Genomic DNA, 57,671 nt, shown 5'->3' with positions numbered 1-57,671 from the left:
AACTGCAATACGCAAAAAGCAATGTGCAGAATGCCTCCGATTATTTAGCGTTTCTGCTTCAGGAAGAGATGACCGGAAAAGTATATCTGCCAACGGAAGCACTGGAAAATGCTATTGCGGTGACTTCATTAACGGCGACATTGTCCGATAACCGTAAAGACCTTCAGGCGATGAACAAATCCAGTGAAGCCTATCGCAAAATGATGCAATCCGGAAAAATGAGTTTTCTTCCGCGTCTGAATGCGTTTGGTTCGTATGAATTGTATGATACGCAACTTTTCGGAATGGGAGCCAGCGGTTATGTACTGGGAGCACAGCTTTCCTGGTCGTTGTTTGACGGTTATAAAACCATCGGAAAATCTCAAAAGGTAAAAGCCGATTTCCAGAAATCCGAATTGGATGTGAAACAGTACAAAGCGCAAAGTCAGTTGGAACTGAACAAAACCAACCGTCAGTTGCTGGACGCTGAAAATAAAGTAAACCTTTCCCGATTAGCGTTCGAACAATCGCAGGAAGCGCAAAGAATCCGTAAAAACCGATTCACGCAAGGACTTGAAAAAACGACCGATGTTTTGTTATCGGAAACCCAAGTGGCCCAAAAAGAACTGGAGTATCTGCAAGCGGTTTTCGAATACAATTTCACACAACAATACCAACAATTTCTAACACAATAAATCAACTACCATGAATAGAATCAGTAAATCTTTAATGATAATCGGAACCGCTGTTTTTTTGGCGAATTGTTCCGGAGATAAAAAACAGGAAGCAGTTGTTCAACCGACAGTTTCCGTAAAAGTGAGCACGCCTTCCGGTGATTCGGGAAGCCCGTTTGTAACCGCAAGCGGAAAAATTGAAGCCGAAAACAGTGCCAACTTAAGTACCCGAATGATGGGGTATGTGACAAAAGTAAACGTAAAAGTTGGTCAGAATGTAAAAGCCGGACAACTTCTGGTAGCAGTGAGCAGTACCGATTTACAGGCAAGAAAAGCACAGGTGGACGCATCCATTATTCAGGCAGAAGCCGCTTATAAAAATGCGAAGAAAGATTATGATCGTTTCGTAAACCTGTACAGTCAGCAAAGTGCGTCGCAAAAAGAACTGGACGATATGACCGCGCGTTACGAAATGGCAAAAGCCGGACTGGAAGCCGCAAGACAAATGCGAAATGAAGTACTGGCCCAGTTTTCCTATTCGAACATAACCGCTCCTTTTTCGGGTGTTGTGACCAATACATTTGTGAAAGAAGGCGATATGGCGAATCCGGGTATGCCGCTGGTGAGCATCGAAGGTTCGGGACGTCTTCAGGTAACCGCGATGGTTTCTGAATCGGACATCACTTCCATCAAAAACGGAATGCCGGTGAAAGTACTGGTGAAATCCTCAAACAAAGAACTGACCGGGAATGTGTCGGAAATCAGTTTATCAGCCAAAAACACAGGCGGACAATATTTAGTGAAAGTGAATTTAGATAAAACTGATGCGGCTACCTTATCCGGAATGTTTGTCAACATACATTTTCCTGTTGAAAAAACGATTAAAACAAACGAAAGCGATGTGGTTTTAGTACCCGAAAGCGCTTTGGTGAAACAAGGTCAGTTAACCGGAATTTATGTGGTCGGATCCAATAACACTGCGTTATTGCGTTGGATTAAAACCGGTAAATCGTTCGGAAATCAAGTGGAAGTGCTTTCAGGCTTAAACGCTTCCGAAAGTTATGTGATTGAAGCCGAAGGGAAATTGGTTAATGGCGCGAAAATCAGTGTTCAGTAACTGTAAACCGTTAACCGTTAACTGTAAACTTTAAACAAAAGAAATTATGCAAGAAGGTATTTCAGGAAAAATAGCCAATTTCTTTATCAACTCGAAATTAACCATTTTGTTGATGGTGGCTTTGATGATGATAGGCGTATACAGCTCGTTCTTAATTCCGAGGGAAGAAGAACCGCAAATTAATGTTCCGATGGCCGACGTAATGGTGGGTTATCCGGGAGCAAGCCCTGCCGAAGTGGAAAGCCGTGTGGTAAAACCTCTGGAGAAAGTGATTTCCAATATCAAAGGGGTAGAGCACGTACACAGTATGGCCATGAACGGTCAGGCGATGTTGATTGTTCAGTTTTATGTGGGCGAAGACATCGAACGTTCGTATGTGAAATTGTACGACGAATTGAATAAAAATGCTATGAACATGCCTCAGGGCGTGATGCAACCGATGGTGAAAACCCGTTCCATAGACGATGTTCCGATGTTGGGACTGACGTTGTGGAGTGAAAAATACGATGACTACGAGTTACGCCAGATTGCCGGTGAGTTGACCAATGAAATCGAAAAAGTAAAGGACGTAGCCATTACCAATAAAATCGGAGGAAGAAACCGCGAACTGAAAGTGGTTTTGGACAAAGATAAGTTAGCTGAAAACGGAATCGATGCCCTTTCGGTAGTACAGATGATTCAGGCCAACAACCAACAATCACAATCCGGAAGTTTTGTAAGCAAAGACCAGGAGTATTTGTTGACTACAGGGAATTTTTTAACGTCGGATGAAGATGTGGAGAATCTGGTTGTAGGTGTAAACAAAAACATGCCGGTGTATTTAAAACAGGTGGCAGCCGTTCAGGACGGACCCTCATCGCCAAAAAGTTATGTGTCTTTCGGATACGGAACCGGAAATGAGGCGCGAGCGAAAAATACTTCAGAATATCCCGCGGTAACGATTTCGGTAGCCAAAGTGAAAGGTGCCGATGCGATGAAAATCTCTGAGAAAATCATCACCAAAGTAGAAGCATTAAAGAAAACATTGATTCCAAGTGACGTTCATGTGGAAGTGACCCGTAACTACGGAGAAACCGCGTCGCATAAAGTAGGCGAGTTGTTGTTGCACTTGGGTGTAGCTATTATTGCCGTAACGCTTCTGGTAATGTTTGCCATGGGATGGCGCGGCGGACTGGTGGTTTTCTTCTCCGTACCGTTAACGTTTGCGCTGACACTTTTCAGTTATTATTTATTAGGCTACACGCTAAACCGAATCACCCTTTTTGCCCTGGTGTTCGTGGTGGGAATTGTGGTGGATGACAGTATTATCATCGCCGAAAACATGCACCGTCACTTTAAAATGAAGCGACTCCCGTTCAAGCAGGCCGCGATTTATGCGATCAATGAAGTCGGAAACCCTACTATTCTGGCAACATTTACGGTTATTGCGGCTATTTTACCGATGGCTTTCGTATCGGGAATGATGGGGCCGTATATGAGTCCGATGCCTATTGGTGCTTCCATTGCGATGATTTTGTCCTTGTTCGTAGCCTTAACGGTGACGCCTTATTTGGGGTATCATTTGCTTCAGGAAAAAGATGAGCAAAAACACAAAGAGGAGCAAGGTTTGGAAACGAGTTGGATTTATAAAATCTACAATAAAATTGAGCGTCCGTTTTTGGAAAGTTCCAAAAAGCGTTTGATTATGTTCGGAATTACGATTGTCCTGTTATTGGGTTCGGTGTTGATGTTCTTTACCAAATCGGTAGCTGTAAAAATGCTGCCTTTTGATAACAAAAACGAATTTCAGGTGGTAATCGATATGCCGGAAGGAACTACGCTGGAGCGCACTGCGGCGGTTACAAAAGAAATTGCGCAATACCTTTCCCAACGTCCGGAAGTGGTGAGTTACCAGAATTATGTGGGAACCTCTGCGCCCATTACCTTCAATGGTTTGGTGCGTCATTACGACATGCGTGGCGGAAGCAATATGGCCGATATTCAGGTGAATTTACTGCACAAGGAAGACCGAAGCGAACAGAGTCACGACATCGCGAAAGCAGTGCGTCCGGAAATTCAGAAGATTGCCAAAAAATACGGCGCTAATGTGAAAGTGATTGAAGTGCCGCCGGGACCACCGGTATTGTCGACTTTGGTAGCCGAGATTTACGGACCGAATTATGAGGAGCAGATTGAAGTGGCGAATCAGGTAAAAACCATACTGGAAACGACTTCGGATATCGTTGATGTGGATTGGATGACCGAAGACAATCAAACCGAATACAAATTGGAAGTCGACAAAGAAAAAGCCATGTTGTACGGTGTAGCGCCTCAGCAGGTGGTAGCCACGTTAACCACAATCATGAAAGAATATCCGGTTTCCCGATTGTATGATGAAAACTCGAACGACAATATCGGAATCGTATTGGCTTTGGATGATAAGGAGAAAACGAGTCTGCAGGATATTCAGAACATTAAAATCAAATCGGCGCAAGGGACTATGATTCCGGTGAGCGATCTGGTAAAAGTAAAAAACGAAACACTGAAAAAAACGATTTACCGTAAAGACCAAAAACGTGTGGTGTATGTAACTGCTGATATGGCGGGTGTATTGGAAAGTCCGGTGTATGCGATTTTGGGGATGAATGAGAAATTGCAGCAAATGAAGTTGCCGAAAGGCTATAAAGTGAACGAACTGTACATGGAACAACCTTCGGATGAAAGCGATTTCACCGTGAAATGGGATGGTGAATGGCAGATTACTTTGGAAGTCTTCCGTGATTTGGGAGCGGCATTTTTAATCGTGATTATAGTGATTTACATGCTGATTGTGGGCTGGTTCCAGAATTTCAAAACGCCGATTGTCATGATGATGGCCATTCCGTTATCGTTAATCGGAATTGTATTGGGCCACTGGTTGTTAGGTGCTTTCTTCACCGCAACATCCTTTATCGGAATGATTGCTTTGGCGGGAGTTATGGTGCGGAACTCGGTGTTGCTCATCGATTTTATCGAAATCCGACTCAAGGAAGGTGCGCCGTTAAAGCAGGCTATCATTGAAGCCGGAGCGGTAAGAACCACACCCATTTTACTGACGACAGGTGCTGTGGTAATCGGAGCTTCCATCATCTTGTTTGACCCGATTTTCCAAGGGTTGGCGATTTCACTGGTGGCAGGTGCTATCGTATCCACATTATTAACACTGATTGTAGTGCCGCTGATTTATTACATAACTGAAAAACACAAATACGAATAACGATGAAATCGCCATTAACAAGAAGTTTGCGCAAGCATACACCTACGAAAATAAAGCGATAACATATATGACCACTGAAAAATAAATTATACATATATGAAAATGATGATGATAACCGCCGTAAAGGCTTTTGAAGACAACATCAAATTGTTTTTGAAGGAAGCTGAAATCCACAGTTATACCTATCAGGAAGTTAACGGATTTAAAGATTGTTCCGGTCTGTCCGTAAAAGATAATTGGTTTGCCAATGATAAAAGCGAATGTGAATCGGTCCTGTTTCATGTTTTTACCGAAGAATCAAAAGTTGAAGGGTTTCTTCAACATGCCGGTTCGTTCAATGAGGAGCAGCCCACCAAAAATGCGATTCATGCCGTAGTAGTTAACTTAGATAAAATTATATAATTATGATAAACAGAATTATCAGAGCCATAGCAGGGACATTTATACTTATCAGTGTGTTGTTGGCTGTTTATATCAATCAGAATTGGTTGTGGTTCACAGGATTTGTAGCATTGAATCTCCTTCAGTCGTCGTTCACTCAATGGTGTCTGATGGAAGATATTCTCCGCAAAGTTTTTAAAATTCAGGATTAAATCAGAAAATAACCGTCGAAAGGCGGTTTTTTTATGTGCTGTCTTTTTGGAAAAAGCAGTATATTTATGCAAGTAATTAAAAATCAACATCATGAAAAAAATAATGCAGCTTTCGATAGCAGTTGTTCTGCTTATGGTTGGTTTTGGTTGTTCGAGTGATGATGACAGCAGCAATTCGTCATCAAACAATAGCCAGACCATTCAGGATATAAAAAATGCGGTTTCATCAGGAACCTGGCGAATTACTTATTTCTACGATACCGATACGGATGAAACCTCGCATTTTACCGGCTACAATTTTACATTCGGATCCGGTAATGTGTTAACGGCGACTAATGGGGCTAATACGTATACAGGAACTTGGTCGGTAACCGACAGTAACAGCAGCGACGATAGTCCGGAAGATGTTCATTTTAATGTAGGTTTTACTGCTCCGCCAGACTTCGAAGAGTTAACAGACGACTGGGAAGTATTGGAGAATACGGCCACTAAGATACGCCTAACAGATGTTAGCGGGGGCGGAGGCGGAACCGATTTCCTGACTTTTGAGAAGAATTAAAATCGTTCCTCTTTGATGATTGTTGGGATGTCATTTTAAAGGTTGTTTAAAACACAGATTTCACAGATTTTCACAGATTAATTTGTGTGAATCTGTGAAATCTGTGTTTGATTACTTCATACATTGAAATTTAAAGAAATGGAAACCTATTTAATTAGAGCCATTGGCGTTTCAGATTTGTGTTTGTGTCCAAACGAAAAGCTTCTGATTGGTTTTTTATTACCTCAAAGTTAAAACTTTGCACCTCTGTCACTTTGCGACTTTGTGACTTTATATTATCTTTGCACCTCATTAAACAAAAACTATCATGTTTGATAATTTAAGCGATAAACTCGACAAAGCCTTCCATATATTAAAAGGGCACGGAAAAATTACCGAAGTGAACGTTGCGGATACTTTGAAAGAAGTACGGCGTGCTTTACTTGATGCCGACGTTAACTTTAAGATTGCCAAAGATTTTACCTCACGTGTAAAAGACAAAGCCATTGGTCAGGACGTATTAACGACGTTACAGCCGGGTCAGTTGATGGTGAAACTTGTAAAAGACGAGTTGACCGAATTGATGGGTGGTGATGTGGCCGGAGTTAACTTATCGGGGAATCCTTCTGTGATTTTGATGTCCGGTTTGCAAGGTTCGGGTAAAACCACTTTCTCCGGGAAGTTGGCGAATTTCCTTAAAACCAAAAAAGGGAAAAAACCGCTTTTGGTGGCCTGTGATATTTACCGTCCGGCCGCTATCAATCAGTTGCATGTAGTTGGAGATCAGATTGGTGTTGAAGTATATTCAGAACCCGAAAATAAAAACGCGGTTTCCATTGCTGAAAATGCAATCAAACATGCAAAAGCAAACGGTTACAATGTCGTAATTGTCGATACAGCCGGTCGTTTGGCAGTAGACGAGGAGATGATGACCGAAATTGCAAACGTTCACAAAGCGATTCAACCTCAGGAAACCTTATTCGTAGTGGATTCCATGACAGGTCAGGATGCCGTGAATACCGCAAAAGCATTTAATGATCGATTAAATTTTGACGGAGTTGTATTAACGAAATTAGACGGTGATACCCGTGGTGGAGCTGCGATTTCAATCAAATCTGTGGTAGATAAACCGATTAAGTTCATCGGTACAGGAGAGAAAATGGAAGCGATTGACGTTTTCTACCCTGCACGTATGGCAGAACGTATTCTCGGAATGGGGGACGTTGTTTCCTTAGTGGAAAGAGCTCAGGAGCAATACGACGAGGAAGAGGCGCGTAAATTACAGAAGAAAATTGCGAAAAACGAATTCGGTTTCGACGATTTCTTAACGCAAATCCAACAGGTGAAAAAAATGGGTAACATGAAAGACCTTGTAGGGATGATACCTGGTGCCGGAAAAGCGTTGAAAGATGTTGAAATTGAAGACGATGCTTTCAAACATATTGAAGCGATTATTCATTCGATGACACCGGCAGAAAGAACCAAACCGGCACTTTTGGATGCAAAACGTAAAACAAGAATTGCCAAAGGTTCCGGAACCGATATTCAGCAGGTTAATCAATTGTTGAAACAGTTTGACCAGATGAGCAAAATGATGAAGATGATGCAGGGAGCAGGAGGTAAAAACCTAATGCGAATGATGGGCGGAATGAAAGGAATGAGGCCTTAAATATAAAGACGTGAGTAATCGCGTCTTCTTTTTTTAATACTAATACAACAGATATAAAATGCAACTACTAGACGGAAAAAAGACTGCAGAAGATATTAAGGTAGAAATTGCTGCCGAAGTTCAGAAAATGAAAGACAAAGGTGAGAAAGTGCCTCATTTGGCGGCTATCATCGTGGGTAATGACGGTGCAAGTTTAACGTATGTTGGGAGTAAAGTGAAGGCGTGTGAGCGTGTTGGCTTTGAATCGACATTGGTTAAAATGCCGAGCACTACTTCGGAAACCGAATTGCTTAGAAAAATCAAGGAACTGAATGAGGATGACAATATCGATGGATTTATCGTTCAGTTACCGTTGCCGGATCAGATTGATGAGCAGAAAGTGCTTATGGCTGTTTGTCCAAGTAAAGATGTAGATGGTTTTCACCCTGAGAATTTCGGTAAAATGGCGTTGGATATGAGTACGTTCATTCCTGCAACACCATTCGGAATTTTAGAATTGTTGGAGCGTTATAATGTGGATACTGCCGGAAAACACACTGTTGTTATTGGGAGAAGCCATATTGTAGGCCGTCCGATGAGTATTTTGATGGGCCGTAAAGGATTCCCTGGAAATTCAACGGTTACTCTAACGCACAGTCACACTAAAAATATTACGCAAATTACATCTCAGGCCGATATTATCATTACCGCTTTAGGGGTGCCAAATTATCTGAAAGCCGAAATGGTAAAAGACGATGTAGTGGTAATCGATGTGGGAATTACGCGTGTAGCTGATGAAACCAATCCGAAAGGTTATGTAATCACCGGTGACGTTGATTTTGAAAATGTAAGCAAAAAAGCATCGTTCATCACGCCTGTTCCTGGTGGGGTAGGACCGATGACCATCGCAATGCTGATGAAAAATACCTTATTGGCCAGAGAACAAAAAATGGCAAAATAAATGCAGGTACTTCACGCGGATAAAGACCAACTTCACATTGTCAGGGATTTAGCTTATAAGATCTGGCCGGAAGCCTATGAGGAAATTCTCTCTGAGGCACAGTTGGATTATATGCTGGAGAATTTTTATGCCATTCCCGCTTTGGAAGAGCAAATGGAGAAGGGGCATGTTTTTTTATTAGCGGAAGAAAATGATGTTTATTATGGTTTTGCATCATACGAGATAAATTGCAACAACACCGGAAAAACCAAGTTACACAAAATTTATGTATTGCCGGAAACTCAGGGTAAAGGATTAGGGAAACTGCTTTTATCGGAAGTGGAAAAAGCAGCTTTAAATGACGGAAATTCGCATTTGTTTCTGAACGTGAACCGTTATAACAGTGCTCAGGAATTCTATAAACGCCTGGGTTTTGTAATTGTACATGAAGAAGATATCGAAATCGGTAGGGGGTATCTCATGGAAGATTTTGTTATGGAAAAACCTTTATAAATAAAAAAACCAAGATGAAAGTCTTGGTTTTTTTGTCTGCAGTTTATGTTTTTATTACATTTTTGATCACTTATATACTTATGTTATTAAACCGACCACATTTTTAGCGCCGGTTTTGGTGAAAAGATTTGCCGGTGTGTTTCAGCTGTATTGATGCTGATAAATAGTTTTTTTGCTAAAATAATTCTCTGAGTTCAATTTTTAAGACCTTACAAATTTTGCCAAGAGTAGTAATGGAAGTATTGATTTCGCCACGTTCAATCCTGCCAACCTGATTTCTGGGAATAGCGGCCTCATTTGATACACTTTCCTGTGATAGGTTCAGTTGCAATCGCTTTTCTCTAATTTTTTCACCTATCGTTTTTACAATTTCCTGTTGCTCATTTTCTATCATGTTATAAAATTGCATATTTTTTATAAACTATACGGACACATATCAGTGTCAATTGCATGTATTTTGTTAAAATTTCTAATATTTGAAAATATGTTAACTTTTTTTCACAAAATGAATAACCGGTGTTATTATTATTTTATCGGTATTTTTGAAATCTGATTTTTTTTTGTTATTTTTTTGTGAAAAGCGCAATAAGCTTCTTTGTAGCGTCGCATATCAATGAAAGTTATTTCTTTCAGTCATGTATTTTTTTTGCAGGAAATCAGGATTTTACAGTTTTATTTTTTAAAATATGGGGAATTGACTCCAGGATTAAGCAGTGTTATTGCTGGTTGTTTATTTTGTCAGAAAATATTATATCTAAAAAAGTTCTGAGTAATAAGATAAGTTTTGAGAATAAAGAAAAAAGGTTATGAGCATAGTCATAACCTTTTCAGTAATTGTTTTTTGTGTCCCTTAAATTACAGAACAATTTATTGATGAGAATTTACTCTCTGTTCGAATTCCGGTTGTTGTTTCTTGGAGGGTACTTCTTTCTGACCTCGCGTTGCACCGGTCTTTTGGTTTCAACCTTCGGTAAACTTGCTTCTTCTGTTTTGCTGGAAGGTTCGATGAGCTGGTTCAGTTCCAGAATCTCGGCATCGCTCAATTCACGGTAACGACCTATTGGCACATCCAGAGAAATGTTAATGATTCGGGTGCGTTTCAGAGAAGTTACCTCATAGCCTAAATATTCACACATACGACGGATTTGTCTGTTCAATCCTTGTGTCAGTACAATACGGAATACAAACTTGCTGATTTGTTCCACTTTACATTTTTTGGTAACGGTATCCAGGATCGGAACACCATTTCCCATGCGTTGAATAAATCGATCAACTATAGGTTTGTTTACCGTTACTACGTATTCTTTTTCGTGGTTGTTACGTGCCCGGAGGATTTTGTTCACGATATCGCCGTCATCGGTCATGAAAATTAACCCTTCACTGGCTTTGTCCAATCGTCCGATTGGGAAAATACGTTTAGGGTAATTGATATAATCAACAATATTGTTTTTTACGCTTTGATTAGTGGTACATTCAATGCCCACGGGTTTGTTGAACGCCAAATAAACCGGTTTGGAAGTTTTTTCACGGATCAGTTTTCCGTCTACGCGGATTTCGTCCTCAGGCGACACTTTTGTTCCCATTTCCGGAACGGTTCCATTGATGGTAATGCGCCCTTCTTCCAGTAGTTTGTCGGCTTCTCTTCTGGAGCAATAACCAGTTTCCGAAAGGAATTTGTTGATACGTGTTTTGTTTTCTTCCATGCTGCAAAAATAACACTTATTTAAATACTAGCATTCTTTGAATTATAATGGATTATCTTTTTTATATCTTTGAAATTCAAATTTACTATCAGATTGAAAAAAACACTACTCCTGCTTATATTTTTCAGCATGTCCCTTTTTGCTCAAAACAGAAAAGGCGAATTTCATCTGGCTCCCGATACCCATCAGCACGAGCTTTATGTCTCTTTTTCCGAATCCGTTGTGCTTGAGGATGAAGATTATCTGAAAGTACTTTTGCAAATTGATGGGATTGAGCGACTGGCAGACGAATTCGGTATTCGTTTTCAGAAAGGAATTGCCATTTCTGATGAAAAAACAGAACTGCTTTATAAATCGGCTTTACAAAACGGTCACGATGGGAAGTCGGTTTTGCGATTGCGGAATATTCTTAAGATTGTAGCGGACAATCCTTCCAATGAGCGATTATTTGAGTTGGCAACGCGTCTTGAGGAACTTGATGAGGTTATTTATTGCAGTTTAATGCCTTTACAGCCGATTCCGCCTCCTAATGATATTGCTCCGGTAACACCAGACTATGAAGCGAATCAGACATATCTGGATGCCAATCCGGGAGTGAACATGCGTTATGCCTGGGGATTAGGTCAGATCGGAACCGGAATCCGGATTCGTGATGTCGAGTATGGGTTTAATAAAAATCACGAAGAATTAGTAGATAAAAATGCTTTTATTGCCACAGGAATGAACATTTCCACCAGTGCCACACCTTCGTACACAGAACACGGAACATCAGTTTTCGGGATCATGTATGCGGATAAGGGAGCGTACGGAATTTCCGGAATGGCTTATGGTGCGACGGAGATGATATTGTTTCCCGAATGGCAACAAAGCGGATATAACAGGGTAAATGCAGTTACTCAGGCTATTGCCAATTCTCAGCCAGGGGGTGATGTGATTGTTTATGAGATGCAGGCATACGGCCAAAGCAATAATTATGTTCCGGCCGAATTTGATAATCCGATTTGGGATCTGACCAAAGCCGCTACCGATGCTGGAATTCTTATTGTGGAAGCGGCCGCTAACGGAAATCAGAATCTTGATTCGGCTTATTATGCATCTTATATGGCAAGAGGAAACTCGGGGGCTATTATAGTCGGTGCCGGTTCTGATAACCTTTTGCACAACCGATTGTCGTACAGTACCTATGGTTCCCGTGTGGATGTTCAGGGGTGGGGTGTTAACGTTCGCGCGTGCGGAACAGGTAATTTGGTGATGATTGGAGGTGATTTTAATCAGGGTTACACCAATTTTTCAGGAACGAGTTCGGCCACACCGATAGTGGCTTCCTGTGTGGTTGTGCTGCAGTCTTATTATCACAGTCTTACCGGAAATTATATGAGTCCGACAGCGATGCGCCAATTATTGCAGACTACCGGGATTCCGCAAGGAACAGGAGTCGCAGGAAATATAGGACCGCTACCTAACATGCAGGCTGCCATTTTGCAAATCAATCAGAATTTGAGTGTGTCCGAAAATGAAGATGTGGCTTTTACGGTATTTCCCAATCCGGTGTCTGATCATTTGAAGGTTATAATTCCGCAATCGGTTGATGCCAATTCCAGGTTAGAAGTGTATACGGCTTTAGGGCAAAAAGTTATGGAACAAACAGTGGTGTCGGGATATAACGAGTATTCTGCTGAAAAACTTTCTCAGGGGATCTATTTTGTGAAGGTAACCAGCGGAAAAAGAACCCATACCCAAAAAATCATTAAGCGCTGATACTATTCCTCAAACAGGAAATTGTTGATTTTCTGATACAAATTTTCGTCGTGTAAACTGTGTCCCAATCCTTTAGTTTCAATGAATTTAGCCGATTTCCATGCTTTGGCAATTTCTTTCCCTTCGTTAAAAGCAACCACATCGTCATCAATATCGTGTGCTATCAATCCTTTTAGGTTGAAAGTTGAGGCGAATTTTTTTCCCGAAAATTCAGAAGGAGAAATTTTGAAGCGTTCCGTAAACTTCTCGGTCAGCAACTGAAAGGTTTTTTCATTGAGACTGATGGTTCTTTTGTAATTGTTCAATAGAATTTCAAACTCGCTCGGAGCTCCTAAAATGACCATTTTCTCTAAAATGGGATTGTTGTATTTGAATTGATAATACAAGCAGGCAGCACCTCCCATCGAATGTCCGATGATAAATTGTGGCTGGAATCTTTCCACCAATGCATTAACATGTTTTGCGTATTGCGGAATGTTAAACTCAACTCCGCTCGAAAGTCCCTGACCCGGGCCGTCCAATGCAATGATCGTGCTTTTCGATTTCCGGAAGTAATTGATAAACTGTTCCCATCGTGAAGCATTGCTTTCCCATCCGTGAACCAGTAAAATTTTGGTTTCGTTGCCTTTCCATGTATAAGTTTGAATACTGTTTTCCTCGTGAAAGAGTACTTCCTGTTCGGCTTCTTTCAAAATATCAGGAATGGCATTTGGGAGTAATTTACCCTCCCGAGGCTGCGTGAAGAATTTGTATGCTAACCGGGCTGCTTTTTTCGGAAAAATATAACTCACCAGGTTAATGTATAACCCGATGGATTTTGTTAAAGTGAAATATGCTATTTTGTTGATGAGTTCCATAAAAAAAAGCTTCCGTTTGGAAGCTTTAAGTTACTTATAATTTAGCAAATAATTGCTGAATTTTGTCTTTTTCTTCGTCAGCCAAAGCGCTGTCTACTAAAATTCTTCCACTGTGCTCATCGGTGATGATTTTCTTTCTGGAAGCAATTTCCATTTGCGTTTGCGGCGGAATCGTAAAAAACGATCCTGCAGAAGCACCACGCTCTATAGATACAACTGCTAAGCCGTTTCTAACGCTTGTACGGATTCTGTCGTAAGCACCTAATAAACGCTCTTCGATTTGTCCGCGGAACTCATCTGACTTACCTGATAAGAAGTTTTCTTCTTTTTCAGTTTCTGACATGATAGCGCTTAATTCTGCTTTTTTGTGCTTTAAATGGTTTTGTTTCGCGTCTAATTTTTCTTTAGTTTCACCTAAAACCACTTTTTTGTGCTCGATGGAAGCTTTCATTTCTTTAATGTGCTTCTCAGCTAATTGAATTTCCAGTTCCTGAAACTCAACTTCTTTTGTTAAAGCGTTGAATTCTCTGTTGTTACGAACTTCTTTTTGTTGGTTCGAATATTTTTTGATCGATTCTTTATGACCTTCGATAGCATTTTTCTTTTCTTTGATTTGCTCTTCGATAGTATCTAAATCACCTTTTAATTTATCTAAACGAGTGCTTAATCCTGCTACTTCATCTTCTAAATCTTCCACTTCTAAAGGTAGTTCACCTCTAACATTTCTGATTTCATCGATTCTTGAATCGATTAGCTGTAAATCATAAAGAGCTCTTAATTTTTCTTCTACACTTAGTTCTTTGATGTTTGCCATATTTTAAAAGTACTTAACTGGATTTGTATTTTCTTGCGATAAAATGATCCCGCCAAAAGGCGACGAAGGTGCAAAATTACTAATTTTTTTCGTAAGATAGTCAACTATATGGTTTTTTGTAAACCTTTCACTTTCAAAATGTCCGATATCGGCTAATAATAGTTTATTTTCGGCTTCATAAAACTGATGGTATTTTAAATCGGCCGTAAGAAAAGCATCGGCTCCGGAAGCAATGGCGTTTTTTATGGCAAAACTTCCTGAACCACCTAAAACAGCCACTTTTTTTATTGATTTATTTAAAAACTGACTGTGACGAATGCCACCGCAATCTATTTTTTCTTTTACGAATTTGAGAAAATCGGTCTCATTCATCTCTTGAGGTAATTCGCCAATCATACCCAATCCGATATTCTGATGCGCGTTTTGTAAATCATAAATTTCATAGGCAACTTCTTCGTAAACATGAGTCGTAAAAAGAGCTTTCAGAATTTTTGACTGTAAATGTTTTTCAAAAATAACTTCAATTTTAATCTCTTCATTTTCCACAAATTCGAAGCGCTCGCCAATTTCGGGATTGCTTTCTTCGTTGCCCATGTAGGTTCCGATGCCTTTCGAATTGAAACTACAGTCTTCATAATTACCTATTTTCCCCGCTCCGGCATCAAACAACGCATTGCGCAGTTCTTCTACGTTTTCTGGGATGGTATAGGTGACCAGTTTCTGAATGAAATTTTGTTTCGGAATCAGGATTTTGGTGTTGATTAAGCCCAAGGCATTGCAAAAAATTTTGTTGACACCTTGTTTATGGTTGTCCAGTGCGGTGTGAACGGCATAAATGGCAATGTCGTTTTTAATCGCTTTGATGACAGCGCGCTCCACATAATTTTTCCCGGTGATTTTCTTCAGTCCCGAAAATAAAATAGGATGGAAGCAAACGATCAGATTGCATTTCTTTGAAACGGCTTCGTCAATAACCGATTCCAGGGCATCGTGACAAACCAAAACACCGGTGGCTTCGGTATTAGCATCGCCAACCAATAGGCCGACATTGTCAAAATCTTCGGCATAAGCCAAAGGCGCCATTTCTTCTAAAACGGAAAGGATTTCTTTTATCTGCATATTTGATTGTTAGATTGTTGGACTTTCTTAGATTTTTAGACTTCTTAGATTTTTGGATTTTCTTAGATGGTTAGACTTTCTTAGATTGTTTAGATATCAAATAACCAAATCCACAAATCCACATCACCATTACAAAGTAACGAATTTAGTAAGAACTTTTCTCAAAAAGCTAAAAAATAGCTACATTCGTATTATGAATTTTCTTCGTAAAATACTCTTTCCGTTTGCTGTTTTGTATGGCTTTGTAACTTCCGTTCGCAATATTTTGTTTGATAAAGGAATTCTGAAATCGGTTGCGTTTGATCTGCCGGTTATTGCTGTTGGTAATTTGAGTGTTGGCGGAACAGGTAAAACACCCCAGATTGAGTATTTAATCCGATTATTGTCTGAAAACCATAAAATTTCGACGCTAAGCCGTGGTTACAAACGAAAATCGGAAGGTTTTGTTTTGGCCGATGCGACTTCCGATGCCGGGATTCTGGGTGATGAACCGTATCAGTTTTATCAGAAATTCCCATCTATTCAGGTGGCAGTAGACGCGAACAGGATAAATGGAATAACGCAGTTGCTTTCACAAGACAATGCGCCGGAGGTTATTTTACTGGACGACGCTTTTCAGCACCGGAAGGTAAAAGCGGGTTTTTACATCCTGCTGACGGCTTATAATGATTTGTATTGTGATGATTTGATACTACCTGCCGGAAATCTAAGGGAAAGCAGGAGTGGGGCTGATCGTGCCGATGTTATCGTGGTTACTAAATGTCCGCCGCAGTTATCCGCGAAGCAACAGGATGCAATTAAATTCCGACTGAAACCAGCGAAGCACCAGCAGGTGTTTTTTACCTGTATTGAATATGACGGTTGTGTTTATTCGGAAGAGAAGCAACTCCTGATGGAAGAATTAGCGGGAGCCGATAAATTGCTTCTGGCCGGAATTGCAAAACCTGAACCTTTTTTTGAGTATCTGCAGGATGCAAAAACCGAAACTTTGGTTTTTCCGGACCATCACGACTTTACACAACGGGATATCGAAGCGATTAAAACAAAAGCAAAAAACAACATCATCATTACAACCGAAAAGGATTTTGTCCGTTTGAAAGGGAAATTGCCAAAGGAGCAGTTGTTTTATTTGCCTATAAAAAGTTCGTTTCTGAATGACAGTGCCGTTTTTGATAAAATAATTTTGAATTATGTGGGAACAAGTACAGGAAACCGTTAGTTTCATAAAAGCAGCAACGGGTTTTACACCGGAATATGGTGTTATTTTAGGCTCGGGTTTGGGTGGATTTACTTCCGATATGGAAATTGAGTATACTTTACCTTATGAGGAAATCCCGAATTTCCCTGTTTCCACTGTGGAAGGGCATAAAGGCGCTTTGGTTTTCGGAACCATCGAAGGAAAAAAGGTGGTTGCCATGCAGGGTCGTTTTCATTTTTATGAAGGATATGATATGAAGCAGGTAACGTTTCCCGTTCGTGTGATGAAATTTTTAGGGATTGAAAAACTCATTGTGTCGAATGCTTCCGGAGGGGTAAATCCGAATTATAAGGTTGGATCCATTGTTGTTATAAAGGATCACGTGAACATGATGCCGGAACATCCGCTTCGCGGGAAAAATGACGAGCGTTTTGGGCCCCGTTTCGTAAACATGAGCGAGCCGTACAGCAGGAGAATGATTGTTAAGGCAAAAGAAATAGCGCAGTCATTAAATATTGTTTTGCAGGAAGGGGTTTATCTCGGATTGCAAGGGCCAACATTTGAAACTCTGGCCGAATACAGAATGGTAAAAGCCTTGGGCTGTGACTGTGTCGGGATGTCAACGGTTCCGGAAGTTATCGTAGCTCGTCATATGGAACTGGAAACATTCGGTGTTTCGGTGATTACCGATATGGGTGACGAAGAGAGTATCGGGACAATCACGCATACTGAAGTTCTGGAAGCCGCCAAAGAAGCAGAGCCCAAAGTCAGAACCCTAATTAAAAACCTGATTATTCAGTATTGATATTTTGATGGATGGTGGTTGCGATAACCTCATAGAATTTCTCGGGATCAAACGGTTTTGTGATCACATCATTCATTCCGAAAGAGAGTAGCATTTCCTTGTTTTCATCCAATGAAATAGCTGTAAGAGCAACTATAGGTGTGTCCTGGTTGAATTTTCGGATCAGTTCCGTCGCTATTGTTCCGTTAATGCCGGGAAGATGAACGTCCATCAAAACCAAATCGTAGGTGTTCTGACGCATGTGTTCGACTGCGTCCTCTCCGTTTTCGATGATATGGCAATGCATTTTCTTTCTTTCCAGCATCTTTTGTGTGATCATCTGATTGATTTTATTGTCTTCAACCAAAAGGATTTTTTTGTCTTCCAGCCATTTGTTATCATAAACAGGAGCGATTTTTTTGTCTATTTTCTTCTCGCTTATGCGGAGTGCTATCTCAAAATGGAATCGGGAACCTTTGCCTTCTTCGCTGTCCAGTTTTATTTTGCCGCCCAATAAGGTTACTAATCTTTTAACGATTGCAAGTCCAAGGCCGGTGCCGCCGTATTTTCGGTTGATTTCCACGGAACCTTGTGTGAAGCTGTCGAAAATTGTGTCAATACGTTCTTTGGGAATTCCGATTCCGGTATCGCGTACTTCAAAATGAATCCTGACAGAATTTGCTTTTTCCTTTTTAACCACCGCTGAAACCCAAACATTTCCGTTTGTTGTAAACTTAATGGCGTTGTTGATCAGATTGATTAAAATCTGTGATAATTTTGTCGGATCACCGATTAAAGTGGACGGTATTTTTTCGTCAATTTCGAGATGGTAAACCGTTTTGTTTTTATTGGCGATTTCAGAGAAAGACCCTACGATATTTTCAAGCAGATCCCTTAAATCAAAGTCGATACTTTCCACTTCAACCACGTCAGATTCCACACGATTGATTTCAAGTATGTCGTTGATGAAGGTTAAAAGATAATTTCCTGAAAATTTCAGTGAATTCAGGTAATTCATCTGACTGGGTTTCGGGTTGTCTTCAATTAATATATGCGTAATACCGTTGATGGCGTTCAATGGGGTTCGCAATTCGTGGCTTACCGTGGAAAGGAATTCAGCACGGGCCTTCGACGCTTTTTCCGCTCTTTCTTTCTCGGTCTCAAGTTCCTGATTTTTGTCTTTCAGGAGCTGATTTGTTTTTGTTCGGATAATATTGTTTTTGTAAAGCGAAAGACTCAAAAGGGATAAAATGGAGATTAAAGCAATACTCAGGATACTGATTAACTTTGAGAATTTAATCGATTTTTCCTGTGCTTTGTTCTCGCGATTTGTTTTGTCAATGGTTTTTAATTGCTCCGTTGCGATGTATCTTTCGTAAGCGGGTACATTGGCTGTTTTTGTCCGGATATTAAAAATGGAATCGCGGATGACGATAAACTTTTTTAAATAGAAGTGAGATTTGCTGATGTTTTTAGTGGTTTCAAACATCTCGCTTAATCGTCTTAGTATGCGTAGTTTCTGGTTTGTATTATAGCCTTCAATGGAAATCGTGTATGCTTTTTCCAGATTTGCAATGGCAGATTGTGGGTCTTTTTCTGCTTCGATTTCCGCTAATTCAAAATAGGCTTCTGCCTTGGTTTCGGGAAGAGTTTCGATATCGTTTTTAGTTGCGATTGATCTGAATTTTTTTAAAGCGCCTTCAGTATTTCCTTTTCTTTTTTGGACGATACCTTTTTGAAGTTCAATTAAATCGAGAGCTTCCGGAATATTTACAGTTTTATATTCTGCCATCGACTTGTTCAGATAGTTTTCCGCAAGATTTAAATTGTTTTTTTTCAGATAACTTTGTCCCAGACTGTAGTAGCAGAATGCACTGTTTGATGACGGGGTTAAATTGTTATAGATGGTTATGCTTCGGATATAATTTTCGATAGCTTCGTCCTGTCTGTCCAATTCGCCGTAGATACTGCCAATGCTAAGATGGCTGTCTGCCAATTCTTTCTGAAGTTTCTTTTTAGTGGCATACTGTTTTGCTTTTCGGGCATACGTGAGCGCTTTATCGTAATCGAAACTGCTTTTGTGGAAATTGGAAACTTCCAGGTAATATGAAACACTGTCAACGGTAACGGTCTCATTTTTCTCTTGCGAAAAACAACTGATTTTTGCTGATAATAAGAAGAGTAAAACGTATAGATGCTTCATGATTATGCTTGAAATTCGCATAAATATAGGAAATTATTTCTTAGATAAAAAACCGATAAGGTCAATTATTCGAGAAGAATAGCCAATCTCATTGTCGTACCATCCGACAACTTTCACCATTTTATCAATCACGGATGTGAGCTGAGCGTCGAAGAGGCAGGAATTGGTATTGCCTAAAATATCCACTGAAACAATAGGGTCTTCAGTGTAATCAAGGATGTTTTTGAGCTCGTTTTCAGAAGCTTTTTTAAAAGCATTGTTAATTTCGGCTATGGAAACTTCTCTTTTTACATTGAAGGTGATGTCGGTTAAAGAACCGTCCGGTACCGGAACCCTGATGCCGCATCCGCCCATTTTGCCTTCCAGATGAGGAAAGATTTTTGTAATGGCTTTAGCTGCTCCGGTGGTGGTAGGTACGATGGATTGTGAGGCGCCACGGGCTCTTCGCAAATCTTTATGAGGCTGGTCGTGCAAACTCTGATCGGTTGTATAGGAATGAACCGTTGTGATGTAAGCCTGTTCGATGCCGCATAGTTCCTCGATAACTTTAATCATTGGCGCTGCGTTATTAGTGGTGCAGCTTGCATTGGAAACAATTAATTCTGTTCCGTCCAAAATGTGTTCGTTTACGCCTAAAACAACTGTTTTTATGGCGTCGGTTTCCGAAGGAGCAGAGAGAATTACTTTTTTTGCACCCGCAGCAATGTGTTTGCTGATGTCTTCGTAAGTCTTGTATTTTCCTGTGGCTTCAACTACAAAGTCAATGTCGGAATCCTTCCAGTTAAGGTTTGAGATTTCCTTTTCACTGTGAAATAAAAAAGATTTTCCGTTTACAAGGATTGAAGTTTCGTCGGAAGTGACGGTATGGGGCAACACTCCGTGAATACTATCGTATTTCAGTAAATGCGCCATCGTTTTTATATCGGCAATGTCATTAATGGCAACCACTTCAATCGTGGGGTGATTTAAAAGCAATCGGAATAGATTTCTTCCGATTCTTCCAAAACCATTGATGGCAATTCGTGTTTTCAAATTCGTAATTTGTAATTTTTAATTCGTAATTCTAAAGAATATGTTTTTGAGCGTGGTATGAAGAACGAACCAAAGCACCGCTTTCCACATGACGGAAACCTAATTCTTTTCCGATCTGCTCGTATTTTGCAAATTGTTCCGGTGTGATGAATTCCTTAACCGGCAAATGTTTTTTGCTGGGTTGTAAATACTGACCGATGGTTACGATATCCACATTGGCATCACGTAAATCGTGCAGGGTCTGAATCACTTCTTCTTCGGTTTCTCCAAGACCAAGCATGATGCCGGATTTGGTTCTGCGGATACCCTGATCTTTCAGATATTTTAAAACCGCCAAACTTCTGTCGTATTTAGCCTGGATGCGCACCTCGCGGGTTAAACGGCGAACGGTTTCCATATTGTGGGAGACTACCTCCGGACTCACTTCCACGATTCGGTCGATGTTTCTTTCCACACCTTGAAAATCGGGTATCAGGGTTTCCAGAGTGGTTTCCGGATTCATTCTTCGGATGGCTTTTACCGTTTCCGCCCAAATGATGGAACCCATATCTTTAATATCGTCACGATCAACACTGGTTACTACCGCGTGTTTAATGTTCATGATTTTGATGGAACGGGCCACTTTTTCAGGTTCATCCCAATCCACTGTTTCCGGTCTTCCGGTTTTTACACCGCAAAAGCCACATGAACGCGTACAGACATTCCCAAGAATCATAAAGGTAGCAGTTCCGTCTCCCCAGCATTCACCCATATTAGGACAACTCCCCGAAGTACAGATGGTATTCAGTTTATATTTGTCAACCAATCCTCGTAATTCTGTGTATTTCTTACCGGTAGGCAGTTTTACGCGTAACCATTTTGGTTTTCCTGTCGGAAGTATGTTGGATTCTAAAACCGTGTTCATAGTCTCATCAGATTTGGTGCAAAGATAAGCATTGTTGTTAATCTGACGATTGGTTTAACGCATTTTTAATAGGGTATATGATAATGGCTTCTGCCGCTTTTCCCATCCGGATAAAAAGTGTTATTTTAGCAAAAACGTATTTAAAAGCCAAAATAGAATGAAAACTTCCAAGCTGTTTACTGATTTTTTTGAAAGTGAAAAATCTTCCGGGATTGTTTTGATAATTTGTACCGCCTTGTCATTGTTTCTTGCTAATTCGGCGTTCCGGGAGAGTTATGAAGGAATTTGGTATTTTCCGATTGGTGAACATTCACTGGAACATTGGATTAACGACGGACTCATGACTATTTTCTTTTTACTGATTGGATTGGAACTGGAGCGTGAAGTTTATATTGGTGAATTGTCAAATATCAAAAACGCACTATTTCCTATAGTTGCTGCGGTAGGAGGGATGTTGGTTCCGGCCGGAATTTACCTGATGTTTAACCACGGGACACCAACCCAATCCGGTGCCGGGATCCCGATGGCAACCGATATAGCCTTTGCTTTGGGTGTCTTGTCTTTGTTGGGAAGTCGGGTGCCTACTTCTTTAAAAGTTTTTTTAACTGCTTTGGCGGTTATAGACGATTTGGGTGCAATTTTAGTCATCGCACTTTTTTATACCGACAACCTTTCGTTGTTTAATTTGGGTATTGCTCTGGCAATCATGGGCGTATTGTTTATTTTTAACCGAATGAAAGTGAGCAGTTGGATTCCTTATGTTATTGGTGGAATAGGGATGTGGTATTTTATGTTGAACTCGGGAATTCATGCGACCATTTCAGGCGTTCTGTTGGCATTCGTAATTCCATTTGGAGACGGAAGTGAGAAAACGATTTCATCTAAAATGCAGCATTTCCTTCACAAGCCGGTGGCGTTTTTTATCCTACCTGTTTTTGCTTTGGCCAATACCGCGATTCTGATTGGGGATGATTGGATGGAAGGATTGAAACACGAGAACAGCATTGGTGTTTTCTTGGGTCTGGTTGTCGGAAAACCTCTTGGTATTTTGTTGTTTTGTTTTCTGGTGGTAACTTTCGGTCTTTGTAAATTGCCGAGAGGCTTGAAATGGAAACATATTTTTGCAACGGGTTTTATGGCCGGCATTGGTTTTACCATGTCGATATTTATTACACTTTTAGCGTTTAAATCACAACCGGAGGATATTACGATTTCCAAAATTGCGATCATGATTTCGTCTTTGGTGGCCGGAATTATCGGCTATGTTTTTCTCAGTAAAACACTTAAGGATGTTGAAGTTGTTGAGGATGAATTGTAAATAAAAAAGCAAAACCGAAGTTTTGCTTTTTTACTGAATGTTCACCGTAATAGGTAGGTTGTAAGCGGTTCGTACCGGCTGTCCGTTTTTGTAACCCGGTGACCATTTTGTGTTCATGCTTTTTAATACTCTTGCGGCTTCTTTCCCAAGATTATAGCCCGGATCTCTGGTTACCTTGATGTTTGACAACGTTCCGTCTTTTTCGATTACGAAATAAACCATCACCTGAAGTGTTTTAATGTTTTCATCCACTTCCGGAGCGTTGAATTTTTTGCCGACTGCATTTAAAAATGCACCTATTCCTCCGGGATATTGCGGTTGAAATTCAAGTGTGGCCGCAATTTCTGGTGCGTTTGAATTAGCATTTCCGCTGCCACCAGTATTTACAACAGGGGGAGGAACAGAGGTGTTGCTGTTGGTTTCTGTTCCTTCCTGGTTTGCAGAGCCGATTTTTCCTTTCTCTAAATCTTCGTTTCTGGTAACCTCTTCGGTTGCCTTTTCTTTTTCGGTTGGAACCATGTTAACATATTTGATTACTTTTTCATCCGTTAACGGTTTTGAAACTGAAGGCCCGAAGTCCTCTTTTTTCGGTTCTTCTTTTTTAAAAGCATCCGCATCTACTAGTATGATTTCCTCGTCGATTGGGCACGAGATGACTTCTGCGGTCTCTTTTTCCGGTTGCAGATAACCTATTATTGCCGGGATTGCTGCCGCGCCACCCAATAGTAATAAGGCAGAGAAAAAAGCTTTTACCGTTGTTTTTGGATTTTCAGTTCTTAGCTGATAAGCGCCGTAGGCTTTGTTTCGTCCTTCGAAAACCATGTTTAGCCAACCGGTTTCGTAAATGTTGATTTTAGACATACTAAATAGTTTTGAGGTTAAATAAATGGTTTGTTTTATTTAATAACGAAAACTATGCAGTCATAGTATTTAAAGTGTTAAAAAAAATACAAAAATATTTTTTTATTAACACTTGTGTTTGATGCAATGTTTGTTGATAGTGGTTTTGCTGAATTTAAGTCAGTGAATCAGCGTTTTTGCTGAATAATTTCAGCCAAAAGTTTCTTAGCGCGCAAAAGTTTTATTTTTACGTTATTCAGAGGTTCGTTCAGTTCTTCGGCGATTTCCTGATAACTCATTTCCTGAAAATAACGCAATTGTATCACTTCCTGGTATGCCGGTTTCAGTTCTTTTATGAACAAAAGTAAGCGGGCGAGGTTTTGCTCCTTAATGATTTCGTCTTCCACGCTGGGAGTCGTGTCGGCTATATCATAGGCCTGACTGTCTTCTTCGTTATTAAAGTCGACAAATAAAGACGATTTTTTCTTGCGAAGCATGTCAATATGAACATTCTTAGCAATGGCAATCAGCCAGGTGTTAAACCCGAATTCCGGATTGTACGTGGCGATTTTGTCAAAAGCTTTTGCAAAGGTTTCGATGGTGATGTCTTCGGTGTCGGTTTCGTTTTCGGTGCGTTTCAGCATGAATCCGTATACCTCATTCCAGTAAAAATCCAATAAAAAAGTAAAGGCTACCTGGTCGCCCGTTTTAGCCTTTTCAATAGTATTTCGTATGATTTCAGTTGTTATTTCCAATGGTTAGGTTTTGAAACTAAATTAGTTATGAAAACGTTTAGCTGTGTGAAGATAAGGATAATTTCGATTACCGGAAACCAGTACATCACGTCTTTCTCTTTGAATTTTCCGGCAGCATAGCCTAAAGTAATCCAGGCGAAAATATATCTGAAAACAACCAATCCCCCCACAATCATCCATTGGAACTGAAAAGCAAGTAACAGTACGGCTAAGATCAGAAAGGTTAATTGACTGAAATAGTATAATGTCAGTTGGAATTTGTCGAAACCCTTATATAGTTTAGCAGTCGAAACATGGCGGCGTTTTTGACGGAACCACTCTTTCCAGGTTTGTTTCGGTTCGGATAGTGTAAAACTGTCCGGAGTGAAACAAACGGTTGTGTTACTCCCTTTAGCAGCCTGATTGATAAACAGATCATCGTCTCCGGAACGCACATTCATATGGTCGATAAAACCATTTACTCTGAAAAATTCTTCGCGTTTGTAGGCTAAATTTCGTCCGACACCCATGTACGGTTTTCCCATTTTTGCCCATGAAAAATATTGGGTCGCGGTAAGCATGGTTTCAAAACGGATGATTTTGTTAAGGAAGGAACCTTTAATTTTTTCATAAGCACCATATCCCAAAACAATGGTTTTATGCATGGTGAATTGTGCGCTCATGTTCAAAATCCAGTCTTTGGAAGTGGGATAACAATCAGCATCCGTGAACAGTAAATATTCTTTGGAAGCGGCTTTGATTCCCAATGTTAATGCGAATTTCTTGTTCCCCCAAAACGCTTCGTTGTTTTGTACTTTAACCAGCTTTACATTGGAATATTGTCGCTCGAAGGCTTCAAAAATTTCCAGAGTGTCGTCGCTGGAGGCATCGTCAATTAAGACGATTTCGTAATCGGGATAATTCTGTTCGGCTAAAAGCGGGATGAACTTTTTAACATTTTCCTCTTCATTTTTTGCACAGACAATTACCGAAACCGGAATGCGCTTCGGAGTGACTTTTTGGGCTTTGGCAAACGCAAATTTTCCAAAAATAATCAGGTAATAAAAAAGTTGAATGGCAATGATTCCGATGAAAACGTAAAGTAAAATTAGCAGCATGGATAATCCGAATCGGTGTTAAATTTGAGTTGCAAATTTAGGAAAAAGTGTTCAGTAAACAGTAATTAGTGTTTAGTGTTTTTTAAGAATATTTTACCGTTGCCGGAATTCAGAATATTCTTTATCAGATACGGTTTATTGTTTTCGCTGTTTTGTCATTTCGCGGGCGATGTCGTGTGCGTTCTGATGAGGGCATTTTTCCAGTTCCGAAATAATAGCGGAATGGTTTTTATCATCGCGGTTTTGAGAAAGTTTTGTAACGGCCTGTATTTCTGTAATCTCAATTTCAAAAGCCACGAATCCTTCTGTTTGTTTCATGGTTTCAGCAGACAGGTTTTCAATTTTAACCGGATTTTTGGAAGCGGCTTCGTATTTGTCGACCAGTTTTTTCAGTGCGAAAAGCATTTCATCTCCTTCAATGATTCTCGTTTTTCCATACACATGAACCGCGATGTAATTCCACGTAGGGACATTCTCGTGATCGTACCAGGAAGAAGAAATATAGCTGTGAGGACCCGAAAAGATAGCCAAAACGTCATTGCTGTTTTTGAAAGCTTTCCATTGTGGGTTTTCTTTGGAAACATGTCCGAACAAGACTTCTTTGCCCTGTGTATTGGTTTCCAGTTCCAGCGGAATGTGGGTTCCCCAAAGTTTTCCTTCGGTTTGATTTACCAGAATGCCGAAACTGTTGCTTTTTAAAAAGTTTCTGATTTCTTCGGCGTTTTCGTTTTTGTATAGTTCCGGAATGTACATTTGGAGAAGTAATTAGTGATTAGTTGTTAGTCGTTAGGAAAATAGAAAATGGAGAAAAGAAAATAGAAAATAGAAGTTTGGGGTTAGAAGTTGTGCTTTAAGTGAAATTAAAAAATTACTGCTTTCTGTAATCGGCCCTCTGCCTTCTGCAAATTGCGACAGAATACTAACCACTAGCGACTATATTATATTCACTTCCGCTTCAATCGAAATTCCGTATTTCTCCAAAATCGTTTTCTGGATGTCTTTGGAAACATTCAAAATTTCCTGACCTGTTGCGTTTCCGTAGTTGACTAAAACTAAGGCTTGTAAAGTGTGAACGCCGGCATCGCCAAAACGTTTTCCTTTAAAACCGGCCTGTTCAATCAGCCAGCCCGCAGGGACTTTAACTTCGTTTTCGCCAACTGTATAATGTGGCATGTCCGGAAATTGGACGTGTGCTTTTTCGTAAACTTCTTTGGGTACAATCGGGTTTTTGAAGAAACTGCCGCTGTTGCCGAGTTCTTTCGGGTCCGGTAGTTTGCTCTGGCGGATGGCAATCACGGCATTGCTGACTTCCTTAATGGTAGGATTTGCAATGTTGTGTTTGGCCAATTCCATATCAATGGCACCATAAGATGTGTTAATTTTATGGTTTTTTTTGGTCAGTTTGAAAACTACAGAAGTGATAACATACTGGTTTTTCGCTTCGTTTTTGAAAATACTCTCTCTGTATCCGAATTTGCACTCGGCATTGGTGAAAATTTCAATTTCCTGAGTATCAATTCGCATGGCTTCGCAGGAAACAAAAGTGTCTTTAATTTCGGCTCCATACGCGCCAATATTCTGAATGGGAGTAGTGCCTACATTTCCCGGAATCAACGACATGTTTTCAATACCGCCGAAATTCTGTTCAAGATTCCATAATACGAATTCATGCCAGTTTTCACCGGCATTGCCCTGAACCCAAACAAAATCATCGTCTTCTTTTAGGATTTTTTTGCCTTTCAGATTGATGTGAACCACCAAAGCGTCTATGTCCTTTGTTAAGAGCATATTGCTTCCGCCACCCAGAATGAACAGTTTTTCGTTTTGGTTTTCTTTCAGGATTTGCGCTAATTCATTTGTATTGGTAACTTCAACAAACGATTTTGCTTTGGCTTCGATGCCGAATGTGTTGTATTTTTTTAGTGAAAAATGGTGTTCTATCTGCATTGACTTATGTTATGCGTTTGATTAGTGATCTCAAAATGTGTGTTATTATGCTTTTGAGAAATTTTATTTTTGCCACGAGTTCCACAAATTCACACAAATTAATTGGTACTAATTTGTGTGATTTGTGCCTGAAATGTTTATTTTTTTGGAAGTTGCGCTTTTAATTCGGCTTCCGATACAAATCCGTTTTTCTTCCAAACTTCTTTTCCGTCTTTAAAAACGATAACTACAGGAAGTTCCTGATAGCCCAATCCGTTAAAAAGAGCTTTGTTTTTGTCGGCATCCACGCGAACTATTTTGGCTTTGCCTTCGTATTCTTTTTCCATTTTAGCCAGATAAGGCCCCATTTTTTTACAAGGACCGCACCATTCTGCATAAAAATCGATTACGACCACTTTATCCGAAGCGATCAGTTTTTCATAATCGGTTTTGTTCATTCCGGAGTCGGCTTTCTTTTCTGTATTTGGATGTGCTTCGCTCCATTTCATATAACCGCCGTCCATGTTGTAAACGGTTTTGAATCCCATTTTTGTAAGTTTTATTGCTGCTTTATTGCTTCTACCACCAACTAAACAGTAAACGAAAACCGGTTTTGATTTGTCCAGTTTTTGGACTTCGGTTTCAAAGGAGTCTCCGTTCCAGTCGATGTTTTTGGCATTGTCCAAATGGCCTTGTGTATATTCACCGGTTGTTCTTACATCGAGCAATTGCGCATTTTCCGTAGCTTTTAATTTCGACTCGAAATCACTGACAGAAACAGTCTCCATATTCTGACCTTTGCTGCAGTTGCTGATAAATAAAGCGATTGTAAGTATTCCTAAAATTTTTAGTGTTTTCATTTTACTGTGGTATTTATTATGCAAAATTACAAATTAAATAGTTTATAAGATTGGTGTGTCGATTTAACTATGTCTTCAGTACGTTCCGGATGGGTGTCGGAAATGAATAACTGTCCGAATGCCTCATTGTTGACCATTTCTACGATTTTGCTAACCCGGGTTTCATCCAGTTTATCGAAAATGTCGTCGAATAATAATATAGGCAAAACGCCGCTCTGTTTTTTTATGAATTCGAATTGCGCCAGTTTCAGTGCGATCAGAAATGATTTCTGTTGACCTTGGGAACCGAATTTCTTTATCGGGTACGTATCTATTTCAAACGACAAATCGTCTTTATGGATGCCAACGCTTGTGTATTGCAGAATTCGGTCTTTTGCCAGATTTTCTTCAAACAGTTTTAATAACGGTTTTTCGGAAAGTTGACTCTGATACACAACCTGAACCGTTTCTGCCGAGTTGGTTATCGCCTGATGATGTTGATTGAAAATCGGAATAAAATCCTCTAAAAACTGTTTTCTTTTCTCGAAAATCGAGGTGCCTAAACCGTCTAATTGTTCGTTATAGATGGAAAGTGTGTCGTTTTCGAAAGTCTGATTTGCCGCGAAATATTTCAGTAAAGCATTGCGTTGTGCGATGATTTTCTGATACTGAATCAATTGCTGAAGATAAACGCTGTCGAGCTGCGAAATCACACTGTCGATAAACCTTCTGCGGGTTTCGCTTCCTTCTATTATAAGATCCTGATCGGAAGGGGAAATAATCACCAGCGGAATAAAACCGACATGCTCCGAAAGGCGTTCGTAAGGTTTGTTGTTGCGTTTCAGGATTTTTTTCTGACCTTTTTTGAGGCTGCACACAATTTGTTCCTCGCGTTGGTCTTTTTCGAAAACGCCGTCGACCACAAAAAACTCTTCTCCGTGACGGATATTCTGTACAGCCAGCGGATTGAAATAGCTTTTTCCGTAAGCCAAATGATAAATGGCATCCAGAACATTCGTTTTTCCGATGCCGTTTTTCCCCACGAAACAATTAATTTTTGCATCGAAGTCAAAAGTGGCTTCGGCAATATTCTTATAATTAAAAAGGGAAAGTCGCTTTAGATACACGTGAAATCCGAATTATTTCAGAGAAATTAAATCATTTTTTTAAAGTGGGTGCAAATTATTGAAAAATATCGACAAAAAGGATTTCCATATATGAATAAAAATTTTATTTTTGCCGTTCATTAAATTAAAAATAGATGGCAACATATAACAAAAGAGGGTATAAAGCTCCAAAACCAAAAGACGAAGCGGTTGAAAATCAAGTTGACGTTGATGTATTAGACAACATTAAAGAGGAAGACAGCGCGACGGCAGAGGTATTCAATACTTTGGATCAAAGTGCTAACAAACTTGAGGACTGGGTTGCTAAAAATCAAAAATATATTTTCGGAGTTGTAGGTGCGATTGGTTTGGCAGCTGCAGTTTATCTTGTTTATGACAAATTTGTTGTAGAGCCGAAAGAAGAAGATGCAGCGAACGAAATGTTCCAGGCGCAACAATATTTCCAACAGGCAGTAGACGGTCAGACGGCTAATGATTCTTTATATAACCTTGCATTAAAAGGTGCTGAAGGAAAATTAGGTTTCATCGGAATTGCAGATAACTACTCTGGTACCAAAGCGGCTAACCTTGCGCATTATTATGCAGGTATGGCATATTTAAATACTGGTAAATTCAAAGAAGCGGTTACGCAATTGGAGCAGTTCAAATCGGAAGATATGTTCTTAAAAGCGATTGCTATCGGAGCTATCGGAGATGCTTTCTCTGAATTGGGTCAGAAAGAAGATGCGTTAAGCCAATACCAGAAAGCAGCTGATGCTAATGTGAATGATTTTACCACACCAAGATATTTGTACAAAGCAGGTCAATTGGCTTTGGAGATGGGTAAAAAAGAAGAAGCGTTGAAATTCTTTACTCAGATTAAAGAAAAGTACGAAACTTCCCAGGAAGGTGCTTCTATTGACGCAATGATTGCAATGGTTGAGTAAATTGAAGGCAGAATTTAGAATTCAGTTTCTTTTTTCTAACTTCTAATCCCGATAGCTATCGGGACTAACTTCTAATTCAAATTATGGCGACAGCAAATAAAAATTTATCAAATTACGATAAAAACACAATCCCAAACGCGAAAGATTTTCGGTTTGGGATTGTTGTTTCAGAATGGAACGATAAAATCACTGAAGGTTTGTATTCCGGAGCTGAAGCGGCGCTTTTAGATTGTGGTGCTTTACCGGAAAATATCATCCGATGGAATGTTCCGGGGAGTTTTGAACTGGTTTATGGAGCGCAACGAATGATTGTTACGCAGGAAGTGGATTGTGTTATCACGGTCGGCTGCGTAATCAAAGGGGAAACGATGCATTTTGAATTCGTATGTGAAGGTGTGACGCAGGGAATCAAAGATTTGAATGTGCAAACGGATGTTCCGGTAATTTTCTGTCTGTTAACCGATAATACCGAACAGCAGTCCATTGATCGAAGTGGAGGAATTCACGGAAACAAAGGTACGGAAGCAGCCATTGCGGCAATCAAAATGGCAGATTTGCGTAGAAATACGAGCCAGCAGACAATAAGTGATAATTAGCCGTTAGTGATTAGTAATCAGTGGCTTTGATTGTTTGTGAAAAGTCAAAGATTTACACTAAAAAAATGATAAAAGAAAGCCTATTCGAAAGAGTAGGTTTTTTTGTTTTTTATGATTCCATTAAGTAGAATAACAAATTCCTTTTCCTTAAATTTGTGAACAATGAGGGTTGTTCAAAACCCATAATTTATAACTCATAACCAGTTGATGTCAAGCATAATTCAATTACTACCCGATCACGTTGCGAACCAGATTGCCGCAGGAGAAGTCGTTCAGCGACCTGCTTCCGTGGTAAAAGAATTGGTCGAAAATGCGGTCGATGCAGGGGCCACCGAAATCAAACTTATCGTAAAAGATGCCGGGAAAACCCTGATTCAGGTAATTGACAACGGAAAAGGAATGTCGGTTACCGACGCACGTTTGTGTTTTGAGCGCCATGCAACTTCCAAAATCCGCCAGGCCGAAGATTTGTTTTCACTGCACACCAAAGGGTTTCGCGGAGAAGCATTGGCTTCCATTGCGGCGATTGCTCATGTGGAGATGAAAACCAAACAGGATCAGGAAGAGTTGGGCACGCACATTGTTATTGAGGGAAGTAAATTTGTTTCTCAGGATGTAGCGGTTTTGCCCAGAGGAACTTCTTTTTCGGTTAAAAATTTATTTTTCAATATACCGGCACGACGCAATTTCTTAAAATCCGATACAGTCGAATTTCGCCATATTGTGGATGATTTTGAGCGAGTAGCTTTGGCGCATCCCAATATTCATTTCATGCTTTTTCATAACGGAAGCGAGATGTTTAACTTGCCACAATCCAATCTGCGTCAGCGTATTGTGAATGTTTTTGGCGGCAAGACCAACGAAAAATTGGTTCCGGTAACGGAAAGTACGGAAATAATGGGAATTCAGGGATTTGTCGGAAAACCAGAATTTGCCAAAAAGAATCGTGGCGAGCAGTTTTTCTTCGTTAACGATCGGTTTATAAAAAGTCCGTATTTGCATCATGCGATTATGGCAGCCTATGAAGGTTTACTGAAAGACGGAAGCCAGCCGAGTTATTTCTTATACCTCGATGTGCCTCCGCATACCATAGATATCAATATTCATCCGACCAAAACCGAAATCAAGTTTGACGACGATCAGGCCATGTATGCTATTTTACGATCTTCGATCAAACACAGTCTGGGGCAGTTTAATGTGGCACCGGTTTTGGATTTCGAACGGGATGCTTCGCTGGACATACCCTACGAATATAAGGAAAAAGAAAGTCAGACGCCTTTAATTCAGGTGGATGCGAATTTTAATCCCTTTGCCGACGAAAAGCCTTCGAGAGCGTTTTCCTCGTCTTCGGGAGGTTCACATTCTTTTGGCTCAAGTTTTAACTCCGGATATAAGAAGCAGGAAAGCAATGCAAGTTGGGAAAGTCTGTATGTCGGATTAAAAACTGCGACAGAAGAAATCGATGTAAGCGAAATCCAATTCGAAAGCGAAGAAGTGACCGGTTCACTTTTTGGTGAGAATGAAGTGGAAACAGCCGGAAACCGAACCTATCAGATTCAGAAAAAATACATCGTCAGTCCGATTAAATCCGGAATGATGATTTTGTATCAGGAGCGGGCGCACCAGCGCATTCTGTACGAACAGTTCCTGACGAACATAACCATGCATCAGGCGGCGAGCCAACAGTTGTTGTTTCCTTTGGAACTGCATTTTTCCCAATCGGAAATGGCAATGATCAAAGAATTGCGTCCGTCGTTGGAAAATACAGGTTTTGTTTTTGATGCGATGACCACGGAAATTCTTGTTATTTCGGGTCTGCCTGTTAATGTTGCGGAAAGTGAAGTCGGCCTTCTTTTGGAAGAACTGATTCACGATTTGCAGGGGGAGCTTCCGGAAAGCAGTTTCAGTCAGAGTGACCGCATTGCCAAATCGATGTCGCGAAGCCTTTCGGTGAAAACCGGAGCCTATCTGACGGAGAAAGAACAGGAAAGTATCGTAAATTCGTTATTTGCCTGTAAAGATCCCAATGTTTCGCCTTTTAACAAACCGACTTTCATTACCATGGGTGTGGAAGATTTAGACAAACGTTTTGCCTTATGATGAACATAACCGAAACTGTTAAGCAGTTAATCATAATTAATATTCTCTTTTTTGTGGGTTCTTTGTTAGTGCCCGCAACTGTTGATTTTTTGTCGCTTTTCTACTTCGAGAGCCCGAATTTTAAAGTTTGGCAGCCAATTACCCACATGTTTATGCATGGAGGACTGATGCACATTTTCTTTAATATGTTTGCATTGTATTCTTTCGGAAGTGCTTTGGAGCATTTTTGGGGAGGGAAAAAGTTTTTGTTTTTTTATATTTCCTGCGGATTGGGTTCTGCTTTGCTGCATACTGCGGTAAACTATTATAATTTTCACGAAGGTCTGAATTTGCTGATGGAAAACGGATTCCAAAAAGAAGAGATTCTTAGGATTTTAGCCGAAGGGAAATTTGATACACGCTGGGAAGAAACTATCGGAGCCAGTAATTTTACTGAATTTCTGCAAAGTTATATTGTTCCTGTTGTTGGTGCTTCCGGGGCGATTTACGGACTTTTGGTAGCTTTCGCCTTCATGTTTCCGGATGCCGGTCTGGCACTTATCTTTGTGCCGGTTCCGATAAAAGCAAAATATTTTGTTCCGGGATTATTACTGTTGGATTTGTTTTTAGGGCTTAAAGGGAATTCAATTTTCGGAGGCGGAACAGGAGTTGCCCATTTCGCTCATATTGGAGGAGCAATTATAGGTTTTATCATGATGTCGTACTGGAAGAAAAACCAGTTTAACAATAACAGGTGGAATTAAATCAGTATTCGGTAATCAATGTTCAGTTTACAGAAGTTTCTAAATTCTAATTTCTAAATTCAAAATGAATATATTAGACGATTTTAAATTACAGTACAAAACAGGGGATATCACCCAGAAACTCATTTTCTGGAATGTGGGAATCGCATTGCCGTTTTTTGTCATACAATCGTTTTTCCCGTCTTTGTTTGAAGTTCTTAAGACTTGGCTTTGTTTGCCCTCAACGCTTACTGTAGCATTGCTTAAACCCTGGACATTCATTACTTATGCATTTTTGCATGCGGATTTCTGGCATTTATTGTTTAATATGATTGTGCTGAATTTTACCAGCCGTTTGTTTCTGACCTATTTCACGCAAAAACAATTTTTTGGTCTGTACCTTTTGGGAGCCATTTTTGCAGGATTGGTTTTCGTGCTGACCGATTTATTTCTTCAAAATGATACAATTTTAGTAGGCGCTTCGGGAGCAATCATGGCTGTACTTATAGCTTCTGCGACTTATACGCCCTTGTCGGAAATCAGATTGTTGTTAATCGGTAATGTGAAATTGTGGCACATTGCGGTGGTTTTATTTGCTTTGGATTTAATTCAGATTCCGATGAGCAATACAGGCGGGCATTTGGCTCATATAGGCGGATCATTGTTCGGATTCCTATATATTAAAACATTGCAGCAGGGAACCGATTTAAGTAAAATAGTATCGAATGTTATCGATTATTTTGTTTCTTTGTTTACCCCAAGAAAAGTTACTCCGTTTAGAAAAGTTCACAAAAACGTGAATTCACAACCCGCTGCGACCGGATCCGTTGCAGGAAAAGACGCTACCCAAAAGAGAATTGATGAGATATTGGATAAAATCGGTAAATCGGGCTATGACAGTCTGACCAAAGAAGAGAAAGAGTTTTTGTTCAAAGTCGGGAAGCAATAGTCGATGTTCAGTAATCAGTAGTCAGTAATGGTCTTTCGTAATTGCCGGTGGCAGTCTGTTAATAAATGAAAAACTTATCGTGGATAAATAAAACAGCGTTTTTTTTCAATATCGTTCTCACGATACTGACGTTTGTAGCCTATCTGTTGCCTTTTTTAGCCCCAAAGATGTTTCCGTTTCTATCGGTTTTAACATTGGTATTGCCATTGATGCTGATACTTAATATTGTATTCGCATGTTATTGGCTGCTTCAGTTAAAGAGACAGGCTTTCCTTTCGGTGATTGTTTTGTTAGTTGGTATTACTTTTTTCAATAAATTTTACAAGTTTTCAGGGAAAGACCTCATTGTCGAGGATAATGATTTTACGGTCATGAGTTACAACGTACGTCTTTTCAATGTTTTTGAATGGATGAGTAAACAGAGTATTCCCGAGGATATTGTTGATTTCGTTGCTTCTCAGGATCCGGATGTGTTGTGCATCCAGGAATATACCACTTCGGTGAAAGTTAATTTAAGTGCGTATAAATACAAATATATTTTGATGCAGGGTGATAACGTTCGCACCGGTCAGGCCATTTTTTCCAAGTTTCCGATAATTGAAAAAGGAGAAATTGATTTTCCGGATTCGGATAACAATGTGATTTTTGCGGATATTAAGATGCGTCGAGATACCATTCGCGTGTACAGTATTCATCTGCAGTCGACAAAAATCAGTCCGGATATTCATGAAAAAATTGACGAAGCGAAGTCAAAGAAAATTTTTCGTCGTATGAGCGAAGCGTTTGCAGAGCAACAAGTGCAGTCGGAGTTAATTAAGGAACATACAACCGATTGCAGTTATCCGAAAATTATCTGCGGTGATATGAACAACAGTGCGTTTTCTTATGTGTACCGTAATATTAAAGGGAATATGAAAGATGCGTTTGAAGAAGCCGGTGAAGGTTTCGGAAAAACGTACGACTACGAATTTTACCCGGCCCGTATCGATTATATTTTGGTAGACAAAGACTTTGAAGTGAAAAATTTTAAGAGTTTTGACAATATCGTCAATTCCGATCACTTTCCAATCACCACACGACTTTTACTTAAGCCCGAGGAGTAATTACAGGTTTTGGCTTTTCAGGTACTCCACTGCATAACGCCCTTCGTTAAACAACAGGTCCAAAATGCTCAGGTTGTTTAAAAACCCGTGTTTGTCATCAAAAACCTGAGTGTACGGTTCGAAAACAGAAAGATCTTTCTTTCCGTTGACCAATGAACGGTAATCGGTTAGACCGTTGGCGTCGTGAAAATATTCAGTAGTTTTTTCGAAGTTAAATTTTGCCCCCAGACATTCGGTAACTATTTCTATGGTCTGGAAATTCAAATCCATTATGAACTCGTGTTTCTTTTCGAATATCCGGCGGATATCATCTTCAAAATACTCAAAGAAAGGCGAGGTACGATAAGCCGCTTCTAATGATTTAAAATGGTTTTTACGCCAGTCGAAATCGTTTTCAATACGAACATCCTTAAACTTCTGATGGGGCTCAGTGCTGTGTTTTACAGGAATGTTCAGCATCTGAATCCCGTTTGGAGAATAAATATACATCCGGTTGCGATTGGTTTGTTTCTGGAAGTTGTCTTCCATTTCAAAGGTAATCGTGTCTGCTTTTGCCATCGCCACAAAATGACTGATGGACGGGAAGTAGGAAGGATGTAACAGGATGTTCATTTGGTTATTTGTGGATTTGGTTATAGTTTGCAACAGTGTTAAAAATCTGCTGCAAACTATAATCATTTTGATTTATGCTTTTTTCTTCGCCTGTCTTTTTTTGTAAAAGCTATATCCGAAGTAGCCTAAAAGTGCTAATACAAAATATTTGAAATAAGAAACAGGTTGTCCGTCTCCACCCACAGTGGTAAACAAGCGCTCCCAACGGACTTTGTCAATCGCTTTGCCCCAAGGGATATTTTGATCTAAACTCATCCAGATGAAAACCGGTTTTCCAACGACGTGGTCTGCAGGAACAAAGCCCCAGTATCTCGAATCTTCCGAGTTGTGGCGGTTGTCTCCCATCATCCAGTAATAATCCTGTTTGAAGGTGTACGAGTTTGTTACTTTTCCATTGATGCGTATTTCATCGCCGTTTACTTTCAGATCATTGCCTTCGTAATCGGTAATTAATCGCTTATAAAAAGGCAGGCTTTCTTTGTTTAAAGTGACGGTTTTACCTTGTTCCGGTATGTAAACAGGTCCTAAATTATCCTGACTCCACGCTTGTGTATGCGGGAAGATTCTTTTGTCTGCACTTTTGTCGATAGTTCTTGTTACGGAAGTAATTCCCGGTGTGTTTTTTAATCGTGCGGCACTTTCTGATGTCAGGGCGCTGAATATAATTGTGTCTGATGCAATCTGACCGACAGGATCAGTTATGTTTAATTCTTTTAGAAGGTATTCAAAATTGATTGGTGTTTTTCCGTCAATGGCAACTTTATAGGAATACTGAACCTTTGATCTTTCCGGAAGCACCAATTCTTTTCCGTCAATGAAAATGACTCCGTCCTTAATGGATAAATTATCTCCCGGTGTTCCTACGCAACGTTTTACATAGTTCGATTTTTTGTCAATTGGTTTGTCTGCTCGTCTTCCGGAACGATCGAAAAACTTATACACGGTATCTGCCGGCCAGTTAAAAACAACAATGTCGTTACGTTGAATTTTTTGAGCACCCGGGAAGCGGAAATACGGTAATTGTGGCCATTTCGAATAGGATTTGACACCTGCCACCGGTATGGAGTCGTGTACCATGGGAGCAGCAACAGCAGTCATTGGTGTTCTCGCTCCGTAATGAAACTTACTTACAAATAGGAAATCACCAATCAAAAGTGATTTTTCCAATGAAGAAGAAGGAATGGTAAACGGTTGTATAAGATAAGTGTGTACTAATGTTGCAACGACTATGGCAAAAAGCAAAGAACTAACCGTGTTTTCATTTTGTACGGCATTTTTACTCGGAATATAAGTCACATCCTGAGTATAGTTGATGTAATAAATGTAGAAACCAAGAGTTAACACAGCCAAAGCAGTGTCTATTTCAGATTTTTTTCCAAATGCTCTGAGAGTTTCCACCCAAAGGACCGGAAACATAATCAGGTTTACGATAGGTACAAATAACAAAACAGTCCACCAGGTAGGACGATCAATGATTTTCATCAGAACAATAGAATTGTAAACGGGGATAGCGGCTTCCCATCTTTTTCTGCCCGCTTTTTCGTATAACTTCCATGTTCCTAAAAAATGTACCACCTGTATAATCAGGAAGAAGATAAACCATTGAATTAGTGTCATAATGTGTTTATTTGGTTATTTGTTTATCTGGTAATTTGTTTAAATTCACTATTCGGATAATCGGATAATCGAATTAACGAATCGCCGAATCGCCTATGTTTAAAACGTCTTTCATAGTGAAAACGCCTTTTTTATTCTGAATCCACTCGGCAGCTACTACAGCTCCTAATGCAAAACCTTCTCGGCTATGTGCCGTATGTTTTATTTCAATCTGATCGACAGCAGAGTCATAAAAAACACTGTGAGTTCCCGGTATGTTTTCGATACGTTTGGCATCGATATGGATTTGATCGGCATTTGGTTTTTCCAATGTCCATGAGGAATAATCTGAATTTTTAATAATTCCCTCGGCCAAAGTAATCGCTGTTCCGCTTGGTGCATCCAGTTTCTGCGTATGGTGGATTTCTTCCATGGAAACGTTGTACTGCTCCAGGTTTGCCATCATTTTTGCAAGATAATTGTTCAGTTCGAAGAAAATGTTTACCCCTAAACTGAAATTGGAACCGTATATAAAAGCTCCGTTTTTTTCCTTACAAAGGGCAACCATTTCGTCATACTGATCCAACCAACCTGTGGTTCCGGATACAACCGGTACATTAGTAGCAAAACATTCGGAAATGTTACCGACAGCTGCAGAAGGAACACTGAAATCGATGGCAACATCCGCATTTTCCAATCCTTCGTAAGTATCACCATGGTCTTTTCGCAATACGATTTCGTGACCTCTTTCCAAAGCAATCCCTTCGATTACCTTACCCATTCTTCCGTAGCCTAAAAGTGCAATTTTCATAATATTCGGATTAGAAATTATAATTTAATGTCAGACCGACATTGTGTTTGTAATTGATTTCGTTTTGATAGATGTCCGGACGAACCGTAAGATTTTCGTTTACGTTGAATTGCATCAGGTGTGCATCAACATTGGCATCCACAATATTTAGGATATAAATTCCGATGGTGATAAAGGCCGATAAATCCCTGTTACGACGGTAGAATTTCTGACCTTCAATCAAACGGTTATTGTCCAAAGGACCGTAATAAGGATCATCATCCTGATAATGGGAAGTACCGTTCAGTCGGTCTTTGTATTCGTCCCGGAATTGGTGGTATTTTTTATTATTGTCAAAGTAGAAATAAATGCTGGTTCCCAATCCAACATAAATTATCGGGACTTTCCAGTATTTTTTATTGTAAACCTGTCCCAATCCCGGAACCAACGCCGAATAAAAAGCAGCTTTGGAAGGAGCCAGGACATCGATTTTATCCGATTTAACGGAGTCTTTGGAAATCAGTAACGGCGCTTCCGTTTGGGAAACTACCGTTTGCGATGTAAAGAACAGCGTGAAAAAGAATATGAGTAGTAACCTATTCACTATCCGTTAATTAGTTTTAAAATTCTGTTGAAATCTTCCTCCGAATGAAACGGAATCGTGATTTTTCCTTTACCGTTTCCAGCCACTTTTACATCTACTTTTGTTCCGAAGAAATCAGTAATTGTTCTTTTCTTATCAGCATCCACCTCAAAAGAATTTCCTTTCGGAGCCTTTGCCGGAGTAGGTTTTAAACTTTCATGATAAGCTTTCACCAAAGCTTCCGTTTCACGAACAGAAAGATTTTGGCTAACGATTTTCTGATAGATATCGGTTTGGATATCGTGGTCTTCCACATTGATAATCGCACGACCGTGTCCCATGGAGATGAATCCGTCGCGAATACCGGTCTGGATAATCGGGTCTAATTTTAACAAACGCAAATAGTTGGCGATGGTGGAACGTTTTTTTCCCACGCGGTCACTCATTTGTTCCTGTGTTAATTGAATTTCGTCAATTAATCTCTGGTAAGACAAGGCAATTTCAATCGGATCTAGGTCATGACGCTGGATGTTTTCCACCAAAGCCATAACAAGTGAATCGTTATCGTTTGCCAAACGAATATAAGCAGGAACCGTTGTTAATCCGATTAATTTGGATGCACGCAAACGGCGCTCCCCGGAAATTAACTGGTATTTGTTGAAATCGGTTTTTCTAACTGTAATTGGCTGAATTACACCTAATTCACGAATGGAAGAAGCCAATTCCTGAAGCGATTCTTCATTGAAATTGGTTCTGGGCTGAAACGGATTGATTTCAATCGCTTCAATTTCAAGCTCAATAATATTTCCGACAACTTTGTCTGCATTTTTATCCTCAACCGATTGAATATCGTTTTCCGGATCTTTTAATAACGCCGATAATCCTCTTCCTAATGCCTGTTTTTTTACCGCTTTTGTCATAAAATACTAGTTGCTGTTTTTCTTGATAATTTCTTCTGCCAAGCTTAAATAATTGGTAGCACCTTTGCTGGTTGCGTCATAATTGATGATGCTTTCGCCAAAACTTGGTGCCTCACTCAGCTTGATATTTCTTTGGATGATGGTATCAAAAACCATGTTGTTGAAGTGTTTCTGTACTTCTTCCACAACCTGATTCGACAAGCGCAAACGCGAATCGTACATCGTTAGCAGCAAACCTTCGATGTCCAGTTCCGGATTGTGAATTTTTTGCACGCTTTTGATGGTGTTCAGTAATTTACCAAGACCTTCCAAAGCGAAATATTCACACTGAATCGGAATCACAACCGAATCTGCTGCTGTCAATGCATTCAAAGTCAGTAAACCTAACGATGGTGCGCAGTCGATAATGATGTAATCGTATTTGTCTTTTACGCTTTCCAATGCCTGTTTCAGCATGTACTCGCGGTTTTCTTTGTCTACCAGTTCAATTTCGATAGCTACCAGATCAATATGCGCCGGAATCACCGAAACATTCGGAGCCGAACAACTGATGGTTGCTTCTGCGGGTGTATTGCTGTGTTCCAGAATCTGGTAGGTTCCGATTTCGACACCTTCTACGTCAATTCCTAATCCGGATGAGGCATTTGCCTGAGGATCAGCGTCAATTAGCAGTACTTTTTTTTCTAAAACGCCTAAGGAAGCCGCTAAATTAACTGAAGTCGTAGTTTTTCCAACGCCACCTTTTTGATTGGCTATAGCAATGATTTTACCCATTTTTTCTTTACAAATTTTGAAGCGTAAAAATACAATTTATTATGGTTTATGAAAATGTTATTTGTTAACAATCTCTGAAAGTTTGCTTTCGCAGGCGCAGTAGGAGTTTGCAGTCACAGTCGCGGTTTGCAGATTTAGAAAAGTCACAGTCATAGTCGCAGTCACAGTCGCAGTTTTCAGTCACAGTCTGTAGATTTTAAAAAGTTGAAGTTTGCAGTCGCAGTTTGTAGTTATAGTTTTAATGCCGATTTAAGTTGTTTTGAACCGAATCGTTCGGGATTTATTTGGAATGGCAATTCCTGCTGTACGCTATATCTTTTGTTCCTCTCGTTAAAAAAACGAGATCCACAAAAGGATGTCGCTCCCATCAGGGGTAGGTAGCCAACTTTAGAACCTTTTGAAAGTCCTGGGGAAAAAGCGGTAGGTAGAGAGAAGACATTGTTCATTTTCCGGTCGCCCTCGCGCCAGAGAGGTAAAGGTTTATTTGATTAAAAAGCTTTATTCGGGTTTAGGGAAAGGGTATTTTTAAATTAATAATGCGAATCAAGGGTTGAAATAAAACACTGATATCCTTCATGCAAGACCTGACAGGTTTTTAAAAACCTGTCAGGTCTGCGTTAAGAATCGAAAAGTTACAGATTCAACCCTTGATTAGCATTAATAAGGACAACAAAAAAGTTAGCCCAAATTTCTTCAAGCTAACTGTTATTCTTTTTTCAATCTGCAAACCGCGACTGTAAACCGTGACTTTTTTAAATCTGCAAACCACGACTGCGACTGAAAACTGCGACTGAATACTATTTACTTCCTTTCGACTTAATCATCATCTCCAGCATGTCCCACAATTCTGAAGGAACCTGTTCCAATAAGTTGAATTGGCCTGCTCCCTGCAACCATTCGCCACCATCAATAGTAACAACTTCACCGTTAATGTATGCGGAGAAATCGGAAACCAAATATGCGGCTAAATTCGCCAATTCCTGATGGTCGCCCACACGTTTTAGTGGTACTTTTTTGGATAAGTCGAATTTCTCTTTCAGGTCACCCGGCAACAAACGGTCCCATGCACCTTTGGTAGGGAAAGGTCCGGGAGCAATGGCATTCATCCGAATGCCGTATTTTGCCCATTCCACTGCTAAACTTCGGGTCATGGCTAGAACTCCGGCTTTGGCTGTAGCACTTGGTACCACATATGCAGAGCCTGTCCAGGCATAAGTTGTAACGATGTTTAGAACGTTGGTGTTGGTTTGTTTTTCTGCTATCCAGTGTTTTCCGAAAGCCAGTGTACAGTTTTTGGAGCCTTTCAGTACAATATCAATAATCGTATCCCAGGCATTGGCAGATAATCGTTCGGTTGGAGAGATGAAGTTTCCGGCTGCGTTGTTTAATAATACGTCGACTTTACCATAAGCTTTTAAAACTTCGGCCAACATAGCCTCTACCTGATCATAATGACGCACGTCGCATTGAACGGCAAGGCATTTTCCTCCGGTTTCCGATTCTAATTCTTTGGCTGTGGTTTGTAGTTTTTCCAAATCACGGGAAGTAATGGCGACTTTCGCACCCAGTTCCATAAAGTATTTCGTCATTGCTTTTCCCAAGCCGCTTCCGCCACCGGTTACTACAATTACTTTGTCTTCCAGTGCGTTATCGCGTAGCATTTTTGCTGAAAAGTTCATAAGGTTGTTTTTTTAGAATCGTAAAGATAAATAAATTTACTATGCATGCATAATAATAAATCAGTTTTTGAGGAGATAGTCTTCCAGACGGTCAAAAGTGCCTTTGAATCCGAGTTCCATGTTGGCATGGTTTTCGCCAAAGGTTTTTACTTCCGCATCTGAGGCATTGTAAGGCGCTACGATTAGCGTAATGGTTGTTATCCCGTTCAGTTCCTCAAGCGTGAGGATATTGAACATTTCCAAAGGCCAAGTTTCGCTGAAAGGAGCACGAATTACACCCTTATCCTCATTGGAAAAGCAATTTAGAAATTCGATTTTTTTATCGGGAAGGATTTCCTTGTAAATGAATCGGCCCCACATTTTTGTTGCATCGGGAGATTCTATATAGTAATGGCAAAGACCTCCGGGACGAAAATCAAAATCGGTAACGCCTGTGGAAAAACCGGTTGGTCCCCACCATTGCTCGAAACGTTCGGCTTCCGACCAGGCCTTGAAAACTAAATGTATAGGGGCCTTAAAATCTCTTGAAATGATAAGCTTGTTATCAATATACAGATTGTGATGCGACATACTTATAAGAATTTGACATTCTTAAAGATAGAAAAAAAATAATACAAATTGTTATTTTTTATTAATTCTATATCCGGTTCAGCTTCTCCGCCGCGGCTATAAGCGTTTTATCGGTCTTGGCAAAGCAAAAACGAAGTACCTTATTGTCGGTTCCGTCCTTATAAAAAACCGAAAGCGGAATGGCAGCCACACCGTGTTTTGTAACTAATTCCCGTGAAAAATCGACATCGTTATGAGTACTTATATTTCGATAACTCATCAACTGAAAATAGGTGCCGTCGCAAGGCAATAATTCGAACCGGCTGTCTTTAATCAGTTGTCGGAACAAATCCCTTTTTTGAAGATACATTTTGGAAATCGCGTTAAAATCAACCACATCCAAATAATCGGAAATAACATGTTGTGAAAGGCTGTTCACGCTGAAAACCAAAAACTGATGTACGTTTTTAATTTCGGTCATTAATTTTTCAGGGGCAATCAAATAGCCTACTTTCCAGCCGGTTACATGTAGTGATTTCCCGAAAGATGAAGCGATAATGGTTCGGTCAATCAATTTCGGACGTGTATGAAAGGAAATATGCGGATGTGAAAACGAAATGTATTCGTAAACTTCATCACCCAATATCAATACCTGCGGATGTTTTTCCAGCAGCAGTTCAAACGCTTCAAATTCGGCATCGGTCCAGATTCTTCCTGTTGGGTTATGTGGATTATTGACGATGATCATTTTGGTTTTGGTCGATAGTGCGGCTTCGATTCGGTTAAAGTCGGGCGAATAATCATCGTTTAGTGAAATCCGAACCGGAACGCCACCAGCCATAAGTACCGATGGTTCATAGCTGTCATAACTCGGATCCAGTATAATCACTTCTTCACCTTTGTTCACAAACGTGTTAATAGCGGTATAAATTCCCTGAGTCGCACCCGCAGTTACCACTATTTCAGTGATGCTGTTTATCTTTCGCTGATAATGCAGCAGTGTCAGTTTGGCGATTTTTTCCAGTAAAGACGGCAAACCCGCCATGGGTGTGTACTGGTGTATATTCTCCCTTAATAAACGTTCTGAAATTTGCAGCAGTTGTTCGTCTACCGGAAAATTCGGGAATCCCTGTGATAAATTAATGGCTCCGTATTGGTTCGCCAATTGTGACATTACTGAAAAAATACTTGTAGAGATGTTAGGTAGTTTGGACATTATTAGTAGAATCTTATTTATTTGGTTTTACGATCTTTTACACAACGGAAACCAACATGGTTTGTTCCGGTACGCCAGTCGCCTTTTCCCCGGGTTCCCATCACATAACGGGAGCAATATTGGTCGGTACACAAATAAGAACCGCCTTTGTGTACTTTTTTTTGTACGCCCGGTTCAGCTGGGTCATGGCTTTCTTTCGGGCCTTGCGGATTTTTTACGGTTTCTTTTCCGGACATTGTTTCAAAATAATCATTGCGGTACCAATCGGAGCACCATTCCCACACATTTCCGGAAATATCATACAAGCCATATCCGTTTTTAGGGAATTGTTTCACCGGAGCCATTCCTTTGAAACCGTCTTCCCCCTTGTCTTCGATTGGAAATTGCCCCTGAAAGGTATTGGTCATGTGTTTTCCGTTTGGTATGAAGGTGTTTCCCCATGCGAATTTCTGTGCACTTAAACCGCCTCTTGCGGCAAATTCCCATTCAGCTTCCGTGGGCAAACGTTTTCCGGCCCAGGCAGCATAGGCAACAGCATCTTCCCAGGCAATATGAACCACCGGATAATTTTCACGGCCTTTTATTGAACTGTTCGGGCCTTCCGGATGGCGCCAGTTGGCTCCTTTGACATAATTCCACCATTGGAAATAATTATCAAGCTTTACGGCAGATGCAGGTGGTGTAAAAACTACGGAACCGGCAACCAACATTTCGGGTAAGGCATCGGGGAATTCTTCTTTGGTAGGTGTTGTTTCAGCGATGGTTTTATAGCCGGTAGCTTTCGTAAAGGCTTCAAATTGGGCATTGGTCACTTCGGTTTCGTCCATCCAAAAACCATCAACGTATACTGAGTGAGGTTGGCAATCGGAAGTTAACCCGCTAATTTGGCATAAGGATTCGCATTTTTCATCGGTTCCCATAAGAAAAGTGCCGCCGGGTATCCATTGCATATTTTTTGGATTTTGATCGGGTGGCGTATTTTTATTTTCAATCGTTTTTTTGGAATCGTCAATGTTATTTGGAATCGTTTCGGATTCCGAAAGATGCAGTGGATCGGTATTTGTTTTGGTAGTGCAGGAATGAGTTACTGCAATAACAGTTGTAAAAAATGTCAATTGTAAACAATAAAATAGGGCTGCAGCAATCCGTTTTCTATTTTTCATTTGTGTAATGTATTAGACAGACAATTGTTTTACTTCTAACAAATATAGTTTATTTATAAATCATAATTAATTATCGGGATTGATAGCTTTTGAAAGTCTGTTTTTCAGGGAATTTTGATTTTATTTTATGAGCAGGCAGAAGCTACTATCCTGAGGTATTTTAAGTTGTGAATAAAATCATGTAAATTTTATTTTTCTTTCTTTCCGGAAAATCAAATCGAAATAATAGTAATTAACTGATAATAAAGTTATTAATACTTTGTGTGGAATGTGTTATTTTGTATCTTTAAGGTTGTTAATTTTAAATCCGATTGCCATGAAAATGTTAGTTACGGTTATTTTTCCCATCGAACCCTTCAATTCGATGGTAAGAAATGGAAAGGCGGGAGAGATACTAGGGCGTATAATCGAAGATATTAAACCGGAGAGCATCTATTTTTCGGAACTGGAAGGTTGCCGTAGTGCCATAATGGTCGTAGAAGTGAATGAGGCCTCAGCTGTTCCCGCTATCGCCGAGCCTTGGTTTTTAAATTTTGAAGCCACCTGCGAGTTCAGAATCGCCATGACCCCTGATGATTTAATGAAAGCAGATCTAGCCAAACTAGCTGCAAAATGGTATGATGTTCATTTGATGTAAAGAATAACAGCATCGTGAAATACCATTGAAAAGGGTTTTTCATTTCCTGTTATGTTTCCTAATGTGATGGAGCTAGTGTTTTAAAATGATGCCTGAATAATGTCATACTCCAAAAATAAAATGCTTCCGCGTGTTCTGAAAAAATGCGAGGGGCAGAATTATGAGATAGCATAATTTCAATTGATTGCCCAGACTTATATAATTCCACCCAATAAGTTTATTAATTCATCAAATAAAATTAAAGCAAATGGGAAAATGTAAATCAAGAGCTGTTTTTTTGCACGATTTCGCAGGAAAAAGCAATTATTTTAAGACACTTTTGTTCTTCTGTATGTGCTGCTTTCTGTGCAGCAGTTCCTTTTCACAGAAAAAAAAACCGAATATTCTTGTCATTTGGGGCGATGATATCGGATGGTTTAATGTGAGCGCTTACAACATGGGGATAATGGGGTATAAAACACCCAATATTGACCGCATCGGAAAAGAAGGCGCCATCTTTACGGACTGGTACGGGCAACAAAGTTGTACTGCAGGCCGTGCCGCATTTATTACAGGTCAGTCTCCCATCCGTACCGGGCTTACCAAAGTTGGTTTACCGGGTGCTGATATCGGTTTAAATCCTAAGGATCCAACTATTGCGGAGTATCTGAAAGGACAGGGGTATGCCACCGGACAATTTGGCAAGAACCATCTCGGTGATAAGGACGAATTTTTGCCCACAAATCACGGTTTCGATGAGTTTTTCGGAAATCTGTACCATCTTAATGCAGAAGAAGAACCGGAAAATCCCGATTATCCAAAAAATCCGGAATTCAAAAAAAGATTCGGCCCTCGTGGTGTGATACATTCTTATGCCGGAGGAAAAGTTGAAGATACAGGTCCGCTTACACGAAAAAGAATGGAAACCGTTGATGAGGAGTTCCTGGGAGCTGCCATGAATTTTATGGATAAGCAAGCAAAGGCGGATAAACCGTTCTTCTTATGGTTTAATTCCACCCGCATGCACATTTTTACACATCTAAAACCGGCATCAGTAGGCAAAACAGGTTTAGGGGTTTATCCTGACGGAATGGTAGAGCATGACGGGATGGTTGGGGAACTTTTAAAAAAACTGGATGAATTGGGAATAACAGACAATACAATAGTAGTCTATGGTACCGATAACGGAGCGGAGGTAATGAGTTGGCCCGACGGCGGAAGTACTCCTTTCAGAGGTGAAAAAGCCACTAACTGGGAAGGCGCTTACCGCACACCCTGCCTGATCCGCTGGCCCGGAGTAATAAAACCGGGAACCATTGTTAATGATATGTGTGCCCACGAAGATTTGCTTCCGACTTTTTTGGCGGCTGCCGGCGATCCTGATGTTGTCGAGAAAACAATGAAAGGGATGAAAGTGGGCAATAAGACTTTTAAAGTACATCTTGATGGTTACAATCTGATTCCGTTTTTTAAAGGGGAAGTAAAAGAATCGCCCCGAAAAGAATTCTTGTATTGGAGTGATGACGGCGATCTCTTTGGTATTAGAGTCGGTATGTGGAAGATTGGCTTTATCGAGCAGAATCATACAGGTCTGGGTGTTTGGCTGGAAGATTTCAACAGGTTGCGGGGCGCTCGTATATATAATTTAAGATCGGATCCGTTTGAAAGAGGACCCGAATCGTTTGAGTACGACAAATGGATGGCAGACCGTGCCTTCCTCATTGTACCTTCTCAGGCCATAGTGGCCAAATGGCTGGAGTCCTTTAAGGAATATCCGATACGACAAAAACCGGCCAGTTTTAATCTTGATGCTGTGATGGATAAGCTGACTAAGCCGTCCGGAAAAAATTAAGTAATTTTGAGAGCGGTAGTAATGTGTTTAAAGTAAGCAGGAGAAACAAGAAACAAGAAACAAGGGAGCCACTTTACCTATAGAAGAGTGGCTTTTTTATGGATTGAAATGAAAGTTGACTGTGCGATTTGGGTTGTTACTTGATCGGGTATTCTTTTTCGATAAGCTGCTTTAAATGAGCAGAACTTTTTTTAACCTGGTCCAGTTCCCCGATTAAACGTTTATTCAGTTGTTTCGCGGCAAGAACATCGCTCATAAAATGATTGATAATGACATAATCATTGGTCATTAATTTAATTCCTTCACGCGGGATTTCAGGTTGAATGAATACGGAGGCATCGAAAAGGTTAGCCCTTGAATCCAGCAGTTTCAGTCTGACAAAGCGTTCGGTTTCATAAGTCGATTTCATTCGGTTTACGTTCATGTAGTGTTTGTTGATGGCATTCGACACCGCTTTGTTTCGAATGAGTCGCAATCCGCCGGCATTCTTTAACTGCAGTATAGTACGCTCACTGATATCAGGCAAACCAAAGCGAAGCGTTGCATTGTTTGTAAATTTATATAAGTGATAAGTGTTTTCGTCCCGCGTTGGTTTCGCCAGCATTTTTACAATGGAATCAAACTCTCCGTCGGTTTCGGTTCTCCATCCGATATAAGTTTCCAATTGGGTGTAATCTGTTTGAAGATCTTCGGTAAGTGAATACATGAGAACTTCCTCCCTATTGTGTTCGATAACATGTTCCAGCCGATATTCAGCAAGAAAGCCGCAAAAGACCGCGAGAAACAGCATTAAAAACTCCCAGAAATAGGCTTTCCAGTTCTTTTTTCCATTATGGTGAACATGAGGATGCGCTTCCATAGTTTCGTTTTCTTTAGTAGTGATGGTGTCAGGTTCTTTGTTATCGTTGGTTTTTTCCGGTTCCAATGGTAGTAGATTATCTGAAATTTCATCACCGGTATCTGTATTTTCAGTCATATGGATGAATAGTTTTAGTTGGAATTAGTTGACCTACCTGAGGTATAAAGACCCGTAAATTTTGTAATGATGCCTAATGGTAGAGTGTAGTAGGTTGATACTCTGTAGTAAAGGTACTCGATTTGAAGAAATTGGCTACGCTGTTTGATTCACTTTTTTATGAGGATTCCAATACGGATAGTAAAGTGGTTCTATTTTGCAAGCTCTCTTTTTGATTTTATTACGTCGATTGTAGGAGGTTTTTTCTTGTCTCAGTTGCAGTATCATGTGGTTTACCACCTTTATAACTCCGTTTGCCCGGTTGATTAACGTGGTTTACCACGTCTCGAAGTGCGTTTACCACGTGGGGTAGGGTGGCTGACCACGTTTCGGACTCCAATTATCACGTTAGGTAACGTGGTTCACCACGTTAGGAACCTCATTTACCCCGTTGTCTAACGTGGTCAACCCCGTTTGGAACGCCATTTACCACGTTGTCCCACGTGGTGAACGCGCTTCCGAACGCCATTTGTTACGTGTGATAACGTGTTATTTTACGTCAGGAACCCCTTTTATTACGCTTGAATGCGTATAAAAATACATCAGGAACCTCTTCAATTACGTCAGGATGCACACAACGGGTTGTTTGATTGTTTTTTGTAATGGAGAATACATCTCAAAACTCACGAAAAACTGTTTTTATTAAGACTTAACCGATTAAAGCAGTTATCTTTGTATGGTGTAAGCGTGTTGTAAATCAAGTAATTATGTTTTAAATTGAAAATAAAAATATATTCAAAAGACCATGAACTCATCTGACGTTGAAAAAGAAAAATCACATATTATTGTTGAAATCATTCAATACATCCCTAATGCTGTCCTGAGTAAAACAATTATTAAAAAAACCACGGGTAACATTACCGCTTCTTCGTTTGATGCCGGTGAGGAATTGGCTGAAAAACATCTCCGTTTGACAATTACATCCAAATTATTGACGGTACAGCAGAAATTAGAATAAATGAAAAAACGCATTTGTTAAAACTGGGAGAAGGCATTATCATTCCGGCGCATGCCCGACATTCTTTTAATGCCAACGTGCAATTTAAAATGATTTCGACAATTGTAAAAAGTGGTTATGAAGACTAACGTTTAAGTGGCCGAAATCACTTTTTGGATATTTTTTTGTGTTATCACCATTCAAAACACAGCAGCATAGAAAATGAAGCTTTACATAAAATATATGGTTAGCATCCGATGCAAGATGGTAGTGAAAGCCGAACTGGAAAAAATGGGGATACGCTTTGCACTGCTCGAACTCGGTTCGGTTGAAACTATGGACGATTTAAGTCCGGAGCAACTCCGGGAACTTAAAATTGCCTTATTGAAATCGGGTCTTGAGCTTATGGATGATAAAAGAGCGGTGTTGATTGAAAAAATAAAGAACATAATTATCGAAATGGTGCATTACTCCGATGAAGTGCCTAAAATAAATCATTCCGTTTACATCAGTGAAAAGCTGGGACAGGATTACACACACGCAGCCAAAATGTTTTCTGAAGTGAAAGGCATAACCATCGAGCATTTTATCATTGCCCACAAAATAGAAAGGGTGAAAGAATTACTTCTTTATGATGAACTCAGCCTTACGCAAATATCATACATGCTCAATTACAGCAGTGTTGCCCACCTGTCGCAACAATTTAAAAAGGTGACCGGACTTACGCCGAGTTTCTTCAAACAACTTAAAATAAAAAAGCGTATTGCCTTGGATAATCTCTGAATTATATAACTCTTATCAGAAATTATACAACCGAAAAGCAACCGTAAATCGTAACTTTAACGTTAACGGTAAATTGTGTTGCTTTGAAACTTTACATCAAATATATGGTGAGTAACCGCTGTAAAATGGCGGTTAAGGAAGAACTCAAAAAGCTTGGGATTCACTTTATTGTGATGAGTCTGGGAGAAGTTGAGATCATGGAAAAGCTCTCTTTGGAGGAAAGAAGACTCCTCAATAAAGGATTGCTGGTTTCGGGTCTTGAACTTATGGATGATAAAAGAGCGGTTTTAATCGAGAAAATTAAAAGCATTATCATTGAAATGGTACACCATTCTGACGAGATAATTAAAGTGAATTTTTCTAATTATTTAAGTGAAAAACTAAACCTTAATTACACCTACCTCGCCAACCTTTTTTCTGAAGTACAGGGAACAACCATCGAACAATTCATAATTTCCAATAAAATTGAACGTATTAAGGAACTGATAATATACGATGAACTGAACATTACGGAAATAGCCGATAAGATGAATTACAGCAGTGTGGCGCATCTTTCGGGTCAGTTTAAGAAAGTAACCGGACTCTCACCGTCGCATTTTAAAAAATTAAAAGAAAAAAGACGCCACCCTATTGAGGAAATAGGCAAACCAAACTTTATTCAAATTGAATCATGAACGCGACAGCTAAAGAAAAATACACTAATCTGAACTATTTAAAGCAACTCACAGAGGGCGATACAATATTAATAGAAGAAATGATCCGCATTTATTTAAGACAGACACCGCTGATAATAGATGCCATGAAAGAAAGTTTAGTGCACAACGATTGGCAGTCACTACAGGAGGCCATACATAAAATTATTCCGTCTTTTTCCATTATGGGAATTGGGTACGACATCGAAAGCATCGCAAGAAGAATTCAGAAATATGAATATTCACTTACGATTTCAAAAGAAATTCAGGCTCAGGTTTTCGAATTGGAAACCATTTGCGAAGAAGCCTTCAAAGAACTGGAAGCTGAACTTAAGAACATAAAAGAAAACACCTTGTGAAAACTCCAAAAAAAATTAAATTGTTTCTTGTTGATGATGATGCTTTATTTCTGAAATTATTGGAAATCGAATTTCATCATCATGCTGATTTTGCAATAGAAACTTTTGAAAGCGGTGAACGCTGTATCGAAAACTTATCACACAATCCGGACATTATCGTTCTTGATTACCATCTCAATGGCATTGATAAAAATGCAATTAACGGTATTGAAACATTGGATAAAATTAAAAGTTATAATTCGAAAATCCCCGTTATCATGCTTTCCTCCCAGGACAAAATTGAAGTGGCAGTCGATTGTATGCATCACAACGCTTTTGATTACATTGTTAAAAGCGAAACCGCCTTTGTGAGATTGCAAAAAGTTATTACCTCGTTTTTTCAATTCCAAAAGATGGAACGGGAACTCAATTGGTACATGAGCCGAATGTGAATGTGTGTTTCCTCCCTTTCAAAAAAAACGTATCCGAATCTCAAAAAACGATTTCAAAAATAACGTAATAATATAACTTATCGGCAGAGTTGTATAACACATATAACCAAAAAACAACCAACTTTACTAAAGATTAAAGTGTTTCCTTTTTACACTGAAAACACAACTGAGAAACTTTAAAAAAAACATATAATAATACAATTTTGATTTCGATTACCTTGATGATTGAAAAGGACTGTTGGTTTCAATGGTCCTTTTGTTTTACAAAAATATATTTCAGTCGGAATTATATAATTTTTGCAAGAAGTTATGTAATGGTTTCCGTTCATTATTTCTGAACTTTACATAAGAAAATTACACATTCGTTCATAACTTTTTAAGGAGATTGTCTCAAACACAGTAAAGCAGCAATAACAAAAAAATCATTGAGAAATTGGTATTGTCTTCAAAACGCAAAACCATATTTAAAATGATTGCTTGTACGATTTATGCATCTGTTATTGTTGGGATAATCTCCTTTTTATTTACTGTAAATCATAATGAAAAACATCCAAGGTCATTTATTGTGTAAAGAAGAGGAATCACTAAGTGTGAATAATATAACTCTTCTTTTGAATTGTATAACACATTCCGTCACAATAAAACCACCTTTGTAAAATGGAGATGATCCATTTATATAACTAATACAATGTAAGAAAATGAAAAAATCAATTTTTATTCTGGCCATATCGACTTTTATGGTAGGAATGCTGGGAACAAGCTGTAAATCGGATACGGCGAAAGAGGCTGAGGCAGAAGATGTCGTAGAGGCAACACATGAAGCGAAACAGGATGAGGCGATAGTCGAACAGGACAAAGCGTTAGATGAGATGTCGGAACAAAAGGTGACAGATGATGTGAATGCGGAATGGAATGCCTATAAAGCGGAAACCGAAGCAAAAATCAAAGCCAACGAAAAACTCATCAGTGATTTGAAATTGGAAATCAAAAAAGCCGATAAAAAATACGATGAAGTTTATCTGAAAAATATTGAGTTGATTGAAAAACGAAACTCCGAATTAAATTCGAAAATTAACAATTTGAAAGTCAGCAGTAAAGAAGACTGGAAAGAATTTAAAACAGAGTTTAATCGTGATTTGGATGAACTTGGAAAATCAATCGGTGATTTAACAAGAAAAGACAATAAGAAATAATATCAAAAAAAGCAGAGCCAAATTCTGCTTTTTTTATTCAACAAAAATGAAACCTGTGAATCATGTAAGTTTAAAAAGGAGTTGTGTAACACTTTGAAGGTTAGAATGTTGACCTTTGTACTGTAACAATTAAGTTACGCTAAAGTACATTATTATGGAAAAAGGAAAAACCGTTACGGCACCAGTTAAATTAAATTGGGAAGATCAGAAAAAGAAATTAAGAGCCAAATTTTCGACATTAACGGATGCCGATTTAAATTTTGAAGAAGGCAAAAAGAATGAAATGTTTTTGAAAATTCAGACTAAATTGGGTAAAACCAGATCAGAATTGGATGATGTCATTTCTAAATACTAATACATAAATGGAAAAGAATCGTTAAGTACCATACTTAACGGTTTTTCTCTTACAATTAAAAAAGGTGCGATACAATGCATATCACACTTTCCTAAAAAAAAACAAGCTTAAAAATTAAAATTAAATTTTATGGGCAATTTACTCTTTACAGCAGCAGTAATTCTACTTATCCTTTGGGCAGTGGGATTCTTCGCATATGGGGCGGGAAACATTATACATATCCTGCTTGTTATTGCAGTTATAGCAGTCTTATTAAGACTGATACAAGGAAAAAAAGCATTATAAATTCAATAAAATATAAATTCAACAAAATAAATAAAATCATGGAAACAGGTAAAGTGGCATTAGGAGTATTAGGCGGATTAGCAACGGGAGTCCTATTAGGTATACTGTTCGCTCCGGCGAAAGGATCGAAAACAAGAAAAAGAATCCTTGAAAAAGGACAAAAATATGCCGACGATGTAAAAGACAAATTGGATGAGGTCTATAAAAACGGCACCGATAAATACAATAATTTCTTATCCGAAGCCAAAGATGCGGTTTCACAAAAAGAAATAAGTAATTCAAACTTAAATAAATAGGAAAGCTCCGGGGAAACTCGGGGTTTTTCTTTTGTGATACAATTTCGCGACTGTAACCAGGTAAGCAGTAGTTTTTGGTATTTCGGGTTCTATTCGAAAAATTCTTTGGGATATTTTATTTCTCCACGCACACTAAGTAAACCCTTTTCGGTTAAGGAGACAATCATACAGTTTTCTTCGGGAACATTAAAAGGTGTTTTTATGCCATACTTGCTGGTTGGTTCATACCCAAATCTCGGATAGTAGTTTTTATGCCCTATGAGAATAATGGATGTATATCCTAATCGTTTTGCAATACTATGACTTTCGGTAATTAATCTGGAACCGATCCCTTTTCCGTGAAATTCGGGCTTTACCGAAACCGGTGCTAAAGCAAGGGATTCGAACGATTCGGTTTGATTTTCAATGCGTAACCTGGTCAATAAAATATGTCCGACGATTTCGTTTTCAATTTCGGCAACAAGTGACAGTTCGGGAATAAACGCATCAGATTTTCGTAAACGTTCCACTAAAAAATGTTCCTTATGGTCGCTGTATTCTATATTTCGGAACGCAGCCTCTATAAGCTCGTGCACCTTAGGGTAATCATTTTGGTTTTCTTGTCGGATTCTGATTTCCATGAATCATTTAGGTTAAAGGTGTTTTTACGTTAATAGCAAATGTAAAAAAGAAAACCCGAATAACTCCTTTGTAAAGTCCCGTTACTTCATGCCATCGAAGTGTATACGTAATACTTGTGATTTAAATTTTATTTTTAAAAAAAAGTCACAACTATTGTTTCAATTTTTAATTTTTTAAAAAAATGAAACACATTTTGTTTCAAAATATTTTATTTTAAAAAAATGAAACAAGTTTCTCTGCTACATTTTTTGAATACATTACTGCGTCAACAGACTCACATAAATAAAAACCCTCGCAATTACGGTGAGGGTTTGTTTTTATAGTGAATGGATAAATTATTCTTCCAATAAAACTTTCAAAATGGTAATCGCCGCTTCACTGATTTTAGTCCCGGGACCAAAAACCGCTACCGCTCCTGCATCAAACAAATACTGGTAATCCTGCGCCGGAATTACTCCTTCCATAATCAGTATTATATCTTTTTGGCCGTATTTTTTCTGTACAATTACCAAAGAACAACTAAAATGGGCGCGTCTTTTCAATGCTTCAGATGGAGTTAAAACGCTTGACTTTACAGGTATTTAGCAGGAATAATGTTATTCAGATTAATTTGAAATAATAAGAAATTGCTGTAATTGTTTGGAAATTAGAAAAATAAAAATAAATCTTTGCAACAGAAAATTAATAACTCATAAAACGAAGAAAAATGTTTGTATTTAAATCATTACCTCAAAGCAATGCGTCAGTTGGAACTGGTGTGGCTCTTCTTCGTGGCTTACCGCAATCATAGATAAATAAAAAATATATGAAAAAGCCCGAAGACATTTAGTTTCGGGCTTTTTTTTTGTTTATTCTAGATCCTACAAAATTACTTCCCGAAAACTACTTATTCAAATGAATAAAAATTTGCCTTGGATTTCCATTGGCAGTTATAATTAGTTTTTAAAAAAATCATGGGAAATAAATTATCCGGGAAAGACCTGATTAAGTTGGGCTTTCCAAAAAATAATGCAATAAATATTGCCTTAGGGCAAATTAACAGATATCGTAAAAGAGAGAAAAAGGAACGCATTCTTGCTGAAGCTAAAGAAGTGCTGTTACACCCTGAAAAGTTTAAGGGAGATGGCACTTGGGGAAAAGTAGTGGAGGGTTTGCTGAATCCGGTTCAAGTGAAATTCAATCAGTTGAATGCCACCAGAGCACCTTTTTCCATCTTTGGAGAAAACGAAATTGATGAACAGGCTAAATTTCAGCTGTATGATGCTTTGAAATTGCCAATATCAGTAAAAGGAGCTTTAATGCCGGATGCTCATTCCGGATACGGATTGCCGATAGGTGGCGTGCTCGCAACTGATAATGCTGTAATTCCGTATGGAGTGGGAGTTGATATCGGCTGCCGAATGAGTTTGTCGATTTTCGATTTGCCGGCTTCTTTTCTGAAAGGGAAAGATCACCAGCTAATGGCAATTTTAAAAGACAATACGAAATTCGGCATGACCGAAACCCACCAAGTAAAATCGGATCACGAAGTTTTTTACCGAAGCGAGTTTCAGGACATACCGATTGTGAAACAACTTTTAGACAAAGCTTATAAGCAATTGGGTTCGTCTGGGGGCGGGAATCACTTTGTGGAATTGGGTATCGTGAATTTAGCGAATCCGTTGCCGGAATGGAAGTTGGAAGCTAAAGAATATATAGCCGTTTTATCGCATAGCGGTTCCCGTGGATTGGGAGCCAATATCGCAAAACACTATACGTATCTGGCTACGAAACAATGTCCGTTACCAAAGAATGTTCAGCATTTGGCTTGGCTCGATTTGAATACGCACGATGGTCAGGAATATTGGTTGGCCATGAATTTAGCGGGTGATTATGCCAAAGCGTGTCACGAAGATATTCATCGCCGAATCGCAAAAGCGCTAGGAAAACGCATCGCCGTAACCATCGAAAATCATCACAATTTCGCATGGAAGGAAATAGTTGACGGTAAAGAATGTATTGTTCACCGAAAAGGGGCAACCCCGGCGGGTAAAGGACAATTGGGAATTATTCCCGGTTCGATGACGGCTCCGGGTTTTATTGTGATGGGCAAAGGGAATGAAGAGAGTATCAATTCGGCTTCACACGGGGCAGGGCGGTTGTTTTCGAGAGCGAAGTGCAAAGCTTCTTTTACGCAAAGTCAGATCAATAAAATTTTAGAAAATAATGATGTGAAGCTTATAGGCGGCAATGTAGACGAAGCGCCAATGGCTTATAAAGACATCAATACAGTAATGAGTTTACAAACGGAATTGGTAGATGTTCTGGGAACATTTACACCGAAAATTGTAAGAATGGACAAATAATTATGGAAAAAATAATTCAAATAACCTCTGGAAGAGGACCTGCGGAATGTACTTGGGTGGCTGCTCAGGTACTAAAGAAAGTGTTGCAGGAGGCTGTAGCTT

General features: G+C 39.5%; 61 protein-coding genes (2 of these 61 only partly in view). 33 read left to right on the top strand and 28 right to left on the bottom strand.

What is annotated here, in order from left to right; all coding sequences use genetic code 11:
* The 9 genes from FLJC2902T_RS13920 to FLJC2902T_RS13880 form a co-directional block, all read left to right on the top strand.
* Positions 1-674, top strand: the 3' portion of a protein-coding gene (locus FLJC2902T_RS13920; RefSeq protein WP_023580450.1) for a TolC family protein. Its footprint begins 640 nt before the window's first position; 674 of the gene's 1,314 nt are visible here — the last part of the coding sequence; its start codon lies beyond the left edge, outside the window; its stop codon occupies positions 672-674.
* A 10-nt stretch (positions 675-684) separates the two neighbouring features.
* Positions 685-1,770: an efflux RND transporter periplasmic adaptor subunit gene (locus FLJC2902T_RS13915; RefSeq protein ID WP_035678831.1), complete on the top strand. Its 1,086-nt coding sequence runs from the start codon at positions 685-687 to the stop codon at positions 1,768-1,770.
* Positions 1,771-1,816: 46 nt separating this feature from the next.
* On the top strand, positions 1,817-5,005 hold the full coding sequence (locus tag FLJC2902T_RS13910; RefSeq protein ID WP_023580448.1) for an efflux RND transporter permease subunit: 3,189 nt from the start codon (positions 1,817-1,819) through the stop codon (positions 5,003-5,005).
* A gap of 102 nt (positions 5,006-5,107) precedes the next feature.
* On the top strand, positions 5,108-5,407 hold the full coding sequence (locus FLJC2902T_RS13905; RefSeq protein ID WP_155958917.1) for a hypothetical protein: 300 nt from the start codon (positions 5,108-5,110) through the stop codon (positions 5,405-5,407).
* A 2-nt stretch (positions 5,408-5,409) separates the two neighbouring features.
* Complete coding sequence (locus FLJC2902T_RS13900; RefSeq protein WP_023580446.1) at positions 5,410-5,598, top strand: YgaP family membrane protein; 189 nt, start codon at positions 5,410-5,412, stop codon at positions 5,596-5,598.
* Between the two features lie 91 nt (positions 5,599-5,689).
* Complete coding sequence (locus FLJC2902T_RS13895) at positions 5,690-6,157, top strand: hypothetical protein (RefSeq protein ID WP_023580445.1); 468 nt, start codon at positions 5,690-5,692, stop codon at positions 6,155-6,157.
* Positions 6,158-6,464: 307 nt separating this feature from the next.
* The gene (ffh, locus tag FLJC2902T_RS13890) at positions 6,465-7,805 is read left to right on the top strand and encodes a signal recognition particle protein (RefSeq protein ID WP_023580444.1); all 1,341 of its coding nucleotides are present in this window, start codon (positions 6,465-6,467) and stop codon (positions 7,803-7,805) included.
* A gap of 58 nt (positions 7,806-7,863) precedes the next feature.
* On the top strand, positions 7,864-8,745 hold the full coding sequence (locus FLJC2902T_RS13885) for a bifunctional 5,10-methylenetetrahydrofolate dehydrogenase/5,10-methenyltetrahydrofolate cyclohydrolase (protein WP_023580443.1): 882 nt from the start codon (positions 7,864-7,866) through the stop codon (positions 8,743-8,745).
* Entirely contained in the window at positions 8,746-9,237 is a 492-nt protein-coding gene (locus tag FLJC2902T_RS13880) for a GNAT family N-acetyltransferase (RefSeq protein WP_023580442.1), read from the top strand.
* Positions 9,238-9,412: 175 nt separating this feature from the next.
* Here the strand turns inward: FLJC2902T_RS13880 and FLJC2902T_RS13875 are convergent, their stop codons facing one another.
* Positions 9,413-9,646, bottom strand: a complete 234-nt coding sequence (locus FLJC2902T_RS13875) for a helix-turn-helix domain-containing protein (protein ID WP_023580441.1) — start codon at positions 9,644-9,646, stop codon at positions 9,413-9,415.
* A gap of 472 nt (positions 9,647-10,118) precedes the next feature.
* Entirely contained in the window at positions 10,119-10,940 is an 822-nt protein-coding gene (rluF, locus tag FLJC2902T_RS13870) for a 23S rRNA pseudouridine(2604) synthase RluF (RefSeq protein WP_023580439.1), read from the bottom strand.
* Positions 10,941-11,033: 93 nt separating this feature from the next.
* Here rluF and FLJC2902T_RS13865 point away from each other — a divergent pair, with 93 nt between their 5' ends.
* A complete protein-coding gene (locus tag FLJC2902T_RS13865; RefSeq protein WP_023580438.1) occupies positions 11,034-12,698 on the top strand; it encodes a S8 family peptidase in 1,665 nt (554 codons plus the stop codon).
* 2 nt (positions 12,699-12,700) lie between these two features.
* Here the strand turns inward: FLJC2902T_RS13865 and FLJC2902T_RS13860 are convergent, their stop codons facing one another.
* The 3 genes from FLJC2902T_RS13860 to FLJC2902T_RS13850 are packed head-to-tail and all read right to left on the bottom strand — an operon-like array spanning position 12,701 to position 15,488.
* Entirely contained in the window at positions 12,701-13,555 is an 855-nt protein-coding gene (locus FLJC2902T_RS13860) for an alpha/beta hydrolase (protein ID WP_023580437.1), read from the bottom strand.
* 34 nt (positions 13,556-13,589) lie between these two features.
* The gene (locus tag FLJC2902T_RS13855; protein ID WP_023580436.1) at positions 13,590-14,369 is read right to left on the bottom strand and encodes a zinc ribbon domain-containing protein; all 780 of its coding nucleotides are present in this window, start codon (positions 14,367-14,369) and stop codon (positions 13,590-13,592) included.
* Positions 14,370-14,372: 3 nt separating this feature from the next.
* The gene (locus tag FLJC2902T_RS13850; protein ID WP_023580435.1) at positions 14,373-15,488 is read right to left on the bottom strand and encodes a Nif3-like dinuclear metal center hexameric protein; all 1,116 of its coding nucleotides are present in this window, start codon (positions 15,486-15,488) and stop codon (positions 14,373-14,375) included.
* A gap of 193 nt (positions 15,489-15,681) precedes the next feature.
* Between FLJC2902T_RS13850 and lpxK the strand changes: the two genes are divergently transcribed.
* The gene (gene lpxK, locus FLJC2902T_RS13845) at positions 15,682-16,707 is read left to right on the top strand and encodes a tetraacyldisaccharide 4'-kinase (RefSeq protein WP_023580434.1); all 1,026 of its coding nucleotides are present in this window, start codon (positions 15,682-15,684) and stop codon (positions 16,705-16,707) included.
* Entirely contained in the window at positions 16,679-17,491 is an 813-nt protein-coding gene (locus FLJC2902T_RS13840; RefSeq protein ID WP_035678821.1) for a purine-nucleoside phosphorylase, read from the top strand. Before lpxK ends, FLJC2902T_RS13840 begins: the two co-directional genes overlap by 29 nt.
* Here FLJC2902T_RS13840 and FLJC2902T_RS13835 read toward each other — a convergent pair.
* From FLJC2902T_RS13835 to lipA, 3 genes are read right to left on the bottom strand one after another with little or no spacing between them, the layout of a single operon-like run.
* Positions 17,478-19,673, bottom strand: coding sequence for a tetratricopeptide repeat-containing hybrid sensor histidine kinase/response regulator (locus FLJC2902T_RS13835; protein ID WP_023580432.1), 2,196 nt, complete (start codon positions 19,671-19,673; stop codon positions 17,478-17,480). The genes FLJC2902T_RS13840 and FLJC2902T_RS13835 overlap by 14 nt on opposite strands.
* 33 nt (positions 19,674-19,706) lie before the next feature.
* Complete coding sequence (gap, locus tag FLJC2902T_RS13830; RefSeq protein ID WP_023580431.1) at positions 19,707-20,705, bottom strand: type I glyceraldehyde-3-phosphate dehydrogenase; 999 nt, start codon at positions 20,703-20,705, stop codon at positions 19,707-19,709.
* A 31-nt stretch (positions 20,706-20,736) separates the two neighbouring features.
* Complete coding sequence (gene lipA / locus FLJC2902T_RS13825; RefSeq protein ID WP_023580430.1) at positions 20,737-21,609, bottom strand: lipoyl synthase; 873 nt, start codon at positions 21,607-21,609, stop codon at positions 20,737-20,739.
* Between the two features lie 157 nt (positions 21,610-21,766).
* Here lipA and nhaA point away from each other — a divergent pair, with 157 nt between their 5' ends.
* On the top strand, positions 21,767-22,927 hold the full coding sequence (gene nhaA / locus FLJC2902T_RS13820; RefSeq protein ID WP_023580428.1) for a Na+/H+ antiporter NhaA: 1,161 nt from the start codon (positions 21,767-21,769) through the stop codon (positions 22,925-22,927).
* A 30-nt stretch (positions 22,928-22,957) separates the two neighbouring features.
* Here the strand turns inward: nhaA and FLJC2902T_RS13815 are convergent, their stop codons facing one another.
* From FLJC2902T_RS13815 to recF, 7 genes are all read right to left on the bottom strand, one after another.
* The gene (locus FLJC2902T_RS13815) at positions 22,958-23,788 is read right to left on the bottom strand and encodes an energy transducer TonB (protein ID WP_023580427.1); all 831 of its coding nucleotides are present in this window, start codon (positions 23,786-23,788) and stop codon (positions 22,958-22,960) included.
* A gap of 167 nt (positions 23,789-23,955) precedes the next feature.
* Entirely contained in the window at positions 23,956-24,522 is a 567-nt protein-coding gene (locus FLJC2902T_RS13810; protein WP_051364413.1) for an RNA polymerase sigma factor, read from the bottom strand.
* A complete protein-coding gene (locus FLJC2902T_RS13805; RefSeq protein WP_023580425.1) occupies positions 24,513-25,619 on the bottom strand; it encodes a glycosyltransferase in 1,107 nt (368 codons plus the stop codon). The genes FLJC2902T_RS13810 and FLJC2902T_RS13805 overlap by 10 nt, the downstream gene beginning before the upstream one ends.
* 135 nt (positions 25,620-25,754) lie before the next feature.
* Positions 25,755-26,372 carry an FMN-binding negative transcriptional regulator gene (locus FLJC2902T_RS13800; protein WP_023580424.1) on the bottom strand — a complete coding sequence of 206 codons (618 nt, stop codon included), beginning with the start codon at positions 26,370-26,372 and terminating at the stop codon, positions 25,755-25,757.
* Positions 26,373-26,552: 180 nt separating this feature from the next.
* On the bottom strand, positions 26,553-27,566 hold the full coding sequence (murB, locus tag FLJC2902T_RS13795) for a UDP-N-acetylmuramate dehydrogenase (RefSeq protein ID WP_023580423.1): 1,014 nt from the start codon (positions 27,564-27,566) through the stop codon (positions 26,553-26,555).
* Positions 27,567-27,703: 137 nt separating this feature from the next.
* Positions 27,704-28,405, bottom strand: a complete 702-nt coding sequence (locus FLJC2902T_RS13790; protein ID WP_023580422.1) for a thioredoxin domain-containing protein — start codon at positions 28,403-28,405, stop codon at positions 27,704-27,706.
* 26 nt (positions 28,406-28,431) lie between these two features.
* Positions 28,432-29,511 (bottom strand): DNA replication/repair protein RecF, encoded by a 1,080-nt coding sequence (gene recF / locus FLJC2902T_RS13785; RefSeq protein ID WP_023580421.1) that lies wholly within the window; start codon positions 29,509-29,511, stop codon positions 28,432-28,434.
* A 134-nt stretch (positions 29,512-29,645) separates the two neighbouring features.
* On the opposite strand from recF, the gene FLJC2902T_RS13780 reads away from it, so the two are divergent.
* From FLJC2902T_RS13780 to FLJC2902T_RS13755, 6 genes are all read left to right on the top strand, one after another.
* A complete protein-coding gene (locus FLJC2902T_RS13780) occupies positions 29,646-30,437 on the top strand; it encodes a tetratricopeptide repeat protein (RefSeq protein WP_023580420.1) in 792 nt (263 codons plus the stop codon).
* Positions 30,438-30,520: 83 nt separating this feature from the next.
* A complete protein-coding gene (gene ribH, locus FLJC2902T_RS13775) occupies positions 30,521-31,033 on the top strand; it encodes a 6,7-dimethyl-8-ribityllumazine synthase (protein ID WP_023580419.1) in 513 nt (170 codons plus the stop codon).
* A 207-nt stretch (positions 31,034-31,240) separates the two neighbouring features.
* Positions 31,241-33,133, top strand: a complete 1,893-nt coding sequence (gene mutL / locus FLJC2902T_RS13770; RefSeq protein WP_023580418.1) for a DNA mismatch repair endonuclease MutL — start codon at positions 31,241-31,243, stop codon at positions 33,131-33,133.
* Entirely contained in the window at positions 33,130-33,876 is a 747-nt protein-coding gene (locus FLJC2902T_RS13765; RefSeq protein ID WP_155958916.1) for a rhomboid family intramembrane serine protease, read from the top strand. The genes mutL and FLJC2902T_RS13765 overlap by 4 nt, the downstream gene beginning before the upstream one ends.
* 64 nt (positions 33,877-33,940) lie before the next feature.
* Positions 33,941-34,804 carry a rhomboid family protein gene (locus FLJC2902T_RS13760; protein ID WP_023580416.1) on the top strand — a complete coding sequence of 288 codons (864 nt, stop codon included), beginning with the start codon at positions 33,941-33,943 and terminating at the stop codon, positions 34,802-34,804.
* Positions 34,805-34,869: 65 nt separating this feature from the next.
* Positions 34,870-35,907 (top strand): endonuclease/exonuclease/phosphatase family protein, encoded by a 1,038-nt coding sequence (locus tag FLJC2902T_RS13755; protein ID WP_023580415.1) that lies wholly within the window; start codon positions 34,870-34,872, stop codon positions 35,905-35,907.
* Here the strand turns inward: FLJC2902T_RS13755 and FLJC2902T_RS13750 are convergent, their stop codons facing one another.
* From FLJC2902T_RS13750 to FLJC2902T_RS13705, 10 genes are all read right to left on the bottom strand, one after another.
* The gene (locus FLJC2902T_RS13750; protein ID WP_023580414.1) at positions 35,908-36,519 is read right to left on the bottom strand and encodes a WbqC family protein; all 612 of its coding nucleotides are present in this window, start codon (positions 36,517-36,519) and stop codon (positions 35,908-35,910) included. It lies immediately after the preceding gene.
* A gap of 72 nt (positions 36,520-36,591) precedes the next feature.
* Complete coding sequence (gene lepB / locus FLJC2902T_RS13745; protein ID WP_023580413.1) at positions 36,592-38,136, bottom strand: signal peptidase I; 1,545 nt, start codon at positions 38,134-38,136, stop codon at positions 36,592-36,594.
* A gap of 73 nt (positions 38,137-38,209) precedes the next feature.
* Complete coding sequence (gene dapB / locus FLJC2902T_RS13740; RefSeq protein ID WP_023580412.1) at positions 38,210-38,926, bottom strand: 4-hydroxy-tetrahydrodipicolinate reductase; 717 nt, start codon at positions 38,924-38,926, stop codon at positions 38,210-38,212.
* Positions 38,927-38,936: 10 nt separating this feature from the next.
* Complete coding sequence (locus FLJC2902T_RS13735; protein ID WP_081712571.1) at positions 38,937-39,512, bottom strand: DUF5683 domain-containing protein; 576 nt, start codon at positions 39,510-39,512, stop codon at positions 38,937-38,939.
* Entirely contained in the window at positions 39,509-40,408 is a 900-nt protein-coding gene (locus tag FLJC2902T_RS13730) for a ParB/RepB/Spo0J family partition protein (RefSeq protein ID WP_023580411.1), read from the bottom strand. The genes FLJC2902T_RS13735 and FLJC2902T_RS13730 overlap by 4 nt, the downstream gene beginning before the upstream one ends.
* 6 nt (positions 40,409-40,414) lie before the next feature.
* Positions 40,415-41,182: a ParA family protein gene (locus FLJC2902T_RS13725; protein WP_023580410.1), complete on the bottom strand. Its 768-nt coding sequence runs from the start codon at positions 41,180-41,182 to the stop codon at positions 40,415-40,417.
* A 797-nt stretch (positions 41,183-41,979) separates the two neighbouring features.
* Complete coding sequence (locus FLJC2902T_RS13720; protein ID WP_023580409.1) at positions 41,980-42,861, bottom strand: SDR family oxidoreductase; 882 nt, start codon at positions 42,859-42,861, stop codon at positions 41,980-41,982.
* Positions 42,862-42,921: 60 nt separating this feature from the next.
* Positions 42,922-43,431 (bottom strand): SRPBCC family protein, encoded by a 510-nt coding sequence (locus tag FLJC2902T_RS13715; protein ID WP_023580408.1) that lies wholly within the window; start codon positions 43,429-43,431, stop codon positions 42,922-42,924.
* 67 nt (positions 43,432-43,498) lie between these two features.
* Positions 43,499-44,638, bottom strand: coding sequence for a methionine aminotransferase (locus FLJC2902T_RS13710; RefSeq protein ID WP_262487999.1), 1,140 nt, complete (start codon positions 44,636-44,638; stop codon positions 43,499-43,501).
* 5 nt (positions 44,639-44,643) lie between these two features.
* Positions 44,644-45,789, bottom strand: coding sequence for a formylglycine-generating enzyme family protein (locus FLJC2902T_RS13705; RefSeq protein ID WP_035678814.1), 1,146 nt, complete (start codon positions 45,787-45,789; stop codon positions 44,644-44,646).
* Positions 45,790-46,057: 268 nt separating this feature from the next.
* On the opposite strand from FLJC2902T_RS13705, the gene FLJC2902T_RS13700 reads away from it, so the two are divergent.
* Complete coding sequence (locus FLJC2902T_RS13700) at positions 46,058-46,426, top strand: panthothenate synthetase (protein WP_245594755.1); 369 nt, start codon at positions 46,058-46,060, stop codon at positions 46,424-46,426.
* 247 nt (positions 46,427-46,673) lie between these two features.
* Positions 46,674-48,257 (top strand): arylsulfatase, encoded by a 1,584-nt coding sequence (locus FLJC2902T_RS13695; RefSeq protein WP_023580403.1) that lies wholly within the window; start codon positions 46,674-46,676, stop codon positions 48,255-48,257.
* 136 nt (positions 48,258-48,393) lie between these two features.
* On the opposite strand, the gene FLJC2902T_RS13690 is transcribed toward FLJC2902T_RS13695, so the two are convergent.
* Positions 48,394-49,233 (bottom strand): hypothetical protein, encoded by an 840-nt coding sequence (locus FLJC2902T_RS13690; RefSeq protein WP_023580402.1) that lies wholly within the window; start codon positions 49,231-49,233, stop codon positions 48,394-48,396.
* 784 nt (positions 49,234-50,017) lie between these two features.
* On the opposite strand from FLJC2902T_RS13690, the gene FLJC2902T_RS16540 reads away from it, so the two are divergent.
* The 10 genes from FLJC2902T_RS16540 (at position 50,018) to FLJC2902T_RS13650 (ending at position 54,603) form a co-directional block, all read left to right on the top strand.
* Positions 50,018-50,230, top strand: a complete 213-nt coding sequence (locus FLJC2902T_RS16540; RefSeq protein ID WP_023580401.1) for a cupin domain-containing protein — start codon at positions 50,018-50,020, stop codon at positions 50,228-50,230.
* Between the two features lie 14 nt (positions 50,231-50,244).
* Positions 50,245-50,358 carry a cupin domain-containing protein gene (locus tag FLJC2902T_RS16535; protein WP_023580400.1) on the top strand — a complete coding sequence of 38 codons (114 nt, stop codon included), beginning with the start codon at positions 50,245-50,247 and terminating at the stop codon, positions 50,356-50,358.
* A 73-nt stretch (positions 50,359-50,431) separates the two neighbouring features.
* Positions 50,432-50,992, top strand: coding sequence for a helix-turn-helix domain-containing protein (locus FLJC2902T_RS13680; protein ID WP_051364410.1), 561 nt, complete (start codon positions 50,432-50,434; stop codon positions 50,990-50,992).
* A gap of 104 nt (positions 50,993-51,096) precedes the next feature.
* Positions 51,097-51,666 (top strand): helix-turn-helix domain-containing protein, encoded by a 570-nt coding sequence (locus tag FLJC2902T_RS13675; protein WP_023580398.1) that lies wholly within the window; start codon positions 51,097-51,099, stop codon positions 51,664-51,666.
* Positions 51,663-52,043, top strand: coding sequence for an Hpt domain-containing protein (locus FLJC2902T_RS13670; protein WP_035678812.1), 381 nt, complete (start codon positions 51,663-51,665; stop codon positions 52,041-52,043). The genes FLJC2902T_RS13675 and FLJC2902T_RS13670 overlap by 4 nt, the downstream gene beginning before the upstream one ends.
* On the top strand, positions 52,040-52,474 hold the full coding sequence (locus tag FLJC2902T_RS13665; protein WP_023580397.1) for a response regulator: 435 nt from the start codon (positions 52,040-52,042) through the stop codon (positions 52,472-52,474). Before FLJC2902T_RS13670 ends, FLJC2902T_RS13665 begins: the two co-directional genes overlap by 4 nt.
* A gap of 698 nt (positions 52,475-53,172) precedes the next feature.
* Positions 53,173-53,667 carry a sll1863 family stress response protein gene (locus FLJC2902T_RS13660; RefSeq protein ID WP_023580395.1) on the top strand — a complete coding sequence of 165 codons (495 nt, stop codon included), beginning with the start codon at positions 53,173-53,175 and terminating at the stop codon, positions 53,665-53,667.
* 154 nt (positions 53,668-53,821) lie between these two features.
* Positions 53,822-54,022 (top strand): CsbD family protein, encoded by a 201-nt coding sequence (locus tag FLJC2902T_RS13655; RefSeq protein ID WP_023580394.1) that lies wholly within the window; start codon positions 53,822-53,824, stop codon positions 54,020-54,022.
* Between the two features lie 129 nt (positions 54,023-54,151).
* A complete protein-coding gene (locus tag FLJC2902T_RS16280) occupies positions 54,152-54,307 on the top strand; it encodes a lmo0937 family membrane protein (RefSeq protein ID WP_155958915.1) in 156 nt (51 codons plus the stop codon).
* 38 nt (positions 54,308-54,345) lie between these two features.
* A complete protein-coding gene (locus tag FLJC2902T_RS13650; RefSeq protein WP_023580393.1) occupies positions 54,346-54,603 on the top strand; it encodes a YtxH domain-containing protein in 258 nt (85 codons plus the stop codon).
* Positions 54,604-54,692: 89 nt separating this feature from the next.
* Here FLJC2902T_RS13650 and FLJC2902T_RS13645 read toward each other — a convergent pair whose 3' ends face one another.
* Together FLJC2902T_RS13645 and FLJC2902T_RS16585 are read right to left on the bottom strand one after the other, a co-directional pair.
* Entirely contained in the window at positions 54,693-55,223 is a 531-nt protein-coding gene (locus tag FLJC2902T_RS13645) for a GNAT family N-acetyltransferase (protein WP_023580392.1), read from the bottom strand.
* Between the two features lie 336 nt (positions 55,224-55,559).
* On the bottom strand, positions 55,560-55,688 hold the full coding sequence (locus tag FLJC2902T_RS16585) for a hypothetical protein (protein ID WP_262487998.1): 129 nt from the start codon (positions 55,686-55,688) through the stop codon (positions 55,560-55,562).
* Between the two features lie 489 nt (positions 55,689-56,177).
* Between FLJC2902T_RS16585 and FLJC2902T_RS13640 the strand changes: the two genes are divergently transcribed.
* Together FLJC2902T_RS13640 and prfH are read left to right on the top strand one after the other, a co-directional pair.
* Positions 56,178-57,569, top strand: coding sequence for an RtcB family protein (locus FLJC2902T_RS13640; RefSeq protein ID WP_023580390.1), 1,392 nt, complete (start codon positions 56,178-56,180; stop codon positions 57,567-57,569).
* Between the two features lie 2 nt (positions 57,570-57,571).
* Positions 57,572-57,671: the beginning of a peptide chain release factor H gene (gene prfH / locus FLJC2902T_RS13635; RefSeq protein WP_023580389.1), read on the top strand. 593 nt of this gene lie beyond the right edge of the window; the window shows 100 of its 693 coding nt (coding positions 1-100); the start codon lies at positions 57,572-57,574; the stop codon falls past the right edge of the window.

It is taken from the genome of Flavobacterium limnosediminis JC2902 (assembly GCF_000498535.1).
Lineage (GTDB): Bacteria > Bacteroidota > Bacteroidia > Flavobacteriales > Flavobacteriaceae > Flavobacterium > Flavobacterium limnosediminis.
Note: the sequence above shows the minus strand (reverse complement) of the source record. Positions and strands in the feature narration are given on the sequence as shown.

Bases quoted from the DNA above. Each gene is read 5' to 3' on its own strand.
- FLJC2902T_RS16540 (WP_023580401.1), top strand. From the start codon at position 50,018: ATGAACTCATCTGACGTTGAAAAAGAAAAATCACATATTATTGTTGAA.
- lipA (WP_023580430.1), bottom strand. From the start codon at position 21,609: ATGAACACGGTTTTAGAATCCAACATACTTCCGACAGGAAAACCAAAA.
- FLJC2902T_RS13880 (WP_023580442.1), top strand. From the start codon at position 8,746: ATGCAGGTACTTCACGCGGATAAAGACCAACTTCACATTGTCAGGGAT.
- FLJC2902T_RS13695 (WP_023580403.1), top strand. From the start codon at position 46,674: ATGGGAAAATGTAAATCAAGAGCTGTTTTTTTGCACGATTTCGCAGGA.
- ffh (WP_023580444.1), top strand. From the start codon at position 6,465: ATGTTTGATAATTTAAGCGATAAACTCGACAAAGCCTTCCATATATTA.
- FLJC2902T_RS13760 (WP_023580416.1), top strand. From the start codon at position 33,941: ATGAATATATTAGACGATTTTAAATTACAGTACAAAACAGGGGATATC.
- FLJC2902T_RS13800 (WP_023580424.1), bottom strand. From the start codon at position 26,372: ATGTACATTCCGGAACTATACAAAAACGAAAACGCCGAAGAAATCAGA.
- FLJC2902T_RS13885 (WP_023580443.1), top strand. From the start codon at position 7,864: ATGCAACTACTAGACGGAAAAAAGACTGCAGAAGATATTAAGGTAGAA.
- FLJC2902T_RS13750 (WP_023580414.1), bottom strand. From the start codon at position 36,519: ATGAACATCCTGTTACATCCTTCCTACTTCCCGTCCATCAGTCATTTT.
- FLJC2902T_RS13910 (WP_023580448.1), top strand. From the start codon at position 1,817: ATGCAAGAAGGTATTTCAGGAAAAATAGCCAATTTCTTTATCAACTCG.
- FLJC2902T_RS13790 (WP_023580422.1), bottom strand. From the start codon at position 28,405: ATGAAAACACTAAAAATTTTAGGAATACTTACAATCGCTTTATTTATC.
- FLJC2902T_RS13855 (WP_023580436.1), bottom strand. From the start codon at position 14,369: ATGGCAAACATCAAAGAACTAAGTGTAGAAGAAAAATTAAGAGCTCTT.
- FLJC2902T_RS13780 (WP_023580420.1), top strand. From the start codon at position 29,646: ATGGCAACATATAACAAAAGAGGGTATAAAGCTCCAAAACCAAAAGAC.
- mutL (WP_023580418.1), top strand. From the start codon at position 31,241: ATGTCAAGCATAATTCAATTACTACCCGATCACGTTGCGAACCAGATT.
- murB (WP_023580423.1), bottom strand. From the start codon at position 27,566: ATGCAGATAGAACACCATTTTTCACTAAAAAAATACAACACATTCGGC.
- FLJC2902T_RS13875 (WP_023580441.1), bottom strand. From the start codon at position 9,646: ATGCAATTTTATAACATGATAGAAAATGAGCAACAGGAAATTGTAAAA.
- FLJC2902T_RS13815 (WP_023580427.1), bottom strand. From the start codon at position 23,788: ATGTCTAAAATCAACATTTACGAAACCGGTTGGCTAAACATGGTTTTC.
- lepB (WP_023580413.1), bottom strand. From the start codon at position 38,136: ATGACACTAATTCAATGGTTTATCTTCTTCCTGATTATACAGGTGGTA.
- FLJC2902T_RS13645 (WP_023580392.1), bottom strand. From the start codon at position 55,223: ATGGAAATCAGAATCCGACAAGAAAACCAAAATGATTACCCTAAGGTG.
- FLJC2902T_RS13860 (WP_023580437.1), bottom strand. From the start codon at position 13,555: ATGGAACTCATCAACAAAATAGCATATTTCACTTTAACAAAATCCATC.
- rluF (WP_023580439.1), bottom strand. From the start codon at position 10,940: ATGGAAGAAAACAAAACACGTATCAACAAATTCCTTTCGGAAACTGGT.
- FLJC2902T_RS13730 (WP_023580411.1), bottom strand. From the start codon at position 40,408: ATGACAAAAGCGGTAAAAAAACAGGCATTAGGAAGAGGATTATCGGCG.
- FLJC2902T_RS16585 (WP_262487998.1), bottom strand. From the start codon at position 55,688: ATGGAAGGAGTAATTCCGGCGCAGGATTACCAGTATTTGTTTGATGCA.
- FLJC2902T_RS13905 (WP_155958917.1), top strand. From the start codon at position 5,108: ATGATGATGATAACCGCCGTAAAGGCTTTTGAAGACAACATCAAATTG.
- nhaA (WP_023580428.1), top strand. From the start codon at position 21,767: ATGAAAACTTCCAAGCTGTTTACTGATTTTTTTGAAAGTGAAAAATCT.
- dapB (WP_023580412.1), bottom strand. From the start codon at position 38,926: ATGAAAATTGCACTTTTAGGCTACGGAAGAATGGGTAAGGTAATCGAA.
- FLJC2902T_RS13835 (WP_023580432.1), bottom strand. From the start codon at position 19,673: ATGAAGCATCTATACGTTTTACTCTTCTTATTATCAGCAAAAATCAGT.
- FLJC2902T_RS13765 (WP_155958916.1), top strand. From the start codon at position 33,130: ATGATGAACATAACCGAAACTGTTAAGCAGTTAATCATAATTAATATT.
- FLJC2902T_RS13915 (WP_035678831.1), top strand. From the start codon at position 685: ATGAATAGAATCAGTAAATCTTTAATGATAATCGGAACCGCTGTTTTT.
- FLJC2902T_RS13900 (WP_023580446.1), top strand. From the start codon at position 5,410: ATGATAAACAGAATTATCAGAGCCATAGCAGGGACATTTATACTTATC.
- FLJC2902T_RS16280 (WP_155958915.1), top strand. From the start codon at position 54,152: ATGGGCAATTTACTCTTTACAGCAGCAGTAATTCTACTTATCCTTTGG.
- FLJC2902T_RS13715 (WP_023580408.1), bottom strand. From the start codon at position 43,431: ATGTCGCATCACAATCTGTATATTGATAACAAGCTTATCATTTCAAGA.
- FLJC2902T_RS13675 (WP_023580398.1), top strand. From the start codon at position 51,097: ATGGTGAGTAACCGCTGTAAAATGGCGGTTAAGGAAGAACTCAAAAAG.
- FLJC2902T_RS13805 (WP_023580425.1), bottom strand. From the start codon at position 25,619: ATGCTGCTAATTTTACTTTACGTTTTCATCGGAATCATTGCCATTCAA.
- FLJC2902T_RS13670 (WP_035678812.1), top strand. From the start codon at position 51,663: ATGAACGCGACAGCTAAAGAAAAATACACTAATCTGAACTATTTAAAG.
- FLJC2902T_RS13660 (WP_023580395.1), top strand. From the start codon at position 53,173: ATGAAAAAATCAATTTTTATTCTGGCCATATCGACTTTTATGGTAGGA.
- FLJC2902T_RS13720 (WP_023580409.1), bottom strand. From the start codon at position 42,861: ATGAACTTTTCAGCAAAAATGCTACGCGATAACGCACTGGAAGACAAA.
- FLJC2902T_RS13755 (WP_023580415.1), top strand. From the start codon at position 34,870: ATGAAAAACTTATCGTGGATAAATAAAACAGCGTTTTTTTTCAATATC.
- ribH (WP_023580419.1), top strand. From the start codon at position 30,521: ATGGCGACAGCAAATAAAAATTTATCAAATTACGATAAAAACACAATC.
- FLJC2902T_RS13725 (WP_023580410.1), bottom strand. From the start codon at position 41,182: ATGGGTAAAATCATTGCTATAGCCAATCAAAAAGGTGGCGTTGGAAAA.
- FLJC2902T_RS13640 (WP_023580390.1), top strand. From the start codon at position 56,178: ATGGGAAATAAATTATCCGGGAAAGACCTGATTAAGTTGGGCTTTCCA.
- FLJC2902T_RS13700 (WP_245594755.1), top strand. From the start codon at position 46,058: ATGTGTTATTTTGTATCTTTAAGGTTGTTAATTTTAAATCCGATTGCC.
- FLJC2902T_RS13655 (WP_023580394.1), top strand. From the start codon at position 53,822: ATGGAAAAAGGAAAAACCGTTACGGCACCAGTTAAATTAAATTGGGAA.
- FLJC2902T_RS13690 (WP_023580402.1), bottom strand. From the start codon at position 49,233: ATGACTGAAAATACAGATACCGGTGATGAAATTTCAGATAATCTACTA.
- FLJC2902T_RS13705 (WP_035678814.1), bottom strand. From the start codon at position 45,789: ATGAAAAATAGAAAACGGATTGCTGCAGCCCTATTTTATTGTTTACAA.
- FLJC2902T_RS13840 (WP_035678821.1), top strand. From the start codon at position 16,679: ATGTGGGAACAAGTACAGGAAACCGTTAGTTTCATAAAAGCAGCAACG.
- FLJC2902T_RS13650 (WP_023580393.1), top strand. From the start codon at position 54,346: ATGGAAACAGGTAAAGTGGCATTAGGAGTATTAGGCGGATTAGCAACG.
- lpxK (WP_023580434.1), top strand. From the start codon at position 15,682: ATGAATTTTCTTCGTAAAATACTCTTTCCGTTTGCTGTTTTGTATGGC.
- FLJC2902T_RS13850 (WP_023580435.1), bottom strand. From the start codon at position 15,488: ATGCAGATAAAAGAAATCCTTTCCGTTTTAGAAGAAATGGCGCCTTTG.
- FLJC2902T_RS13895 (WP_023580445.1), top strand. From the start codon at position 5,690: ATGAAAAAAATAATGCAGCTTTCGATAGCAGTTGTTCTGCTTATGGTT.
- FLJC2902T_RS13680 (WP_051364410.1), top strand. From the start codon at position 50,432: ATGAAGCTTTACATAAAATATATGGTTAGCATCCGATGCAAGATGGTA.